General features: G+C 37.3%; 63 protein-coding genes and 1 tRNA gene (1 of these 64 cut by a window edge). 43 read left to right on the top strand and 21 right to left on the bottom strand.

Features of this window, described 5'->3' with window-relative positions:
* A protein-coding gene (locus tag RIB54_RS01300) for a CopD family protein (RefSeq protein WP_350098939.1) crosses the window boundary here: on the bottom strand, positions 1 to 96 show its start. Its footprint begins 441 nt before the window's first position; the window shows 96 of its 537 coding nt (coding positions 1-96); its start codon is at positions 94 to 96; the stop codon falls past the left edge of the window.
* Between the two features lie 26 nt (positions 97 to 122).
* A complete protein-coding gene (locus RIB54_RS01295; RefSeq protein ID WP_350098938.1) occupies positions 123 to 950 on the bottom strand; it encodes an MOSC domain-containing protein in 828 nt (275 codons plus the stop codon).
* A gap of 76 nt (positions 951 to 1026) precedes the next feature.
* Here RIB54_RS01295 and RIB54_RS01290 point away from each other — a divergent pair, with 76 nt between their 5' ends.
* The 3 genes from RIB54_RS01290 to RIB54_RS01280 are packed head-to-tail and all read left to right on the top strand — an operon-like array spanning position 1027 to position 2616.
* Positions 1027 to 1707, top strand: coding sequence for a Crp/Fnr family transcriptional regulator (locus RIB54_RS01290; protein WP_350065298.1), 681 nt, complete (start codon positions 1027 to 1029; stop codon positions 1705 to 1707).
* On the top strand, positions 1707 to 2249 hold the full coding sequence (locus RIB54_RS01285; RefSeq protein WP_350098937.1) for a GNAT family N-acetyltransferase: 543 nt from the start codon (positions 1707 to 1709) through the stop codon (positions 2247 to 2249). The genes RIB54_RS01290 and RIB54_RS01285 overlap by 1 nt, the downstream gene beginning before the upstream one ends.
* Positions 2239 to 2616: an iron chaperone gene (locus tag RIB54_RS01280; protein ID WP_350098936.1), complete on the top strand. Its 378-nt coding sequence runs from the start codon at positions 2239 to 2241 to the stop codon at positions 2614 to 2616. Before RIB54_RS01285 ends, RIB54_RS01280 begins: the two co-directional genes overlap by 11 nt.
* A gap of 6 nt (positions 2617 to 2622) precedes the next feature.
* Here the strand turns inward: RIB54_RS01280 and RIB54_RS01275 are convergent, their stop codons facing one another.
* Both RIB54_RS01275 and RIB54_RS01270 read right to left on the bottom strand, forming a co-directional pair.
* Complete coding sequence (locus RIB54_RS01275; RefSeq protein ID WP_350098935.1) at positions 2623 to 3018, bottom strand: response regulator; 396 nt, start codon at positions 3016 to 3018, stop codon at positions 2623 to 2625.
* Positions 3019 to 3022: 4 nt separating this feature from the next.
* A complete protein-coding gene (locus RIB54_RS01270) occupies positions 3023 to 4714 on the bottom strand; it encodes a CHASE domain-containing protein (protein WP_350098934.1) in 1692 nt (563 codons plus the stop codon).
* Between the two features lie 153 nt (positions 4715 to 4867).
* Between RIB54_RS01270 and RIB54_RS01265 the strand changes: the two genes are divergently transcribed.
* Genes RIB54_RS01265 through RIB54_RS01250 form a run of 4 tightly spaced genes read left to right on the top strand, consistent with a single transcriptional unit; the run spans position 4868 to position 6590 of the window.
* The gene (locus RIB54_RS01265) at positions 4868 to 5125 is read left to right on the top strand and encodes a rhodanese-like domain-containing protein (protein WP_350065288.1); all 258 of its coding nucleotides are present in this window, start codon (positions 4868 to 4870) and stop codon (positions 5123 to 5125) included.
* A 6-nt stretch (positions 5126 to 5131) separates the two neighbouring features.
* Positions 5132 to 5449: a rhodanese-like domain-containing protein gene (locus RIB54_RS01260; protein ID WP_350098933.1), complete on the top strand. Its 318-nt coding sequence runs from the start codon at positions 5132 to 5134 to the stop codon at positions 5447 to 5449.
* A gap of 53 nt (positions 5450 to 5502) precedes the next feature.
* The gene (locus RIB54_RS01255) at positions 5503 to 6009 is read left to right on the top strand and encodes a DUF6702 family protein (protein ID WP_350098932.1); all 507 of its coding nucleotides are present in this window, start codon (positions 5503 to 5505) and stop codon (positions 6007 to 6009) included.
* Positions 6009 to 6590, top strand: a complete 582-nt coding sequence (locus tag RIB54_RS01250; RefSeq protein WP_350098931.1) for a hypothetical protein — start codon at positions 6009 to 6011, stop codon at positions 6588 to 6590. The genes RIB54_RS01255 and RIB54_RS01250 overlap by 1 nt, the downstream gene beginning before the upstream one ends.
* A gap of 8 nt (positions 6591 to 6598) precedes the next feature.
* Here the strand turns inward: RIB54_RS01250 and RIB54_RS01245 are convergent, their stop codons facing one another.
* A complete protein-coding gene (locus RIB54_RS01245; RefSeq protein WP_350098930.1) occupies positions 6599 to 7900 on the bottom strand; it encodes a M20 metallopeptidase family protein in 1302 nt (433 codons plus the stop codon).
* Between the two features lie 76 nt (positions 7901 to 7976).
* Positions 7977 to 8876, bottom strand: coding sequence for a flotillin-like protein FloA (gene floA / locus RIB54_RS01240; RefSeq protein ID WP_350065278.1), 900 nt, complete (start codon positions 8874 to 8876; stop codon positions 7977 to 7979).
* A 126-nt stretch (positions 8877 to 9002) separates the two neighbouring features.
* On the opposite strand from floA, the gene RIB54_RS01235 reads away from it, so the two are divergent.
* Positions 9003 to 10937 (top strand): rhomboid family intramembrane serine protease, encoded by a 1935-nt coding sequence (locus RIB54_RS01235; protein WP_350098929.1) that lies wholly within the window; start codon positions 9003 to 9005, stop codon positions 10935 to 10937.
* Here RIB54_RS01235 and RIB54_RS01230 read toward each other — a convergent pair.
* Positions 10932 to 11975 carry a mechanosensitive ion channel family protein gene (locus tag RIB54_RS01230; RefSeq protein ID WP_350098928.1) on the bottom strand — a complete coding sequence of 348 codons (1044 nt, stop codon included), beginning with the start codon at positions 11973 to 11975 and terminating at the stop codon, positions 10932 to 10934. The two genes, RIB54_RS01235 and RIB54_RS01230, sit on opposite strands and share 6 nt — an antisense overlap.
* 117 nt (positions 11976 to 12092) lie before the next feature.
* Positions 12093 to 13067, bottom strand: a complete 975-nt coding sequence (locus RIB54_RS01225) for a polyprenyl synthetase family protein (protein WP_350065272.1) — start codon at positions 13065 to 13067, stop codon at positions 12093 to 12095.
* 279 nt (positions 13068 to 13346) lie between these two features.
* Between RIB54_RS01225 and RIB54_RS01220 the strand changes: the two genes are divergently transcribed.
* The 3 genes from RIB54_RS01220 to RIB54_RS01210 all read left to right on the top strand — a co-directional run bounded on the left by RIB54_RS01220 (position 13347) and on the right by RIB54_RS01210 (position 17030).
* Positions 13347 to 14192 (top strand): mechanosensitive ion channel family protein, encoded by an 846-nt coding sequence (locus RIB54_RS01220; protein WP_350098927.1) that lies wholly within the window; start codon positions 13347 to 13349, stop codon positions 14190 to 14192.
* 5 nt (positions 14193 to 14197) lie between these two features.
* A complete protein-coding gene (gene corA, locus RIB54_RS01215) occupies positions 14198 to 15304 on the top strand; it encodes a magnesium/cobalt transporter CorA (RefSeq protein ID WP_350098926.1) in 1107 nt (368 codons plus the stop codon).
* A gap of 121 nt (positions 15305 to 15425) precedes the next feature.
* On the top strand, positions 15426 to 17030 hold the full coding sequence (locus RIB54_RS01210; RefSeq protein WP_350098925.1) for a sensor histidine kinase: 1605 nt from the start codon (positions 15426 to 15428) through the stop codon (positions 17028 to 17030).
* A gap of 10 nt (positions 17031 to 17040) precedes the next feature.
* On the opposite strand, the gene RIB54_RS01205 is transcribed toward RIB54_RS01210, so the two are convergent.
* A complete protein-coding gene (locus RIB54_RS01205) occupies positions 17041 to 18162 on the bottom strand; it encodes a Gfo/Idh/MocA family protein (protein WP_350098924.1) in 1122 nt (373 codons plus the stop codon).
* A 93-nt stretch (positions 18163 to 18255) separates the two neighbouring features.
* Here RIB54_RS01205 and RIB54_RS01200 point away from each other — a divergent pair, with 93 nt between their 5' ends.
* The 4 genes from RIB54_RS01200 (at position 18256) to RIB54_RS01185 (ending at position 21680) form a co-directional block, all read left to right on the top strand.
* Positions 18256 to 18840, top strand: coding sequence for a gluconate 2-dehydrogenase subunit 3 family protein (locus tag RIB54_RS01200; protein ID WP_350098923.1), 585 nt, complete (start codon positions 18256 to 18258; stop codon positions 18838 to 18840).
* On the top strand, positions 18837 to 20525 hold the full coding sequence (locus tag RIB54_RS01195; RefSeq protein WP_350098922.1) for a GMC oxidoreductase: 1689 nt from the start codon (positions 18837 to 18839) through the stop codon (positions 20523 to 20525). Before RIB54_RS01200 ends, RIB54_RS01195 begins: the two co-directional genes overlap by 4 nt.
* Positions 20526 to 20527: 2 nt before the next feature.
* A complete protein-coding gene (locus RIB54_RS01190; protein ID WP_350098921.1) occupies positions 20528 to 21382 on the top strand; it encodes a sugar phosphate isomerase/epimerase family protein in 855 nt (284 codons plus the stop codon).
* Between the two features lie 142 nt (positions 21383 to 21524).
* Positions 21525 to 21680, top strand: coding sequence for a hypothetical protein (locus RIB54_RS01185; RefSeq protein ID WP_350065257.1), 156 nt, complete (start codon positions 21525 to 21527; stop codon positions 21678 to 21680).
* 143 nt (positions 21681 to 21823) lie between these two features.
* On the opposite strand, the gene RIB54_RS01180 is transcribed toward RIB54_RS01185, so the two are convergent.
* Complete coding sequence (locus RIB54_RS01180; RefSeq protein WP_350098920.1) at positions 21824 to 22621, bottom strand: 3-keto-disaccharide hydrolase; 798 nt, start codon at positions 22619 to 22621, stop codon at positions 21824 to 21826.
* Between the two features lie 29 nt (positions 22622 to 22650).
* Positions 22651 to 24144, bottom strand: a complete 1494-nt coding sequence (locus RIB54_RS01175; RefSeq protein ID WP_350065253.1) for a glycoside 3-dehydrogenase — start codon at positions 24142 to 24144, stop codon at positions 22651 to 22653.
* 237 nt (positions 24145 to 24381) lie between these two features.
* Between RIB54_RS01175 and RIB54_RS01170 the strand changes: the two genes are divergently transcribed.
* Both RIB54_RS01170 and RIB54_RS01165 read left to right on the top strand, forming a co-directional pair.
* On the top strand, positions 24382 to 25482 hold the full coding sequence (locus RIB54_RS01170; protein WP_350098919.1) for a lactonase family protein: 1101 nt from the start codon (positions 24382 to 24384) through the stop codon (positions 25480 to 25482).
* A 188-nt stretch (positions 25483 to 25670) separates the two neighbouring features.
* Positions 25671 to 26123, top strand: coding sequence for a cold-shock protein (locus RIB54_RS01165; protein WP_350065249.1), 453 nt, complete (start codon positions 25671 to 25673; stop codon positions 26121 to 26123).
* A gap of 30 nt (positions 26124 to 26153) precedes the next feature.
* Here RIB54_RS01165 and dnaG read toward each other — a convergent pair whose 3' ends face one another.
* The gene (gene dnaG, locus RIB54_RS01160) at positions 26154 to 28076 is read right to left on the bottom strand and encodes a DNA primase (RefSeq protein WP_350098918.1); all 1923 of its coding nucleotides are present in this window, start codon (positions 28074 to 28076) and stop codon (positions 26154 to 26156) included.
* 137 nt (positions 28077 to 28213) lie between these two features.
* On the opposite strand from dnaG, the gene RIB54_RS01155 reads away from it, so the two are divergent.
* The 7 genes from RIB54_RS01155 (at position 28214) to RIB54_RS01125 (ending at position 36794) form a co-directional block, all read left to right on the top strand.
* A complete protein-coding gene (locus tag RIB54_RS01155; RefSeq protein ID WP_350098917.1) occupies positions 28214 to 29308 on the top strand; it encodes an Mrp/NBP35 family ATP-binding protein in 1095 nt (364 codons plus the stop codon).
* The gene (locus RIB54_RS01150) at positions 29308 to 29607 is read left to right on the top strand and encodes a NifU family protein (RefSeq protein WP_350065065.1); all 300 of its coding nucleotides are present in this window, start codon (positions 29308 to 29310) and stop codon (positions 29605 to 29607) included. Before RIB54_RS01155 ends, RIB54_RS01150 begins: the two co-directional genes overlap by 1 nt.
* A gap of 23 nt (positions 29608 to 29630) precedes the next feature.
* Positions 29631 to 32630, top strand: a complete 3000-nt coding sequence (locus tag RIB54_RS01145) for a T9SS-dependent choice-of-anchor J family protein (RefSeq protein WP_350098916.1) — start codon at positions 29631 to 29633, stop codon at positions 32628 to 32630.
* Positions 32631 to 32684: 54 nt separating this feature from the next.
* A complete protein-coding gene (locus RIB54_RS01140) occupies positions 32685 to 33758 on the top strand; it encodes a D-alanine--D-alanine ligase family protein (protein WP_350098915.1) in 1074 nt (357 codons plus the stop codon).
* Positions 33759 to 33831: 73 nt separating this feature from the next.
* Complete coding sequence (locus RIB54_RS01135) at positions 33832 to 34632, top strand: PASTA domain-containing protein (RefSeq protein WP_350065059.1); 801 nt, start codon at positions 33832 to 33834, stop codon at positions 34630 to 34632.
* Positions 34633 to 34635: 3 nt separating this feature from the next.
* Entirely contained in the window at positions 34636 to 36501 is a 1866-nt protein-coding gene (locus RIB54_RS01130) for a T9SS type A sorting domain-containing protein (protein WP_350098914.1), read from the top strand.
* Complete coding sequence (locus RIB54_RS01125; protein ID WP_350098913.1) at positions 36498 to 36794, top strand: rhodanese-like domain-containing protein; 297 nt, start codon at positions 36498 to 36500, stop codon at positions 36792 to 36794. The genes RIB54_RS01130 and RIB54_RS01125 overlap by 4 nt, the downstream gene beginning before the upstream one ends.
* 54 nt (positions 36795 to 36848) lie before the next feature.
* Here RIB54_RS01125 and RIB54_RS01120 read toward each other — a convergent pair whose 3' ends face one another.
* Complete coding sequence (locus tag RIB54_RS01120; protein ID WP_350065053.1) at positions 36849 to 38081, bottom strand: site-2 protease family protein; 1233 nt, start codon at positions 38079 to 38081, stop codon at positions 36849 to 36851.
* Positions 38071 to 38694, bottom strand: a complete 624-nt coding sequence (locus RIB54_RS01115; RefSeq protein ID WP_350098912.1) for an HAD family hydrolase — start codon at positions 38692 to 38694, stop codon at positions 38071 to 38073. Before RIB54_RS01115 ends, RIB54_RS01120 begins: the two co-directional genes overlap by 11 nt.
* A gap of 121 nt (positions 38695 to 38815) precedes the next feature.
* Between RIB54_RS01115 and RIB54_RS01110 the strand changes: the two genes are divergently transcribed.
* The 4 genes from RIB54_RS01110 to RIB54_RS01095 all read left to right on the top strand — a co-directional run bounded on the left by RIB54_RS01110 (position 38816) and on the right by RIB54_RS01095 (position 39851).
* Positions 38816 to 38889 (top strand) — tRNA-Ile (locus tag RIB54_RS01110).
* Positions 38890 to 39289: 400 nt separating this feature from the next.
* Positions 39290 to 39430 (top strand): hypothetical protein, encoded by a 141-nt coding sequence (locus tag RIB54_RS01105; protein WP_350098911.1) that lies wholly within the window; start codon positions 39290 to 39292, stop codon positions 39428 to 39430.
* Positions 39431 to 39652, top strand: coding sequence for a DEAD/DEAH box helicase family protein (locus RIB54_RS01100; protein ID WP_350098910.1), 222 nt, complete (start codon positions 39431 to 39433; stop codon positions 39650 to 39652). It begins immediately after the preceding gene.
* On the top strand, positions 39633 to 39851 hold the full coding sequence (locus tag RIB54_RS01095; RefSeq protein WP_350098909.1) for a hypothetical protein: 219 nt from the start codon (positions 39633 to 39635) through the stop codon (positions 39849 to 39851). Before RIB54_RS01100 ends, RIB54_RS01095 begins: the two co-directional genes overlap by 20 nt.
* A gap of 255 nt (positions 39852 to 40106) precedes the next feature.
* Here the strand turns inward: RIB54_RS01095 and RIB54_RS01090 are convergent, their stop codons facing one another.
* The gene (locus RIB54_RS01090; protein WP_350098908.1) at positions 40107 to 40874 is read right to left on the bottom strand and encodes a hypothetical protein; all 768 of its coding nucleotides are present in this window, start codon (positions 40872 to 40874) and stop codon (positions 40107 to 40109) included.
* A 360-nt stretch (positions 40875 to 41234) separates the two neighbouring features.
* On the opposite strand from RIB54_RS01090, the gene RIB54_RS01085 reads away from it, so the two are divergent.
* The 13 genes from RIB54_RS01085 (at position 41235) to RIB54_RS01025 (ending at position 51772) form a co-directional block, all read left to right on the top strand.
* Positions 41235 to 41417, top strand: coding sequence for a hypothetical protein (locus RIB54_RS01085; RefSeq protein ID WP_350098907.1), 183 nt, complete (start codon positions 41235 to 41237; stop codon positions 41415 to 41417).
* Positions 41418 to 41480: 63 nt separating this feature from the next.
* The gene (locus RIB54_RS01080) at positions 41481 to 43334 is read left to right on the top strand and encodes a tetratricopeptide repeat protein (RefSeq protein ID WP_350098906.1); all 1854 of its coding nucleotides are present in this window, start codon (positions 41481 to 41483) and stop codon (positions 43332 to 43334) included.
* Between the two features lie 5 nt (positions 43335 to 43339).
* Positions 43340 to 44062 carry a LytR/AlgR family response regulator transcription factor gene (locus tag RIB54_RS01075; RefSeq protein WP_350098905.1) on the top strand — a complete coding sequence of 241 codons (723 nt, stop codon included), beginning with the start codon at positions 43340 to 43342 and terminating at the stop codon, positions 44060 to 44062.
* Between the two features lie 85 nt (positions 44063 to 44147).
* Positions 44148 to 45287: a toll/interleukin-1 receptor domain-containing protein gene (locus tag RIB54_RS01070; RefSeq protein WP_350098904.1), complete on the top strand. Its 1140-nt coding sequence runs from the start codon at positions 44148 to 44150 to the stop codon at positions 45285 to 45287.
* A 264-nt stretch (positions 45288 to 45551) separates the two neighbouring features.
* Positions 45552 to 46076 carry a hypothetical protein gene (locus RIB54_RS01065; RefSeq protein WP_350098903.1) on the top strand — a complete coding sequence of 175 codons (525 nt, stop codon included), beginning with the start codon at positions 45552 to 45554 and terminating at the stop codon, positions 46074 to 46076.
* Between the two features lie 3 nt (positions 46077 to 46079).
* The gene (locus RIB54_RS01060; RefSeq protein ID WP_350098902.1) at positions 46080 to 46412 is read left to right on the top strand and encodes a DUF4236 domain-containing protein; all 333 of its coding nucleotides are present in this window, start codon (positions 46080 to 46082) and stop codon (positions 46410 to 46412) included.
* A 99-nt stretch (positions 46413 to 46511) separates the two neighbouring features.
* Positions 46512 to 46877 (top strand): hypothetical protein, encoded by a 366-nt coding sequence (locus RIB54_RS01055; protein ID WP_350098901.1) that lies wholly within the window; start codon positions 46512 to 46514, stop codon positions 46875 to 46877.
* 195 nt (positions 46878 to 47072) lie between these two features.
* Positions 47073 to 47519: a GIY-YIG nuclease family protein gene (locus RIB54_RS01050; protein ID WP_350098900.1), complete on the top strand. Its 447-nt coding sequence runs from the start codon at positions 47073 to 47075 to the stop codon at positions 47517 to 47519.
* Positions 47500 to 48579 (top strand): hypothetical protein, encoded by a 1080-nt coding sequence (locus RIB54_RS01045; RefSeq protein WP_350098899.1) that lies wholly within the window; start codon positions 47500 to 47502, stop codon positions 48577 to 48579. The genes RIB54_RS01050 and RIB54_RS01045 overlap by 20 nt, the downstream gene beginning before the upstream one ends.
* A gap of 87 nt (positions 48580 to 48666) precedes the next feature.
* The gene (locus tag RIB54_RS01040; protein ID WP_350098898.1) at positions 48667 to 48996 is read left to right on the top strand and encodes an excalibur calcium-binding domain-containing protein; all 330 of its coding nucleotides are present in this window, start codon (positions 48667 to 48669) and stop codon (positions 48994 to 48996) included.
* A 36-nt stretch (positions 48997 to 49032) separates the two neighbouring features.
* Positions 49033 to 49344 (top strand): YjgN family protein, encoded by a 312-nt coding sequence (locus RIB54_RS01035; RefSeq protein ID WP_350098897.1) that lies wholly within the window; start codon positions 49033 to 49035, stop codon positions 49342 to 49344.
* Positions 49345 to 49446: 102 nt separating this feature from the next.
* Complete coding sequence (locus RIB54_RS01030; RefSeq protein WP_350098896.1) at positions 49447 to 51369, top strand: ATP-binding protein; 1923 nt, start codon at positions 49447 to 49449, stop codon at positions 51367 to 51369.
* 34 nt (positions 51370 to 51403) lie between these two features.
* Positions 51404 to 51772, top strand: coding sequence for a hypothetical protein (locus RIB54_RS01025; protein ID WP_350098895.1), 369 nt, complete (start codon positions 51404 to 51406; stop codon positions 51770 to 51772).
* 32 nt (positions 51773 to 51804) lie between these two features.
* Here the strand turns inward: RIB54_RS01025 and RIB54_RS01020 are convergent, their stop codons facing one another.
* Positions 51805 to 52065, bottom strand: a complete 261-nt coding sequence (locus RIB54_RS01020) for a helix-turn-helix domain-containing protein (protein ID WP_350098894.1) — start codon at positions 52063 to 52065, stop codon at positions 51805 to 51807.
* A 63-nt stretch (positions 52066 to 52128) separates the two neighbouring features.
* Positions 52129 to 52908 carry a metallophosphoesterase gene (locus tag RIB54_RS01015; RefSeq protein WP_350098893.1) on the bottom strand — a complete coding sequence of 260 codons (780 nt, stop codon included), beginning with the start codon at positions 52906 to 52908 and terminating at the stop codon, positions 52129 to 52131.
* Positions 52909 to 53021: 113 nt separating this feature from the next.
* On the opposite strand from RIB54_RS01015, the gene RIB54_RS01010 reads away from it, so the two are divergent.
* Together RIB54_RS01010 and RIB54_RS01005 are read left to right on the top strand one after the other, a co-directional pair.
* A complete protein-coding gene (locus RIB54_RS01010; protein ID WP_350098892.1) occupies positions 53022 to 53243 on the top strand; it encodes a hypothetical protein in 222 nt (73 codons plus the stop codon).
* Between the two features lie 9 nt (positions 53244 to 53252).
* Entirely contained in the window at positions 53253 to 53486 is a 234-nt protein-coding gene (locus RIB54_RS01005) for a hypothetical protein (RefSeq protein WP_350098891.1), read from the top strand.
* Between the two features lie 39 nt (positions 53487 to 53525).
* Here RIB54_RS01005 and RIB54_RS01000 read toward each other — a convergent pair whose 3' ends face one another.
* From RIB54_RS01000 to RIB54_RS00985, 4 genes are all read right to left on the bottom strand, one after another.
* A complete protein-coding gene (locus tag RIB54_RS01000) occupies positions 53526 to 55400 on the bottom strand; it encodes a relaxase/mobilization nuclease domain-containing protein (RefSeq protein ID WP_350098890.1) in 1875 nt (624 codons plus the stop codon).
* A 1-nt stretch (position 55401) separates the two neighbouring features.
* On the bottom strand, positions 55402 to 55806 hold the full coding sequence (gene mobC, locus RIB54_RS00995; RefSeq protein WP_350098889.1) for a plasmid mobilization relaxosome protein MobC: 405 nt from the start codon (positions 55804 to 55806) through the stop codon (positions 55402 to 55404).
* A 184-nt stretch (positions 55807 to 55990) separates the two neighbouring features.
* Positions 55991 to 56218, bottom strand: a complete 228-nt coding sequence (locus tag RIB54_RS00990) for a hypothetical protein (protein ID WP_350098888.1) — start codon at positions 56216 to 56218, stop codon at positions 55991 to 55993.
* Positions 56218 to 56487 carry a helix-turn-helix domain-containing protein gene (locus RIB54_RS00985; RefSeq protein ID WP_350098887.1) on the bottom strand — a complete coding sequence of 90 codons (270 nt, stop codon included), beginning with the start codon at positions 56485 to 56487 and terminating at the stop codon, positions 56218 to 56220. The genes RIB54_RS00990 and RIB54_RS00985 overlap by 1 nt, the downstream gene beginning before the upstream one ends.
* Positions 56488 to 57406: the final 919 nt, after the last annotated feature.

Here is a 57406-nt window from a genome sequence, read left to right as displayed (position 1 = left end):
GGTCTGGTAAATAAAAATCCTGACGATATAAAAAAGCCCGGCAAACCAGGTGACAATAAAAATTAAATGAAGTGCCTTTAGGTAAGCTGCTGTCATGCGTCAAAGATAATCATCAACAGAAATTAAATAGGCTCATAGGGTGATTGTTTTGTGCTTTTAACCACAATTTCATCACCTATTTTTATTTCATCACCATTGATGGCAATGGCATTCTCTCCAAAGACCATTTTATCATTAATCCTTTGTTTAAATAATGTTTTTAAAGGCTCCTTACCGGCAACTGTGGTTTCCGGATTCATAGTGGTGACAATACATCTGGTACAGGGTTTAATGCACTGCATAAGGCCATCGCCAATGGCTATATCCTTCCAAAGAAATTCATCATAAGGTTCACCTCCACTGAATACCAAATTAGGCCTGAAGCGCTGCATGGTTATTTTTTCTTCCAGCTTACTATTGAGGTCAGCGAGGGTACTTTCGCCTACAATTAAGTATGGATAGGCATCTGCAAAACTCACATGGTGTTCGGCTTTTACCCAATCAGGCTGCACTCTTCTTGGTGCCGCATCTGGTAAATAGACAAGCCTGCACTGATATCCTACCTGCTCACTAAACCACTGATGGTATTGTTCATCAGCTTCAATGGCGTTCACCGTGTCATCCCATATTTTCACGTTTACTTTATTTCCAGAAGAAATTTCGAAAGGGATTTTTAAAGAGGCCTTTTTTATCCGATGTGTAATTTCAAATCCATTAGCATCCTGGCTCAATTCAAAATATAGAAATTCGGGATGCTGCCTGATGGTTAAAAAATGGTTTTTTTCATTTACCAGCATCCATCTTCTGTCATGCCGCAATCCTCTTGGGGTAAGTTTTACGTTAGTTAAGTGTATGCCTCCCAACGACTTAATAGGATAAATAATGATATCTGTTAGTTGCTTATTCTTCATGGTTGTGGAACTATCTTTACTAACTTAAGATTATTATCTAAATTCATTTACTGGTATATACCGACAATTTAAAACTATGAGCGAAACGTCTAATCTGTGGTACTTTGAAGATGTAGATTTATTTAATGTGCTGTGCCCGCATAAAACCAAGGTGATGCACAACACCCATACCTTCACCAACTACAAAAAGAATGAGTTTATATACTTCCCTAATGACAAGGCCAAGTACATTTATATGATAGCCAATGGCAGGGTAAAGCTTGGACACTCTACCGAAGATGGGAAGGAAGTAGTAAAAGCCATATTAGGCACTGGGGAAATATTTGGGGAGTTGGCCCTTACGGGAGAAGAGACCAGAAGTGACTATGCACAGGCCATGGATGATAATACGAGTGTTTGCCCAGTCAGTATTGATGAAATGCGCGGTTTAATGGCTGAAGATAAAGAACTGAGCTTTAAGATTTATAAGCTTATAGGTTTGAGAATAAGAAAGCTGGAGCGTAAAATAGAGTCATTGGTTTTTAAAGATGCCCGAACCAGGATTATAGAATTCCTGAAAGATGCAGCAGCATGGAAAGGTAAAAAAGTAGGTTTTGAAACAATGATTCCTACCAAGCTCACCCATAAAGATATTGCAAATTTAACCGGCACTTCGAGACAAACTGTAACCACCATTCTTAATGAATTAAAAGAGGCCAATCTGATTAATTTTGATAGAAGAAAGATACTTATCAGGGATTTGGAGCAACTTAAATAGTGGGACTTGAAACAAAAAGGTTAAAACTCAGGCTCATCAATCAAAATGATATTGATGACTTTCATAACCTGCATTCTATTGCCGAGGTAGATCATTTCAATACCCTTGGCATTCCCGTGGATTTAAAAGCTAGCAAAAAGATACTTGATGATCTGCTGAAAGATCAGGAATCTGGCAGCTATTTCACATTTCATATTGAACTTGTAGAAGAAACGAAATTCACCGGTTTTATCGATCTGAAATTGGGTGCATCTAAATTTCAAGCTGGTGAGGTATGGTTTAAGCTGTTGCCAGAATTTTGGAACAAAGGCATTGCCAGCGAAGCACTTGCTGCCGTTCTTAAATTTGGTTTCGGTGAGCTAAAACTGCATCGTATTGAGGCCGGATGCGCAGTTGAAAATATTGCATCAGCCAGGGTTTTGGAAAAGGCGGGGATGCAGAAAGAAGGAACAAGGAGACAAGCACTTCCACTAAAAACAGGCTGGTCTGATAATCATCAATTCGCTATATTGTCATCAGATTATTACGCTAATGATGAATAGAAAACCAAAGGATTTTGATGATTACATCACCGATTTCCCCGAAGGAACCAGAGAAAAGCTCATACTTCTAAGAAAGGCCATTTTAGATGCTGCCCCTGTGGCCGAAGAGGTGATCAGCTATGGTATGCCTGCTTTTAAGCAAAATGGCATGTTGGTTTATTTTGCAGGTTATGAAAAATATATAGGTTTTTATCCCACTCCTTCAGCAATTCTGAACTTTAAAAGCCAGTTGAAAAATTTTAAAACAGCCAAAGGCACCGTACATTTCCCTTTAAATGAACCATTACCATTCGATTTGATTAAAGACATGGTGAAATTTAGGGTTGAGGAGAATTTGGCAAAAACCAAGGTAAAAAAGGTAAAATAGCTTTGGCTAACTGGCCCTTAGTATCTCCACTACATCATCCCTTTTTAGTGGCTTATTCACAAATTTTCTGATAACCGGGCAATTGTCAGCTCTTTTTACATCGTCTTCATTCTGAGAGGAGGTGAGCATATACAGTTTAATATGATCAGTAATTTTGGGATCTAGTTTTTTGTAAGCTTCAAGAAATTCCCAACCGTTCATCTCGGGCATATTAATATCCAGAAAGATAAAATTTGGCAGTTCTGCTCCAATTGCATAGTTATTTTGCAGTTGTTTCAGCGCCTCGGATGCAATTAGAAACTCCTGAATTTTGGCAGAGGAGTAGTTCCTTTCAATTATTATTTTATTGACAAAATTTGTAATGCTATCATCATCAATAAGCCAAATTTGATCTTCATTCATTTATTTATTCAGCCATTAAGGTAAAACAAAACTCGCTTCCCTGCCCCTCTTCAGATTCAACCCATATTGTTCCATGATGAAGTTCGACAATTTTTTTACAATTCGCCAGTCCTACCCCTGTTCCTGGAAATTTGGAAGAAGTATGCAACCGCTTAAAAATAATAAAAATTTGACTTTGATATTCTTTCGGTATCCCAATGCCATTGTCCTTAAATTTCATCAACCAAAAGCCTGATTGCATCTCCGCAGAAATCTGAATAATTGGTTTATCATTTCCACTTTGGAATTTAATGGCATTGGTAATTAAGTTTTGAAATAACTGCCCTAATGCCGTTGGGAAGCCCCTTAATACAGGAAGCTCCGTTTTTGTTTCAATTGATGTTTCCGTTGTTTTAAGCAACTCACTAAGATCTTCTTTTACTTTATCAAGTATGGCTGCAAGGTCAACTGTTTGAACCTCCTCGCTATGGCCTATTCTACTATAGTTTAGTAAGTTGCTGATGAGGTTGCTCATCCGCTTAGAAACAGCATTGATGTGACTCAGGTATTTATTACCCATCGGCCCCAGTTTATTACCAAACTCCATCTCTATAAGCGTCACCAGGCTCTGCATAGAGTGAAGTGGTTCCTGAAGGTCATGAGAAGCCACATAAGCATACTGTTCTAAATCCTGATTGGTTTGTTCCAATTCCCTGATATAACTTAAAACCGCCTTTCTATTATCAGTCAAAATGTCAAACAATAGTTTTACAACAAGGCCTGTTATGATCAGTGCCGCCAGCAGCACCCAGAAAGGCAAGATTATGGGCTGACCTGCATTACTTGTATAAACCATTTTCAACTCCCAAGTTTGATCGGCCACCCGAAGCTCTCCACTTCTTGAATTATAGGCAGTCAACTCTCTATCCTCACCTATTTGCCCGTATAGCAAAACCGCTCTATTTCCATTATCAGTTATAGAGATTTCCACTTCACTTAATAGATCAACACCTTTTAGTGCAGTGTTAATTAATTCATCCATCAAATACACCCCTTCAATAAGACAGTCTATTTCCTTTGTGCCAGGTTTATAAACAGGCACGAAGGTAAGTATGGCCTTTTCTGTAGAAGATTTCTGCAATATATTAATAACCTCAGATGCGGCACCCACACCAGATTTTATAGCCTGATCTATAGCGTTTTGTCTGACAGTACTGGAAGGCCCGGGATCAAATCCAAAGGCCGCTTTATTTTCTTCAAATGGCTCAATATAATATACAGGATAATAAATAGGCCTATCCTCTGCCCGCACTGTGCTATCACCCGATCTTGTGAATATCTCAAAGTTCTCAAACCCTTCTTCCCTGGTAGCCAGCTCAAAAGAATCCCTTTGAGCCAATTTTATTGCCGGCACCCATTCGAGTGCCTGAATACTGGGTATTTTTGAAGTATAATAATGGGCATAGCTTGCAAACTCCTTCCTAGACATGCCATTATGGGCGAGATAACTGGCCTTAATGGCATAGAGCACATCAAAATTTCTGTCAACCTCCTGCCGAATGCGATCTTGTAAAGTGTTAAAACTGTTAGACAATAGTCTATCCCGTTTTGTCTCAAAGGAGTTTTGTAGCGATAGAAACAAGCCTACGGATAATGTCAGGCCAATAAGCAGCGTTACACTGCAAATGACAATAATTCTTGGCGTGACATTCTTCATACCTTAATATAAGAGATAATTATAATAATGACTTACAATAATAATAGTCTCTATGAAAAACATTCAGAATGTCATCAATTTCAGAAGTAACAAATGTTACAAATCACATCAGCTATAAACTGTTGTTTTGCATCAATATTAAATCAAGAAGTTATGAATACAGAAAGTAAAACAATTATTGATGTAAGGTCACCGCAGGAGTTTCAGGGTGGTCATGCTGATGGTGCTATAAACATACCTTTGGACAGGTTGACTAATGAAGTTGGTGAAATCAAAAATATGCGTAAGCCTATAGTTTTGTGTTGTGCGTCAGGTAACAGAAGTGGAATGGCTCAAGTATTATTGCATCAGGTTGGCATTGAATCTTATAATGCCGGACCATGGTTTGAAGCTGAGAATTTTAAAATTTAAGAATAGATGATAGAAGCATTAAAAAACATGTTAGGTTTTGGAAATACACCCGACTATAAGGATTTATTAAAATCTGGTGGTATAATTATAGATGTTCGCTCCCCACAGGAATTTAAAACAGGTAATATTTCAGGATCAAAAAACTATCCACTAAATGAGCTGGACAAACATCTGACAAAACTTAAAGATAAGAATCAGCCCATTATTGCCTGCTGTGCTTCTGGTATGAGAAGTGGTAGTGCTAAGTCCATTTTGAAGTCAAAAGGCTATACACAAGTCTTTAATGGTGGTGGCTGGAGAAACCTCCAGGGAAAAATTAATTAACCCTTTTCGTTGAATTCAAAGCTCTGATTTCCCAATATTGGAGATCAGAGCTTATGTATTCATTACTCACATCTTTGCTGCTTTTATGCTTTGCACTATCTGGTGACTGTGTAAATTCAGACCATGCCATATATATTTCAGTAACCGAAATTGAACTGAAGCAAAACGGACGCTCTTCAGCAAGCTTCAAAATATTTGCAGATGACTTAAATGCGGCTATTCAGAATTTCTCTGATAAAAGAAGTATGGATCCTTTAGAGTCTTTCATTGATACTAACCAAGAGGCAGTAACCACATACATCAATAAATATTTTGAATTAAACCTGGGCAACAAAAAAATTGCTCTTGAATACGCAAACCATACTCTGGAAGGTGATGCCTATTTTATCAATTTTACTTTTGCTTCATACGAAGCGTCATCAGCACTTACTTTAAGGGCAAGATATCTGATGGAGTTGTTTCCTACCCAGCAGAATGTGATAAAAATAAATTTTGAAAACGAACAGCGCTTTCTCAAATTTGACAGCTCAACTGAAACCCAATCTGTAAATTTTAATTGATGATTAGACTACTTTTATTTTCTGCTTTAGCCATTGTAATACTTAGCTGCGAAAATCAACCAAAAGAATATGTTCCGGGAATGGCTTTCGAAAGGCAGATTAAAGAAGAGATCAGCAGTTTAAACAACTCACTGAGAAAGGAGTCTTACCTTCTTTATATTAATCGTCTTGATAAAGAGCCAAGAATTCAGGAGGAAAAAGTTTTGGAAAATTTCGGCTACGAGTCTGAGGAGTATAAAACCATAAAGGAGAAAATTAGCCGAACGGATATAGAGAACTTACTACGGGTAGAATACTATCTTGAAAAACATGGCTACCCTGATGCTGATTCTATTAGTGGCCTTGCTGTGGTTACACCTATTTTCATTTTGCAGCACTCACCTTCATATGAAAAGAGGGTCCCTTATTTCGACATGATTTATAAGGCCTATTTAGATAAAGATATAGAAGCTGATCTGCTCGTCATCTATTTAGATGGGCTACATCAACTAAAATTCAATGAGTTTTTGAAAATTGATGGGCCATACCAGCCCATTGAAAAGGTTGATGTCTTGTTAGAAAAATTGGAATTAAAGAAATAACTCTTTTCCTACTTCGCGTTAAAAAGATCTATTAATGTCTGTGAAGTAACCTTCACTCCTGTCTCTATTGACTCCTTTGGTTCGGGATAGTAGAATGGTGAATGTAAACCTGGTAATTCATTGGCATCTATTTTCTGTTGCGATACAGTACCTAGCCAAAACAATACCGTTGGGAACTTCTTGTCCCATGTACCATAGCGGGAAAAATCCTCACCTACCAGTTGAGGTTCAGCATACAGTACATTTTCTTCACCAATCACTTTGGAAGCTGAAGCTTTTATTTTATTAGTAAGGTCAGTATCATTAAGATTTGCTGGTGTAAAAACTTCAGGGATATTCACTTTTGGCCATTTTTCTTCTGGCAGCCCGGCAGCCATGGCTATACCATTACTTACCTCAATTATTCTTTTATGAATATACTGCCTCACATCTTCCCTAAAAGTTCTTACCGATAGTTTTAGCTTTACTTGGTCAGGAATAATGTTGGCCACAGTTCCACCCTGAATAGCTCCAACAGTAATTACCGCATCATCTATTGGCTTTACATTTCTGCTCACAATAGTTTGTAAATCCATTATAATCATACTACTGATCACAATGGGATCTACAGACATATGAGGTGTGGCACCATGCGCGCCAATTCCAAAAACATCAATTTCAATGGTCTCTGTATTGGCCATAGTGTAGCCATCAGCAATACCTATTTGTCCGGCTTTTATAGTAGGGTTACTGTGCAGTCCAATGCCATAATCAGGAGTCCCGAATTTTTCATAAAGCCCCGCCTCTAGCATCATCTTGGATCCCTGGCCTATTTCTTCAGCTGGTTGTCCAATTAGCATTAAAGTTCCTTTCCATGATTTTTTATTTTGAGCCATGGCTCTGGCGGTTCCCAGCAAAGTGGTCATATGTACATCATGACCACACGAATGCATTGTTCCTACTTTGCTGCCATTTAAATCTGTTGTTAGCTTGCTTGAATAAGGAAGTTCTGTCTTCTCATACATGGGCAGCGCATCCATATCAGTACGATAAAGAATTTGTGGGCCATTTCCGTTTTTCAGAATGGCCACAATACCATAACCGCCAAAGTTTTGAGTCACTTCATAGCCAGCTTTCTTTAACTCTGTAGCCAGGGCTTCAGCAGTTTTTTCTTCCTTAAGGGAAATTTCAGGGTTCATGTGACGCTCTTTGTAAAAAGAGACGAGGTAATCCATATCATCAGCCAGATAAGCTTCGATGACATTAGGCACATCTGCCGAGATAATAGTTAATGAGAAAAATAAGATGAACGCTGTCTTTAAAAATCGCATAGAGGAGTAATATTTAAATGTTGAATTTAAGGAATAATCAATAAAAACTACCTTCTCATTCTATCAACATTAAAAATTACTTGCGTCTGCCTTCCAAGATTCCTTTTCTGAATGCGTCTGACATAGCGGCCGGAATTTCCGCTTCGGCAATTATTACCTTTGCCTTGGCCTCTTGAACCCTCGCAGTCATCTCTTGCTCATAGGCCACTGCCATGGCCCTGCGCTCTTCAGCTTTAGCTTTCGCAATATTTAAGTCAGCCACGGCCTGATCAATTTGGAGCATAGCACCAATATTATTTCCAATATTAATATCAGCAATATCAATGGATAGAATCTCAAAGGCAGTACCTGCATCAAGGCCATTGGCCAACACAGATTTGGAAATACTTTCAGGGTTTTCCAATACGTCAAGATAGCTTTTAGCGGCACCAATACTAGAGATAATACCCTGTCCCACCCGAGCTTTGATGGTCTCTTCTCCAGCTCCACCCACCAGTCTCTGCAAATTGGTTCTTACAGTAACCCTAGCTTCAGCTAGCAGTTGAATACCATCAATAGATACACCAGTTATAGATGGCACTATCACTACATACGGAGTTACCGAAACCTGAACTGCCTGAAGCACATCCCGGCCTGCAAGGTCAATGGCTGTAGCCTGTTTAAAACTTAAACTCATATTAGCCTTATCAGCTACAATCAGTGCTTTTATAACAGCATTAAGGTTTCCATGAGCAAGGTAGTGGGTCTCTAATTGGTTAATGGTAATATCTTTCAAACCGGCTTTAGTGGCCGTTATCATAGCATTCACCACAAGACTTGGCGGCACCTTTCTAAATCTCATGAACACCAAATCGAACAAATTAACTGATACACCTGAGAACAATGCGGTGATCCATAGACTTAATGGAAATATGTAAAAGAATAACCAGAGCCCAACAATAAAAACTCCAATGATAACAAGTGTTGTTATTTCCATAAAATTGCGGTTAATAGTGGCCTTAGCCTACCACCAATGTAGTGGAAGTTTATGACTATTATCCCTCTGGGCAATTATATTTATCAGCAAAGTCAAAACATTTTGAGTAATTACTATTTTTGATTGATGCTGTTTAATAAAGAAGATAATTCAATACTCATAGAGGAGGCGAAATCAGCACCAATTGCCACAATATTTCTCATCCTGATCAACTGCTTTATTTTTATCTATCAACTGGTGATCTATGATAGCATGGGTGAGCCATTAATTGCACTTAAATGGGGTGCTAATTTTGCTGCATATACATTAAACAATGAACCATGGCGATTGGTCACCAGTATGTTTTTACATTTCGGGTGGATTCACCTGATCGCCAACATGTACAGTTTATATGTTCTGGGAACAGCCCTTGAGAGAAGGTTAGGAACAGTGGTATTTATTGGCCTTTATCTCCTTTCCGGAATATCAGGGAGCATATTAAGCATCTATTGGAACCTTTTTGTTATGAGCGCAGGGGCAAGCGGGGCAATCTTCGGACTATACGGTTTTGACTTCATCCTGCTTCTGGTCATTAACAAAAAAGAGCCGCGACTTATCAGGAACATTATCATTAATTTCATTGTCTATGTAGCCATAATTGGACTATTGGGGCCAAAATTTCATTTTGACAACGCTGCTCATTTAGGCGGCCTCATTTGTGGGGTTTTAATTGCTGCACTATATTCCTTCCTTAAATCAGAAAAAGTTTATTTCCATGCCTCTCTGGTGGGTATTCTGGGACTTTTAATTGTAGCCTTTTCTCAGCTCCCACCTTACCAAAAACAATATTTTAACATCTACCAATATTTCATAAAGGTTGATGACAATTTCAACCAGGCCATGCTGGCGGAGAATGATGAGGAACTAATTGAGTCGTTTGAAATAATAAGGCCTCAGTGGGATACCTTGGCTCAAAAACTTGACAGTTTAAATACAAATCTTCCTGCTGAGTTGGCCTCCGACAAGAACACACTGATCCTTTATTCAAGGTATAAGTCCAAAGAGATGGATTTTATGCTCGAAGGAATTTCCAGGGAATCCTACATATTTCACGACAGTGTTGGGTTGATGAGGGATTCGGCAGCCATGCTAAGTCCGTTGAATTTTCCGTTGCGGTTATCTTATGCCTCCTTTCGCGATGATAGTAATGACACTATTTCCAATCAACCACCAGAAAACATGATTAGGGTGTTCTATGACAGCTTGTGGGTGCCAACAGATCAATGGAAAGCCGAATTTTATAGAATAGGCTTCAAAGACAGCCTTGATCGTTGGACGGGTTTTGTTCGTGATTATTACATGGATGGGAAAATCCAAATGAAAGGTTCTTATAAAGCGGGGCTCAAAGATGGAGTATTTATCTATTACTCAAAGAACAACACTTATGAAGCAGCAGGTAGATACGTTAATGAAACACATACTGGTAAGTGGGAGTACTTTCATGAAAATGGGGAATTGCAAAGCGAAATGAGGTATCAGGCCCGTGCCTATTTAATCAATTCGTGGGATCAAAACGGTAAAATAACAGTCTCAGAAGGCAATGGCTATGTGGTAGAATACCACAGCAATGGTGTTATTAAATCTTATACCGTTTACCGGGATGGCATTAGGGATAGCACATCATTTGGCTATTATAAGAATGGGCAACTTAAGTTCCGGGAAAAGTATGAAAATGGATTATTGGTTTATGGAGAGGCCAATGAACCAGGTGGTGGTAAGGTTACATATGATATTTCCACATACATACCATACCCGGTTGGTGGAATGGAAAAATTTAAAGCTTATGTAGAAGAGGCCAAAAAATTATATAGCCTCGTAAAAAAGCAGAGTGGCGAAATTGAGCTCATTTTTAATGTGGTTTCTGATGGAAGAATAACTGACATTAAAATACTCAGCAGTAACAATCCCAGCCTCAATAAAATAGCCAAGTCAATTTTAGAGTTTGGCCCTGAGTGGGTGCCTGCCCGTGACCATGGCCTTAATACCATCACTACAGAAGGGTATGTTAAAATAAACCTATAGCTGCTCCTGTTTTAACTCCACACGGTTTTTGGGCAGCATTTCAGGATACTTCTTCTGAAGAAAGGCTATCAGCTGCTCCCTGACATGTACGCGTAAATCCCAGCCGGATGATGCATCTTTAGAACTTACGAGCACACGCAATTCCATATTACTCTGTTTTGCATCAGTCACCTGGATAACATTTACCTTACCATCCCAAAGGGGTGTGGCTTCCAATATTTTGGTCAGTTGTTTTCTTAATACATCGACTTCCATCCGATAGTCAGTGTATATAAATACTGTCCCTAAAAGTTCAGAGGTGGTGCGGGTCCAGTTTTGAAAGGGTTTTTCTATAAAGTAGGTTGATGGAACTACCAATCTCCGTTTATCCCATATATTGATTACTACATAGGTTAAAGTAATCTCCTCTATCCTGCCCCATTCATTTTCTACAATAACTACATCGTCTATCCTAATAGGTTGGGTTATGGCAATCTGAAAGCCTGCAAGGATATTGCTTATCAACCGCTGAGCAGCCAAACCAACAATTATACCCGCTATACCTGCTGAGGTCAGCAGACTGACCCCTATTTGTCTAATGCTCTCAAAAGTCATCAATGCCATACCCAATGACACCACCACAATGAGCACCACAATTATCCGCTCAAAAACCCTGACTTGTGTGTATATCTTGCGGGCTTTCAAATTATCCTCACTGCCTAAGTCATAGTGCCCCAACAACACCAGCCTGCCTATACCCACCATCCTGATTAGCAGCCATGCAGATGCCCAAATCACAAAAATCACCTGAAATTGATTTAACCATGCATAAGAATAGGTCAGAAGAACCATGGCAGGCCTTAGCAATATGGAAAGAAGCAGGAAGAATAAGGGATTTCTTAGTTTGATCAACTGAAACTTAGTCAGGTTTTCATCAATCTTTATTGGCCTTAAAAGGAGGTAAATTATATAACTGCCGATAAATGCTACAAGCAGCACCGAAGCTAATACAATTATATCTTTGAGCGGGCTATCTAAAGTGGAAATCCATTCGTTCATCCTTTAAATTAAAGGATTTTGAAAGCCCATAAAAATCAATGATGCAGATAGCCACTGTGCCTGTAGCATTCAATCGATTTAAACGGCCTTTATTGGCAATAAAAAATTTTAGAATAATTACTTCGTCCGTTCTATGGTGAACCTTACCAACTGGGAAAGTGAGTTTCTATAGACTGAGTTTTCAAAGGTGTCTAAAATATCCATGGCTTCATCGAAGTACTTTTTCATCACTTCCTTAGCATATTCCAGACCACCGGACTTTTTCACAAAATCAATAACTTCTTTTACCTTCTTGTTATTCTCAGAATGATTACGGATAATATTGATAATCCTTTTCTTCTCCAGCCACGGGGCAAGGCTAAGTGCTTTTATCAAAGGAAGGGTCATTTTTTTCTCTTTAATGTCTATGCCCAATGGTTTGCCAATTTCCTCATCACCATAATCAAAAAGGTCATCTTTGATCTGAAAAGCCATGCCTACTTTTTCACCAAAAAGGCGCATACGCTCAACAGTAGCCGCATCACTATTGACTGAGCTGGCGCCTACAGCACAGCAAGAAGCTATTAAAGAAGCTGTCTTCTGACGGATGATTTCATAGTAGACGTCCTCATTAATATCAAGGTGACGTGCTTTGTCAAATTGCAGTAATTCCCCTTCGCTCATCTCCTTTACTGCAGTAGAAACAATTTTCAGCAACCCATAATCTTCATGCTCAACAGAAAGTAAAAGCCCCCTGGAAAGCAGGTAGTCACCGACTAATACTGCAATCTTGTTCTTCCATAAGGCATTGATAGAGAAAAACCCTCTTCTATAATTAGCGTCATCAACTACATCATCATGCACCAATGTGGCGGTGTGCAAAAGCTCTATTAAAGATGCCCCACGGTACGTTGACTCTTGAATTGGCCCGCAGGTGCCGGCACTAAGGAAAACAAACATTGGCCGCATTTGCTTGCCCTTGCGCTTTACAATATAGCCCATAATCTTGTCCAATAACAGAACTTTGGTTTTCATCGATGCTCGGAATTTTTTTTCAAATTCCTCCATCTCAGAAGCTATGGGCGATTTTATTTCTTTTAAGTTAAGGGCCATCCTGACAAGTGAGTTACAATAATACTGACAGAATATTTCCTAATCAAAATAATTTAATCTTAGCCTGATTTTATTTCAAATAAGGTGGCATATGAATAATTCAAAGGATTTGGTGTTATTCCCACTTTGTTAAGTTAAAGCCCTGATGTATTGCTGAATATACTAATGCAATCTCATGAAACATGACAAAGTAGAACTAACCGAGGTCAATATTTTTTTTTGGCTTTTGTTTGAATATTGAATAAAACCGTATCTTTCTTTCCGAATTCAAAACTAACTATGGACACTAATTCTATTGCCTTTAATCACATAGTAACATCACTAATTATCCTGGCAGTCGCTTTTATTATTTCAAAAATTTTAAGGTATGCACTTAACAGGTTTGTGCGCGCAGCCTCGGCAAAACTCAATGTAGATCCTACCAAATACAATTTTTTTAAGAATGCGGTCAGCTTCATTGTGTTCATCGTTGCTATAATGATTGTTTTTTATCGCATCCCTGAACTAAAGGCCTATGGTGTTACGCTTTTTGCCAGTGCCGGTGTTTTTGCCGCTATTATTGGTTTTGCTTCTCAGTCAGCATTTTCAAACATCATCACTGGTATTTTCCTAGTCATTTTCAAACCCTTCAGGGTTGGTGACCATATAGCTATAAGCAATAATATGACAGGCGAAGTTGAGGATATTACACTTAGACACACTGTAATTAAAAATTATGAAAATAGAAGGATAGTGATTCCTAATTCAGTAATAAGCAATGAAACTATCATTAACTCATCGATAAATGAAGGTGAAACCTGTATGTATATTGCCATTGGCATTTCTTATGATTCGAACATTGATCTGGCCATTAAAATCATTCAGGAAGAAGCTGAGAAGCACCCCTTCTTTTTAGATAGAAGAAGCGAAACAGATATTGAAGAAAATAAACCTGCGGTGTTGGTAAGGGTTATTGATTTTGGTGATAGCTCTGTAAATCTGAGGGGCTATGTTTGGGCAAGCTCCCCTACGAATGGTTTTGCCATGAAATGTGATTTAAACAAATCGATAAAAGAGAGGTTTGATAAAGAAGGAATAGAAATACCTTTCCCTTACAGAACTATCGTCTATAAAGACAAAAAATAGCCATTATGCATTTTAACTTACCTGACCTTACAAATTTACCAAAGCTTGTTTTTCCAAGAAGTGGTACTGCAACAAAGACAGCTGGATTACCCCCGGGTCAGTTAATTCACTTAGGTGAAAAAATAACCGATAAGTCAACCATTGATCTCATCCATTATCATGATACTGAGTTTGATGAAGCTATATTTCTGAAAGCTGAAGATGCATTATCCCATATCTCTGAATTTAAGGTAAACTGGTTAAATATTGATGGTTTGCACAATGTAAACCTTGTTGAAAAGGTCGGGGAACACTTTGAAATCAATCCACTTGTATTGGAAGATGTGCTAAACCCTGATCAGCGTCCTAAAATTGAAGATTATGATCATTATATATTCTTTACACTAAAAACCCTCAATGCGCTCAAAGGAGAAAATATCATTTATGAGCAAATGAGTTTTATCTTAGGTAAAAACTTCCTCATCTCGTTTCAAGAAAAGGAAGGAGACTTATTTGACGGCCTCCGCAACAGGCTCAAGAACGACCCTAAAAGTAAGGCTAGAAAACGAGGAGCTGACTATTTATTTTACAGACTGATAGATACGATAGTGGATAGTTATTACCTCATTCTCGAAAACCTGGGAGAAAGAATTGAGGCACTTGAGGATGAAGTATTCCTCGACCCTTCTCAGAAAACCTTAAAGAAAATCCAAGGCCTAAAAAAGGAACTGATCTTTCTAAGGAAATCAGTTTATCCAATTAGAGAGGCCATTAGCAAAGTATACAAAGGCGAATATCCATTTATTAAAAAAGAGACTGAAAGATATTTTTCAGATGTATATGATCATTGCATACATGTAATTGAAACTCTAGAAACCTATCGTGATCTTACTGCCAGTTTAATGGACATGTACATGACAAGCGTGAGTAATAAGATGAATGAAGTGATGAAAGTACTTACCGTTATTGCCACGATCTTCATTCCTCTTACTTTTATTGCGGGTATATACGGAATGAACTTCGATAATATACCTGAACTCCACTGGGAGTATGGCTATTTCTATGTGTGGGGACTTATGTTAGCTATCTTCGGGGGAATGCTGTATTATTTTAAAAAGAAGAACTGGTTTTAGAATAATAACATAAGCTTGTTCATCAAGGTTTTAGTTCAATTCATTTATAATATTTAGTTAATTTGTTAAACATTTTAAGGATAAAAAAGATTATTATTGAATACTTAACTAATTACGCTGCTTGAGAAATAACAAAAGACTTTATTGGATAGTTTCTATTATTGGTATCCTAATGCTTGCTAATACTATTATCATGTATGAGAATGGGAAGCGAATTGAGGAGAATCAGAAAACCATTCTTTCTGCTGAAGGGGTAAAGCTAAATGCGGAACAAATAAAGCAATCGCTTCATTTACTTGATCTTGGTATCAGAGCATATATTATTACCGATTCTGCTTACATGTATGAAGAGCCTAAGATCAATGCGTTAGAAATGATGAATAATTCTATATCCTTTCTATATAGAAATCTTAAAAATCAAGGCTATCCAACAACCGAATTAAAGGTTTTGGACAAAAAAGTTGAGGACTATTTCTTCTTAGTAGATCAGATTGGACTTCTTATATCAAATTCTAAAATAGATTCAGCCAAACAACTAGTGGCAGAGGATCGAGGTTATAGTGTCTGGTTAGCTGCTGACCAGTTTTCTAGTAAGATCAGAGTATTTGAAAATGAAATTGAAGAACAGGCAAAGGTTGATTTTAATAATGCTATAAAGTACTCCTATTGGCTGCAGATCCTGCTGTTTGTTATTACCATTCCTACCTTGGTTTATGCTGCACATCAAAGTGTTAAATCAATAATGTATCAGAGACAGTTGGCAGATTCAGAAAAGGAAAAAGCCACAATCTTAGAAGGGCAAAATGAAAAGCTAGAGCGACTTGTAAGGGAAAGAACTGATGAGATTTTAGCTCAGAATGAAGAAATTACGGCTCAGAACGAGGAGATCAGTTCGCAGAATGAAGAATTGGTAAATTCTAAAAATATCATTGAAGAACAACAAACTAAACTTCTAATAAAAAATGAAGAATTGTCCGCTGAACTAGTTGAGCAAAATATTGAACTCAAAAACTCCAACAAGGCACTAATAAGTCAAAATAATAAACTGGAACAGTTTGCCTATATTATTTCTCATAACCTCAGAGCTCCAATTGCCAGACTTTTAGGCCTTGGTTATTTGATTGATAAAACCGAAAATCAGCAAGAAAAGGAAGGTGTTATTAAACTAATGATTAACGCTTCAAAAGATTTAAATGAAGTTATTGATGACATGAGTCACGTGCTTTTGATCCAAAATCCAGGAAGTAAAGTTCTTGAAACTGTTAAGTTTGACACAATCTTAGATAAGGTTAAAAAAACATTAAGACATGAGGTCATCAAGAATCAGGTAGTCCTATCTGCTGACTTCTCCGGAGCAAGTGAGATTTATTCATTATCACTTTACATCGAGAACATCTTTCATAACCTGATAAGCAATGCCATAAAATATAGGCATGAAGATCGTATTGCCAAGCTTGAAATTAAAACCGAAAAGAAAAAAGACGATATCATTCTAACCTTTGCTGACAATGGTCTTGGAATAGATATGGATCGGGATGGTGAAAAATTATTTAGTCTTTATAAAAGATTCTATTTCCATGTTGAAGGCAAAGGCATGGGTCTATACTTAGTCAAAAACCAAGTCGAGACCTTAGGGGGTTCTATCATAGTAGACAGTGAACTGGGTGTGGGAACAACGTTTACTATTAAACTCAAAAGTAAAATAGATAAAAGCCTACTGCTATAGTTGCTGATTTTTAAAGTGTTACAAAAGTATTTTTATTACTGGACTCAATAGCTTTTTCTATGAATAACATACCTCTAACACCATCCTTTATATTTGGAATTTCAGCTACAGTATCATCTTCAATACTTTTAAAAAACAGATTATAAAGGTTTAAAAATCCTTTTAGGAAGCTTTCATCATGCCCGTCAGGCAATAGTTTAATTGCTTCATGAAGATCAACAACTGACTCTTCAATATAGATTTCTTCGGAATTTTCTAGACCCTTAAAAACGATAATATTAGAATGCCCATTGGTCCAATGAAGACTTCCTTTACTACCATATATTTTAACGATAAATGAGTTCAGTTCACCGGCACATGCTTGCCCTACAGATAATATTCCCTTAATGCCATTTTCATACCTTAATAAGACATTAGCATCATCATCAATTTTTCTGCCCTTTACTAAAATTGAAACATCAGCTGCTATTTCAGTCACCTTAGATCCGGCCAGATATTCTGCCATATTAAAGGCATGCGTGCCTATATCAGCTATGGTGCCGCCCTGCCCTGAAAATTTAGGATCTGTTCTCCATTTGGCTTGTTTTTGACCTTGATCTTCAATCAGTTCCGTTAACCATCCCTGAGTATAATCAACCTTTATTTTTCTGATATCACCTATTCTCCCTGATTCAATCAATTCCTTAATCTTCAATATACCTGCATAACCTCGGTAGGTGTAAGTCATTCCAAACTTCATCTTAGATTGGTCAACTACCTTTTTTAATTCGAGTGCTTCCTGATAATTAATGGAAAGTGGTTTATCACACATTACATGAAACCCTGACTTCAACGCCAAATTAGCAGCAGCCACATGCAAGTGATTTGGTGTAGTGATAGCTATAAAATCCATTCTCTCACCCTCGGGCAATTGTAATTCTTTATCAATCATTTCTTCAACACTAGCATAAACCCTATTCATATCCAGACCTAACTCGTTTCCTTTCTGCCGACTCTTATGGAGATCAGAACTAAAGGCTCCACACACTAACTTGGTTTTGCCTGTAGCTTCAGCAGTTAACCGATGTATATCACCAATCATTGAGCCAGGGCCACCTCCGACCATTCCCATTTTTAGCATACCTTTTGTCATATTTGTCTAATCTTTGAATCTAAGCTTTTTTGACCAAAAGGTATATGTTCGTATCTTTTAGGCTTGTATTAAATCACCCCTCATTATAGATAGATGAATAGAAGAGAAGCAATAAAGCGAACTTCAATGATGCTCGGTATTGCCGTGAGTTCCCCTGTGATCATGAGTATTTTAGATGGTTGTGTACCACAGAAGGAATTGGGATATATCCCGGGGTTTTTTAATGAAGATCAGGCTATTTTAGTCGCAGACATATGTGATAAAATATTGCCTAAAACCGCTACACCCGGGGCATTAGACGTTGGTGTTGATGTTTTTATTGATCATATGGTTGGCAGCTGTCTGTCCAAAGAAGAGCAAGCCATGTTTACCGATGGACTTATTGAAGTTGAAGCTGAAAGCAACAAATTAGAAGGCAAGAACTTTGGCTCACTCAGCGATGAGAGCAAGGCTAAAGTACTTCAGATATTACAGGAAAAAACGTTGGACTATGAATATGACCCACATGCTGGTGGTCAGCCGTTCTTTACAAAAATTAAAGAGCTGACGCTACTGGGGTATTTTACTTCAGAAGAGATAATGACACAACATTTAGATTATGTGCCAATACCTGCAAGGTTGGAAGGGTGCAATGACTTGAAAGAAGGGCAAAAATTAATAGTAGGTAATCACGTATGAAAACAAAAGAAAATCAATTTGATGCCATCGTGGTAGGATCAGGAATCTCAGGTGGTTGGGCAGCAAAAGAATTGTGCGAACAAGGTTTAAAGACATTAGTGCTGGAAAGAGGCCGGGATGTTAAGCATGTTCAGGACTATCCTACAATGAACAAAGCGCCATGGGAATTTGATCACCGTGGCAAAGAGACGGAGGAAATAAAAGAGCAGTACTATGTACAAAAAAAGACCTATGCTTTTGATGAAAGCACAAAGCACTTTTTTGTTAACGATAAAGAAAATCCATACACCAACCCTGCTGATAAAGAATTCAGGTGGCACCGTGGCTACCATGTAGGTGGCAGATCCCTGACCTGGGGCCGCCAAAGTTATCGTCTGTCTCCTATGGATTTTGAGGCAAATGCCAAGGATGGAATAGCAGTGGACTGGCCTATAAGATATGAAGACCTTGCACCATGGTATGACTACGTAGAGCAATTTGCAGGTATCAGTGGACAGAACGAGGGTTTAGCCCAATTGCCAGATGGCAAGTTTCAGCCTCCAATGGAAATGTTTTGTGTGGAGAAGAAAGTAAAATCTGCCATAGAAGAAAACTGGACTGACAGGATGATGACCATTGGTCGCACCGCCAACCTTACCAAGCCGATTCATAACAGAGCTAATTGTCAATACAGAAGTCTTTGCAGCAGAGGTTGTCCTTATGGAGCTTATTTTAGTAGCAATGCCTCTACATTGCCCGCTGCAGAAGCTACAGGTAACTTAACCATGAGGCCAAACTCCATTGTTGAGTCTGTGATTTATGATGAAAATACTAAGAAGGCGTCAGGGGTAAGAATTATAGATGCCGAAACCAGCGAGACGCATGTATATTATGCTAAAGTAATTTTCCTTTGTGCTTCTACACTGGGCTCAACCTGGATTATGCTCAATTCTAAAAGTAATGCCTTCCCTAATGGGCTGGGTAATACAAGCGAGACTTTAGGCAAGTACCTGATGGATCACCATTTTCAGGTTAATACAGTGGCAGACTTTGAGGGCTATGAAGATAAATATCACTATGGTTTTCGTCCTAATGGTATTTATGTGCCAAGATTCAGAAATATAAAAGACAAGCATCCTGATTTCTTAAGAGGTTATGGTATGCAGGGTGGTGCTAACAGACAAGGCTGGGGCTATGGCAATAGAAAACTGGGCTTTGGCGCAGAATTTAAAGATGAGCTAATGAAACCGGGGCCTTGGGAAATGAACCTCAATGCATTTGGTGAGTGTCTGCCTTATGAGGACAATGCAGTAGAATTAAATTATAATGTAACGGACAAATGGGGTTTACCAACGTTGCATATTTCTGCTGAATTTAAGGAAAATGAGTTTGCCATGCGTAAAGATATGGCCGTTACCCAGGTAGAGATGCTTGAAGCTGCCGGAGGTAAAAATATAAGAACTACTGACACTGATGCCGTTCCTGGTTATGGAATACATGAAATGGGTACTGCCAGGATGGGCCGCGATCCTAAAACTTCTATGCTCAATGGTTTTAACCAGCTGCATGAAGTTCAGAATGTATTTGTAACGGATGGGTCGGCTATGACTTCATCAGCCTGTCAAAACCCAAGTTTAACATACATGGCACTGACAGCAAGAGCGGCACATTATGCGGTAGACCAACTAAAAAAGCGTAACTTATAATCATGGAACGTAGAGACTTTTTAAAAATATCAGGATCATCAGCACTGGGTTTGGCACTGATGCCTTCATTAATTTCATCATGTGCTGGTGCTGCTCAGAAATCTTATGGCCTTGGCATTTATACTGTTCGAGATGCCCTGGAAAAGGATTTTAAAGGCACCTTGAAGAAGCTTTCAGAAATGGGTTTTACAGATTTAGAATTCTGGAACTATAATGAAGGCAATATTTTCGGAATTCCGGCTATAGAGGTAAAAAAGATGATGGATGATCTTGGTTTAAAATCCACCAGTCTGCATGCCGGCATTACGCCTTTAACCAATGATTTTGACAGACTTCTGGAAACGGCCTCTATACTGAATGAAAAATATCTGGTTTGCAATTACCTTGTTGAAAGCGAGCGCACCTCTCTTGACGATTATAAGGCACACAGTGACTTGCTAAACATGTGCGGAGAAAAGGCTAAATCTGCAGGTATTACCATGGGGTATCACAATCATGATTTTGAGTTTTTTGATTTTGATGGCCAGAAACCCTATGATGTGCTATTAGACAGATGCGATAAGAATTTGGTACGGTTTGAAATGGATATGTATTGGATGACCGCTTCTAATCAGGATCCAATTGCCTATTTCGAAAAACATCCGGGGAGGTTTCCTCTATGGCATGTTAAGGATATGAATATCGAAAAGCAATTCACTCCTGTGGGTGAAGGAATTATTGACTGGAAAAGAATCTTTGCTAAAGCTGATTTAGCGGGACTTGAGCAATATTTTGTTGAGCAGGACCAATCACCAAGCGGTGATATTTTTGGAGATATTACTAAAAGTCTAGGTTATATTAAAGAAAAAGGGTTTTAATATAGCTTCAAATGGGGTGTTAATACATTCAGTGAAACTTTATTCGCCTAATATATGTAATTTCAATATTATTCACTTTCATAGGTATTAGATGAAAAACCACGAAGAATTTCAAAGAAAAATAAGTAAAAGCTTGAATCAAATGGAGGCAAAGATTTCTTATCTGCATGAAGGAGTTAAAGGATTGAGTGAGGCCTTTAAAAGCTTTGAAGAGGATATTACCGAGTTCATGGCATTTACCGCAGAAAATTATGCAGATCATGAAAAACGAATATCTAATTTGGAAAAACGGAGATAGAAAAATTAACACCTATTCTATACATCCGGCCAATCAACGGGTATATAAGATGTTTTCAATTTCATAGGGAAATATTTTTCTTTTAACCCCTATAATAAAAAAGACCCCAATTGAGGCCTTTTTTATTATCAACACATTTTTAATTACATTTCTTTGATCTTGATGTTTCTAAACCAAACATCATCACCATGGTCTTGCAGTCCAAAGAAACCTTCTTTAGCTACATCGGCCCAATTTGGATTCAGCTCAGGAAATTTGCTGGCTGCAACATCTTCTTTCCACTGTGGTGTCCATAGGTGATATTCCACAACAGTTTCTCCGTTTTGCTTGTGCACTACTGTGCCATTATAAACGATAATCTCAACCTGGTTCCACTCACCATCAGGCTTAACATTCTGAGGGTCAGCAGCATAAAGATCGTACAAAGAACCTGCTCTTCTGTTACCATCTTTACCCAAGTTCCAGTCAATATGCTTTGGAGATAACACCTGCATTTCAGGAGCAGTTTTCCAGATATAGTCAAGTTCAGGGGTTTCTTGTCCTAAGTAGAAAATACCAGAATTTCCACCTTCAGATAGTTTCCACTCCAACTTCAAATGAAAGTTGCCGAACTTTTTATCATATAGAATGTCACCACCATTTTCGGATCCAGCCTCACCTCTACCAGAAGCAGCCATATAGATACTACCATTGTCTAATTTCCAGTCAGAAGGAACAGAATCTTTTCCATAGCCTCTCCAACCATCAAATGACTCTCCATCAAATAGCATCATCCAACCATCTGCTTTTTCAGCTTCAGTAAGTCCATTCATAACTGGCTCTTCTACAACTTCTTCTTCAGTGGTTGCCTCATCAGTAGATTCTGCAGTTTCGCCCGATTTTGATCCACATGCCTGGAAGATAAACAAGACAAATGCAAATACTAATAATTTAATTTTCATAGTTCTCAAATATTTAAAGTTTGTTTAGATTAATATTTCCAGCCTTCTCTGTAAACTCTCTTAATATAGCTTTCAGCAGCTTGTTTCGCATTTATAGTTTCGTATTTGGTATCGAAACGAGGATTACCATCAATTACTTCAAATTTATCAGAAGATACTACTCTGATTTCTTCATTGTCCCCGATGTTGGTAATCTTCATGTTCTCAGCATCCCAATCCAATCTTCTTCTAAGGTCCTGAAGCCTTACTGCAAGATTACCTGCAACAACAACCTCGTTTAAAGGCCCTGCGTAAGAGAAGTTTGAGCTAGCTTCTACCCTGTCCTTAGCTTTTTCTTTAGACGCTCTTACCCAATCCATTTCATGACCACCTTCCATAGCCTTAGGTATTCTTCTAAGCTCTCCGGTAGTAGTAGGAGGATTATCTTCTCTTCCGATAATGAATGGATCCATGGCATAAGTACCACAAATTAATGTGCCTTTAGTACCATAGAATATAGCTCCACCCCAGCCCATTTGATCTCCAGGGTACATACCTGGCTTCAAACCTTCAGGTCTGTTTGGCTTCAATCCGCCATCAAACCAGTTGAACTCAACTGCAGGCATATTTACTTTGCCTTTCTGAGGTCTTGCTTTAAAGTAATAGGTTACTTTCTCAGCGATAGGAGCACTTTCAGTATTTACCTGAGAAGAAGTAGCTTCAAATGCATAAGGATATCCTAATTCCAAGGCCTTATATACAGGGTCCATAATATGGCAAGCCATATCACCCAAAGCTCCTGTACCGAAATCCCAGAATGCTCTCCAATTCCATGGTGTGTAAGCAGGATGGTAGGGTCTATGAGCGGCTGGCCCTAAGAACAAATCCCAATCCAATGTATCTGGCACAGCAACTTTCTCTGTGGGTCTTTCAAGACCTTGCGGCCAGATAGGTCTGTCAGTCCAGGCATCAACTTTTGTTACTTCACCTATCTCACCATTCCAAATCCATTCACATACTTTACGCATATCGTCACTGGAGTTACCCTGATTACCCATTTGAGTAGCAACACCAGTTTCCTTGGCAAGGTTAGTAAGCATACGAGACTCATAAACAGAGTGTGTCAATGGCTTTTGGCAATAAACGTGCTTACCTGCGCGCATAGAATCGGCAGTGGCGACATAGTGAGTGTGATCAGGAGTACCGATCATTACTGCATCAATATCCTTATCCATTTCGGTAAGCATTTTGCGATAATCCTTATATTTTTTTGCTTTAGGATAATCGTTAAAAGTTTTGTTTGCGTAGTTCCAATCCACATCCGCCAAAGCCACAATATTTTGGGTATTCATGTTTCTTAGGTTAGAGCGACCGATACCGCCAACCCCGATACCTGCAATATTCAACTTGTCACTTGGCGGAACATAACCAAGGCCAGAAACCACATTGCTAGGCACGATAGTTACACCGGCAGCAAGTATCCCTGAGTTCTTAATAAATGTTCTTCTGCTAAGTTTTTCGTTTTTAGGTTTTTCGTTTTTCATTGATATAATTTTTCTGGATAATTCACTTTAAGAACTTAATTTATTAAAACTATTTGGTAAAAAGTAAGAATTCATACGTTTGCTTTGTAAAATTTATACCGCAACCGTTTGCAATTTGGATAAGCGAGTTGGCACTTATCACATTATTAAGAAAATTGCCATTTCTGCGTTAAAGCCACAAATTGCTTGTCGATTAAATTTTATATCTTGGTTTTTTATAAAAACACAAAGTGCATTATGATCAAAAATCCTCTCTTTTTATTGGCTATTTTATCAATGGTCATCAGTTGTAAAAAAGTAGTGAAAGAAGAAGTAAAACCTAAGTCGGCTTACACTTTTTATGTGGGTACTTACACTTCAGGCAAAAGTGAAGGTATCTACAAGTTTGAAATGGATTCTATTGGAAACCTCACGAATACCGGGCTGGTTGCCAAAACAGAAAACCCATCATTCCTGACTGTTACTGTTGATGATAAATATCTACTGGCCGTTAATGAAAATGAGGAAGGAACTATGGAGTCCTTTAAAATTAAAGAGGATACTTTAATAAGCATAAACAGAACATCAACAGATGGCATTCATCCATGCTTTATTATTACCAATGTCAATAACATGATACTAGCTGCCAACTACTCCAGCGGCAATGTGGCACTTTCAAAACTTAATGATAAAGGTGAGATTCTACCTTTGCTGGATTTACAGCAGCATGAGGGCAGCGACACAACAGATAGACAAGAAGGGCCGCATGCCCATTCGGCATGGTTCAAAAACGATGAGGTCATTTCAGTTGATCTGGGCACCAACGAATTGTGGTTTTCTAAAATAGTCAACGACAAGTTTGAATTTGGAGAGCAGAAAACTTTAAAAATGGCTGGAGGTGCTGGCCCAAGGCATTTAGCCTTTCATCCTGAGCAAGACTGGATATATGTTATGAATGAGTTAAATGGTACGGTATCGCAGGTTGTGAAGTCTGACAGCACATACAGCATAGCGTCCACTGTAAGTTCTCTTCCTGAAAATGCCCAGGAGAAAAATCAAAGTGCAGACATCCATATTTCTTCTGATGGAAAATTTCTCTATGCATCAAACAGAGGTCCTAATACCATTGCCATATTTTCAATTGATCAGGAAAACGGTGAGTTAACGTCTGTAGGCTTTGAATCTACCAAAGGCGACTGGCCTCGCAATTTTGCACTAACTCCAGATGATAAATACTTGTTAGTAGCCAATGAAAGGTCTGATAATATTGTTGTTTTTGAGCGAAATATTGAAACCGGACTGTTAAAATTTGTGACAGAAAGCGAAGCCTTTAGCCCTACGTGCATCTTATTTAATTAAAAGTTAAGGAACGATTTAAAATAAATGTTGTTGAAAATATTTAAGGTGGCTATTAAATAGCTACCTTTACAGCGTATCCTTCCTATTTAGGCCGGCTTTTCTTAATCATTTAATCCAATTAAAAATCGGATTTCTATTCACTTAGGTGTTTATTGATCCACACTTTTAACAAAACACAAAATCAATATATGGGCAGATCACAAGAAACATTCAACAAAAAAGAAGTTAGAAACAAAAAAGAAAAGAAACGTAAAGACAAAATTGCCAAAAGAGAAGCGAAGAAAGATCAAGAGAAATCTGGCGCACTTGATGATATGATTGCTTATGTAGATGAGAACGGCAATATCTCCGCTACCCCTCCAGATCCTACCAAGAAAAAAGAAATCAAGTCGGAGAGTATAGAAATCAACACTCCTAAAAGAGAAGACCTTCCAGAAGCTGACAAAGTAAGAAAAGGTGTGGTAACCTTCTTCAACGACTCTAAAGGATACGGATTTATCAAAGATTCAGAAACCCAGGAAAGTGTTTTTGTTCATGCCAATAACCTAATCGATCAGATTAAGGATAACAATATGGTAACCTTTGAAGTAGAAATGGGCCCTAAAGGACCTACTGCTGTAGAAGTTAAAGTTGATAGATAAGAAATTTGGCTAACTGTTGTTTCTGGAATGCTATCTGGAAACAACAATTCCCAACACTTTTGCCAACTCCACTTCCGATTTTTTGAGTTCGCCATGAATTCTAAACATCTTGTCCTGCTCTTCTTCCGACTCAGCACTCTTCATTTTGGCCAAATTCTCGGTGATTAGTTTTTGGATTACCCTGAACTTGAGCCTGGCTACATTAGTATAAACCACAGCTTCTAATTGCTCATTTTCATGAGGGATATGAATTTTAAACTTATCATGCCAATTAGGGCTTATCTCACGTCTTTCAGTAACCAAGTCAATCACTTCAGTCTTAACCTTACCCTCACTATTGTCAATTAAAAACTTACTGTCAATAACCTGACCGCTTTCAAGATGTTTTTTGAAGATTTCAAAAATCTCTTTATAGATAGGTGTTGTAAATTCAACATCTTCAAGCTCTTCAAGCAGATAGTTATAGAGTTTAAACTCTTCTTCAATCTCATTGAATCCGTAATTAATAAGAAGCCTGATGCTTTCCCGCTCCTGAATCCTGACAAGTGCATTATAGTCCGTTCCTTTTATCTCAGTTTCTGTGATAAGCTCCTCAAGCAACTTCTCCCCCGTTGCTTCTTCTATCCTCTTCTTATCATCCTTCCTCCGCTCAGTAATCAGAATTTTGTTAAGTTCAGCCACCAGCACACTTTCATCCATGCTTAGCAGGTTGGATGACTCCTTGATATATACTGCACGCTTGATGCCATCTGGTATTTTGGCGATAGTGCTTACAATCTCCTTAATAGACTGAGCTCGTTTCAGCGGATCTTTTGCAGACTCCGCTGCATAAAGTCCAGTTTTGAAATTGATAAAATCAGTGGCATTCTCCTCCAAATATATTTTGAAAGCACTGCTTCCCAGTTTCTTTGAATAACTGTCAGGATCATCACCTTCAGGAAAAACCACCACCCGGACATTCATACCTGCCTCAAGGATCATATCAATTCCTCTTAATGAAGCCTTAATACCGGCAGCGTCACCATCAAAAAGTACGGTTATGTTTTGTGAGAACCTGCTGATGAGTTTTATCTGCTCTTCTGTCAAAGAAGTACCTGAAGATGAAACTACATTCTCAATATCAGACTGATGTAGCGAAGTAACATCTGTATACCCTTCTACCAAATAACAGTTGTCATGCTGGCGTATGGCGTTCTTGCCCTGATAAAGCCCGTAAAGGATTTTACTCTTATGATAAACATCACTCTCAGGGGAGTTTAAGTATTTAGGCTTATCATCCTTTTTCAGCGTTCTGGCACCAAAGGCCACCACCTTGCCGGTAACATTATGGATTGGGAATATTACCCTTCCTCTGAAACGGTCATACTTTTTCCCATCATCTTTCCTTACTATCAGCCCTGCTTTTTCCAGAATATCTTCATTGTACGCATTCTTGGTAGCCACTTGATAAAAACCATCCCAGGCATCAATACTATATCCGAGCTCAAATTTTTCAATGGTCTTGGTGGTGAACCCACGCTCTTTAAAGTAACTCAGGCCTATCGACTTACCTTCGTCTGTATTTAGTTGCTCTTTGAAATACTCTTTGGCATAATTCAGCACAATAAACAGACTGTCGCGCTCATTCTGCTCTGCCAGTTGCTCATCGGATTGCTCATCTTCTATGATCTCTATTCCATATCTTGTGGCTAAATGCCTAATGGCTTCAATATAATTGAGCCCATCATGCTCCATGATGAAATTAATGCTGTCACCAGATTTTCCGCAACCAAAGCATTTGTAAATACCTCTATCAGGGGTTATTGAAAAAGAAGGCGTCTTTTCGTCATGAAAAGGACAGCAGGCCCAAAGGTATTTACCACTCCCCTTTCTCTTCAAAGTCACAAAATCACCCACAATATCTTCGATATCGGCTCTATCTTGTACGGCTTGTATGGTCTGTTTAGAAATCAATAGTGGTTTTTGAATCAAAGTTAAATTTTTGGCGGAAGAATGCAGATGGATTCAACTTATTTTGTATTTCAATTGTTCTTAAACCCAAACATAAAGGCTAAATTGCGGCCAAATTAGAAACGACAAAGTAAGGAAAAATGGCATTTAAGGAAGCAGACGTTCTAAAAGCACTCTCAACAGTTGATGATCCCGATTTAAAAAAGGATTTGGTAACCCTCAACATGATCAAGGACATTGAGGTATTTAGTGATACAATAAAATTTACGGTTGTACTGACTACTCCGGCATGTCCGTTAAAGGAGCTTATAAAAAAGAATTGTACTGATGCCATTCATGAACACTTAGATAAATCATTGGCAGTAGAAGTGCATATGACTTCTAATGTTACTTCCACAAGAAATGATGGACCTATACTGCCGGGTGTAAAAAATATAATTGCCATTTCTTCAGGAAAAGGTGGTGTTGGCAAGTCTACAGTTACGGCTAACCTAGCTGTTGCTTTGAGCAATGCCGGAGCTAAAGTAGGTGTTATCGATGCCGACATTTCAGGCCCATCTATGCCCACGATGTTTAACTGCGAAGGTGAACAACCAGGTGTAAAGCAGGTAAATGGCAAAAATGTGATCATCCCATTAGAACAATATGGCGTAAAACTGATCTCCATAGGGTTTCTTGCTCCATCAGATAATGCTGTAGTGTGGAGAGGACCAATGGCAAGCTCTGCTTTGCGACAATTTATTAGCGATACAGACTGGGGTGAGCTTGATTATTTGTTAATTGACTTACCTCCCGGCACAAGTGATATTCACTTGACCATGGTGCAGACAGTGCCGGTTACCGGAGCCATTGTGGTAACTACGCCACAGAAAGTTGCTGTTGCAGATGCACGTAAAGGGCTCTCAATGTTTAGACAGCCGCAGATCAATGTGCCTATATTGGGTATTATTGAAAATATGGCGTACTTTACCCCTGAAGAGCTTCCTGACAACAAATATTATATATTTGGTAAAGATGGTGGTCTGAACTTATCAGAGAAGTATAATGTTCCGTTTTTGGGTCAAATACCGATAGTTCAGAGCATAAGGGAAAGTGGAGACAGCGGAATGCCCGTTGTACTTAAAGATGGACTGACAGCCGATGCGTTTAATGAATTGGCAGAAGCAGTAGCAAGACAGGTGGCCATTAGAAATGCCAGCCTGGAACAAACGAAAAAAGTAGAAATGAACACATAATGGAAACTAATACAACTGCACCAGATTTATTAGCAAGAATTGACAAGGCACTTGATGGTATCAGGCCGTACCTTGAAACAGATGGTGGTAACGTAAAAATTGTAGAAGTTACCGATGATATGACCGTTAGGCTAGAGCTTTTAGGAGCTTGTGGTTCATGTCCCATGTCTACTATGACTTTAAAGGCGGGTGTTGAAGAAGCAATTAAAAAAGCCGTACCTGAGATCAAACATGTTGAGGCCATGAACATAACCATGCCCGATGATCCGAATGCCAAGCTTCCTGACAATATGCTTTAGTTTTAGCCGTTAATCATTTTAATTTGATAACGCTGAAAGAAGTACTTAACATAAGATTTTTAATAACCAGCCTGTTAACAGCAGGCTTTTTGTTTTGCACCCAATCGGTAAAAGCTCAGCGTGGTTGTGCCACTGTTGAATATCAAAAAATGCTGCAGCAGAAGTATCCTAACTTGGGTACTGAAGATCAGTTTGAAAACTGGTTATCAAAAAGAATCTCTGAAAATAAAAAGAAGTATAATGAACGTGGTGAAGCCACCGTCTTTACCCTTCCGGTTGTAGTTCATGTTATACATTTAGGTGAAGAAGTTGGTGATGGTCTGAACATCCCTGACAATCAGATTTTTTCTCAAATTGAAGTGCTGAATGAGGACTTTAGAAGACTTAATGATGACCAGGTTAATACGCCAGCAGATTTTGAACCCGTAGCGGCAGATATAGAAATCAACTTTGCATTAGCACAGCGCGATCCTGAAGGTCTTCCTACTAATGGTATTGTGAGAATAAACGGGAATAAAAGTGTTTGGGAACTTGCTGACAACTATGCCCTTAAGTCTTTGAGCAGCTGGAATACTGACGATTATCTTAATATCTGGGTCACTAATCTGGGGAGTGATTTTCTTGGCTACGCTCAATTTCCAATATCAACCTTAGAAGGTCTTGATGGTGCCAGTAATAATTCATTAACTGATGGCGTGGTTATAGATTATCGTGCTTTTGGTTCAAAAACAAAAGTACCCAATGCAAATGTTATAAGTTCATATGACAGGGGAAGAACTGCCACGCATGAGATTGGTCATTTCTTCGGACTAAGGCACATCTGGGGAGATGGTGGCTGCAGTCAGGATGATTTTTGTGAAGACACCCCAAGGGCCAGCACTGATCATGGTAATTACAACTCATGCAACTACCCGGGGCCGAACACCTGCACCGATGAGCCCATTGACTTACCTGATATGTTCCAGAATTATATGGACTACACTGATGATGTGTGTATGAATTTGTTTACCCAAGATCAGAAGACCAGAATAAGGACCGTTCTTGAAAATAGCCCGAGAAGATTAAGCCTTACTGAGAGCAATGGAGCCATGCCTCCATTAGTAGTGAATAATGACCTTGGTATTAGAAACATTACGAACCCATCCATGACAGCTTGTGGAGATTCATATTCTCCTCAAATTGAAATTAGAAACTATGGAAGCAATGTCATCAATCAGATCTCAGTTAATTTCTATGAAGACGATGTGCTTGTAGAAACTATTAGCGCTAATGTGACACTAGGCCCTCTAGATATCACAACAATTGATTTTGGCAGCCAAGTGATATTAGGAACTGGCTCAAAAAAACTAGCTTTCGAGGTGGCATTGGTAAATGGCAGTGCCGACAATAATGCTGACAACAATATCAAAGAAACTGATATCGAATTTCCAGAAACTGCTGTTGGCCCGATTCGACTAGATTTTAATGAGTTTCCGGAGCAGTGGACTATTAATAATATTGATGAGGTGTTTACCTGGGAAATAAAGCCTGCCGAAAATGGAGAGCCCGGGAATACGGCACTAAGTATGGAGTTCTATAATTATGAAAATGAAGGTGAACTTGACCTTTTATCATCTCCTGTTATCGATTTATCAGACAAAACCACAGCGCAGCTGACTTTTGAGGTTGCTTATGCAAAATATCCTAACATTGATAATGAAGGGCTTTTGATCACTGTTGGGCCGAATTGTGCCAATGCACTTACTCAGGCGGATACTATTTATTATAAAGTGGGAAATGAATTAAGTACTGTTAACAGCACTTCCAGCTTTTTCACCCCTTCATCAATCACACATTGGAGAACAGAGACCATTGACCTTGCCACCTACATTGGTGAAGAAGCATTACAAATTAACTTCATAGCCAAAAATGGATATGGCAACAACCTCTATATTGACAATGTGGTTATCGATGATGTGAAAAACAAAATTATAGCACCCTCCCCATTGTCTTGCAATCCTAATCAGGAGCTTTTACTCGAAGTAGTAAATTCTGGTTTGGTGCCCATTAATTCATTTGAGGTCAATTACACTTTAGATAATGGCCCGGCACAATCTGTAACGTTTAACCTTGTTTCAACACTAGCTCCAGGTTTTAGTACGCAAGTCAGCACTAGTCTAAATAACCTAAGTATTGGAGAGCATTTTATTGAATTGGCGATTGATTTACCCAACACTTCAGAAGTAATAAACCTTAGTCACAACTTCTTTATTGACACAGCCACTGATTTTCTTCCTATAAAAGAAGCTTTTGAAAGTTTTGACAACTCCGACTGGATTATTGTAAATCATGACAACTTAGTAACCTGGGAGGTACAGAGCAGTGATGGCAATAGCTTCCTCACCATTGACAATACAATTTATGAAAATATGGATGCCGATGATTGGATTATCAGCCCTTCTATAGATTTCACGGTGGCCAATCAGGCTACATTAACTTTTGACTATGCCTATTCAAGTGTAGGTGGCAATGAAGATGGTCTGACCCTTTATATTTCTACCGACTGTGGAGAAAATTACTTTAGAGCAGGTTTTAATAAGTTTGGGGAAGACCTAACTACAGGAGATTTCTTTAATGCACCAGCGTTGGAAAATTGGCAAACTGAAACAATAGATCTTAGTCAATACGTCACAAATGATGAAGTAAGGCTCGCATTTGTATCAACCAACAAAAATGGAAACCCTATTTATCTGGACAACATACAGGTTTATGTTACAGATGTTTATCAAAATATTGATGAAGTAATCTTTCCAAACCCTACTGTTGATGGCCGATTTAGCATTGTATTTGACCTCCCTCAGAAAGAATTTGTCAGGCTTTATTTATACGATGCTGCAGGTCATTTACTATCAACGACAGGAGCTCAAAATACCCTTAACCAACGTTATGAATTTGATATTAGTCATCAGCCCCAGGGCATTTACATTGTCAGGGCAGTTGGCGAGTCCTTTACATTATCGAGAAGGGTAATGAAGAGTAACTAATTTATTTTCTCCGGTCATTTAATCATTTATATTTGGCTGTATTTCATCTAGCATATGAGCAATAAACTTTCTGTAGCTATCATATATGGTGGCAAATCTGTTGAACATCAGATATCTATCAATTCTGCCAAAAATATCTTTGAATATATAGATAGGAACAAATATGATCCCATAGCCATTGGCATTTCCCCTGCTGGAGACTGGGTTTTAAAAGACCGCATCGATAACCAGTTTGACGGTCAACCTCAATTGGCATTGATGCTTTCCACTTCCAATAAAGGTTTTAAAAATCTAAATAATAATGAGTTCATTAAGCCAGATATAGTATTCCCAGTCCTGCACGGCACAGATGGTGAGGATGGTAGCATTCAGGGATTGTTAAAATCAATGGAAATACCTTTTATAGGGACTGGAGTGCTTGGCTCGGCCATTTCCATGAGCAAGCTCTACACAAAACGATTGTTAGAAGCCGCAGGAATACCAGTAAGCAAGTATCTGACCTACGATTACCCTCAAAAATCTGAAATTAAATTTGAGCATGTTGAATCTACCCTTGGCCTCCCATTTATGGCCAAAGCCGCTAACCTGGGTTCATCTGTAGGTGTGGTAAAAGTAAAGTCAAAGGCTGATTTTGAAAAAGCACTGGATGAAGCCTTCAAATTTGATAATACCATTCTGTTTGAGCAATATATTACCGGTAGGGAGCTAGAATGCTCAGTGATGGGAAATGAGGCTCCTGAAGCTTCTAATCCTGCTGAAATTGTTATAAGCAAGAACTATGAGTTTTATACCTATGAGGCAAAATATCTAGATCCCAATGCTGTGGAACTACATGTGCCGGCAAAGGTTGATGATAAAACTGTAGCTATGATCAGGGCACTTTCAGTGAAAGCATATAAGGCCTTGAGTTGTGATGATTTTGCCAGGGTTGATTTGTTTCTAACGGATAGTGGTGAAATCCTTATCAATGAAATCAATACTATCCCTGGTTTTACTAACAGTAGCATGTTCCCGATGATGTGGCAGAAACGAGGCATCAGCTTTACTGATCTTATCAGTAAGTTGATAAACATTGCGCTAAAGAGAGAAAGTGCAGCGCATAGAATTACGAATCAATATCAACCTTAAAACCCATTTGTTTTATAGGCTTATAAGATTTAGTTAAGTTTGGACGTTAATTTTTACTCAATAAATATATCCGGTGAAACTACCCATAAGTACTGATACCCCTAAAGGCTTTTTAATCAGTGTGTTAGTTATTATAGCACTGTTCACCTTGTCTACCCTATTTTTCTTTTATATCTATTTACCCTCTTTCACTAATCATGGTGAGTCTATAACCGTACCTGATCTGGAAGGGATACACATGGATGATATTGATGATTTTCTTGTAAAAAGGAATTTGAGATATGAAGTGAACGATTCTAGTTATTCGGAAAAATACGAGCCACTAACCATTCTAAAACAGTACCCAAAGGCAGGATCAAAAGTTAAGGAAGGTCGTAAGATATTTATCTCCATCAATAGAGTATCGCCTCCTACCGTACCTGTGCCTGAGTTGGTTGATCGCTCGCTTAGAAATGCAGAGGCTGTGCTAAAAAGTAATGAATTGAATCGAGGGCAAATCACCTATAAACCAAGTCAGTTTTTAAACCTTGTACTTGAAGTAAGTCAGAACGGTGAAGTATTGAAGCCCGGTGACAGGATAAACAAGGGCTCTGTAATTGACCTTGTAGTTGGTGATGGTTATGGCAAAAGCAACTTTGATGCCCCTGACCTGGTAAATACAGATTTGGAAAATGCCCGTTTCATTATTTTGGGTTCAAGCCTTGAAATTGGGTTAATTACTGTTGAAGGAGATACTAGTAATAGCAAAATCATCGTTACAAGACAGCACCCAGCTCCGGGACAGCAAGTTCGTATTGGAGATGCCATTGACCTTTGGATTTCCCCGGAAGGTTATGAAGGCACTGAGGGTGGCGAAGAAGATGAGGAAATTTAGACTATGCGGAATGCATTAATCTTATTCATTCTATTATCAACCCTGACTTATAGCTATGGGCAGCTAACAATAACGCCCATAAAAAGAGATGTTTCAAAAAAAACACAGAAATCCTCCAGAACTGAGGGTACGACACTATCACTTCCTTTCTGGGATGACTTTTCATTCGCCAAAGATTTTGTTCCGTCAGACAGTTTATGGGTAAATAGCGAATCTGTTTATATTGGTGATGGCCTTGGACTAAACCCTCCTAGCATAGGGGTAGCAAGTTTTGATGGCATAAAATCAGATGGTGGTTCATACTCAGGTAGCACAACAGCAAGCACAGACTCACTTACCTCCTGCCCTATTGACTTATCTGGACTGACAGCGGCAAGTAATGTTTATTTAAGTTTCTTTTACCAATTTGGTGGTAACGGTGAAACCCCTGAGGAGACAGACTCACTGCGGGTAGAATTTAAAAATGCCGATGGACAATGGATCCCTGTTTGGCCACAAGGAGCCGCCATCGATCGTTCTGGTGATTTTGTTCAGGCTTTGATCAAAGTGGACAGTGCAAATCATTTGCATGACCAGTTCCAGTTTAGGATTCAGGCCTTTGGCAGACCGCAAGGCTTTTATGATATCTGGAATGTGGACTATGTATATTTAAACAAAGGCAGAAGTCCTTCAGACAATCACTATCCTGACAGAACAATTAGTTCTCCACTTACCTCAATCTTCGATGGTTTTTATGCCATACCTGCAAGGCATTATAGAACCTCTCAGAACAAGGTACCTTCATATAAAGTAAGCTCTGTAGATAATCCTAATGATGACCCTCAGCCTTATGACAACTTTTATTATGGCAGTCTGGAACTGTGGAAGGATAATGCTAAAACTGTGGTAAATACAGATACCATCTTCAGAGATACTGAAAGCTTAAAAAATCCTCAAGTTATAAATGAAACCATTGATAACCTCTTTGACAATCTAACGATCCCTGAAGGTCAAGACTCTATTTTCATAAGCCTTAAGACTTTCATTGATGCCACAGATAATGCCCTGGCTCCTACGGGTGATTATGATGTAAAATACTCGCCAATAGATTTCAGGGTCAATGACACTATCCGCAATGAGTATATTTTAAAAGACTATTATGCCTATGATGATGGCACTGCTGAGTTTGGAGCAGGGCTCAATTTTGCCGGTAATAGCCTAGCCATCAAATTTCCTGTTACACCATCTGTAACTGATACCCTCATTGCCGTTGAAATGTATTTCCCACTCAGCCAAACCGACCCTACAGGCCGATCAATTGATATTATAGTTTGGGAAAATGATACTGTACCTATCAATGTTCTCATGCGTGAGACATTCACATTAGGCAGGGACCCAAAACCTAATACTTTTATTCGCTACTATTTAAAATCGCCTGTAACGCTTTCAGAAGACTTCTATTTAGGGTATCGCCAAAACGGCAATGGTCAATTAAGTCTTGGTTTTGATATTAGCAATGTGAGTACAGACAAAGCCTTCTTCAATCTGGGCAACTTATGGCAAACCATCCCTGAAAGCAACCTGTCCGGCAGCTTTATGCTAAGGCCTGTTTTTGGGGAAACCATTCCTTTTGACCCCACCACAGGTATTGAAAATAATAGAGAACAAACGATTGTAATTTATCCAAATCCATCATCAGGAATCTTTAATATAAGAGGAAGGTTTGATAATTTTGAGGTGTTTGATATGTATGGTAAATCCGTTGCTCAGGAGCATCATGTAAGTGATGAACCAGCAACTATAGATTTATCCACCCTATCTGACGGGTTATATTTTGTCAGGGTGAAAAGCGGCATAGCATCCAAGACCTTAAAAATTATCAAGAAATGAATCTAATCAGTACCCAGAGTTTTAAATCCAAACTTAACATTGACGGAGTTGTTGTCATTGATGTGCGCGAGAAGTGGGAATATGAAGAAGAAAATATTGGTGCAATGAACATTCCTCTGGGCGACCTGCCAAAAAAAATAACTGAACTGGATTTCTGCAAAAACAAAGAGGTAATTGTGCATTGCAAGTCAGGCACACGCAGTAATCAGGCCATGAAATACCTTCTCAAAAACGGTTTTAAGAATGTAAAAAGCCTTGAAGGTGGCATAGAAGCTTACCTAAAGAGCCGCTAATCGTAAGTTTTAGAATTATCAGCAACAAAATTGTTAATTGTCAATTGTTAATTACTAATTGATAACTATAGGCGCAGGGCTAAAGGATATAATAAATATTAATAGTGAGAGCCATCCCAATATTTTCCTATTCAAATCCAGGGGTTCTTCAATAGGCACAGGAGGATGGTAAACTCCTATAAAGCGACCTATTAATAAGGCAAACAGTAGCCAACCAGAATAACCCTCAACTATTCCGAAAAATAAGGGCGTTATATATTGAATTGAAAACACGATCATTGAAATCAGAAGAGTTTTTGTTGAGTCTAATTTCAATCCTTTAAAAATGAAATTTAGATATAGCAAATACGTTATTCTGGCAAGCCATATGCTATCAAAAATTTTTGGCCCTGAATCATCAGGGGAAACAATTCCTAAACCCGCATAAAATACAAAGCCAACAAATATTGCCGATGCCACTCGCCTATGCCAATAAGTGCCTATCAGTCCATACAAGACATGTCCGCCATCTAACTGACCAATTGGCATTAGGTTTAGTGCCGTAACCAATAACGCCAAAAAACCAGCCATCAGTAAAGGATAATGCATTATCTCACTGGCGTTTGGAATCAATTTCTTATCGCTAACAAAAGTTTCCATAAACTGCATGAGCAAAGGCTTACCGATTGACAAATTACCCAATTGTTGAAATGGTGGGAAACTCCATTCATCTATTTCCCCGTTTTCTACAGCCTTTAGGGAATCCTGCACTCTAGCTTCATTATAAAGACGCTCTGCCTCTATTTGCTGAAATTCCGGGGTATATACATGCTCAGCATAATCATCACCATATTGTGCATAAGAAGGATGAATTTCGAACAAATAATCTAGCTCGGGCAATGTAGCATAGCCATAGATGAGCACACCCAGCGCAATGACAAAACCTGCTAGCGGGCCAGCAATTCCTATATCAAAATGAATCTTCTTAGAGATAATGTGCTGCTTAATCTTGATAATTGCCCCCATAGTACCAATAGACATTGGAAATGGTGGTATTGGGATGTAAAAAGGAAGGGTTGTTTTTATCTTATGGTATTTGGCCATAAAATAATGGCCAAACTCATGGACGGTAAGTATCAAAAGAAACGGGATGGAATACTGCATTCCTATAACAAAATCAGACACCCCGTATTCCGTAAATGGCCAAACTCTTTGATTTACCCACCAGGTACCCGCAAGAGTTGCAGTAAGAAAAGTGAGAATAAAAAGGCCGAGATGCTTGAGGTATGTTTTAATATTATCGTTCATCAAAATACTCAAATAACAAGTTGGGTGAAGTTACGTGAAGTGTATTTATTCCCAAGTTAGAGGCGCCATTAATATTGTCATAATTATCATCAAGAAAAAGCGTCTGTGCCGGATCGAGGTTATTCTCTTCCAACACCTGCTCAAAAATATCTGCATCAGGTTTCCGTTTGCCCATAATGTGTGAGTAATAATCGTAATGAAACAATTGATCAAAAGACTCAACACTTGCCTTTATACGCACATCATTTACACATGCCATGTGAATGTTGTTGGTATTGCTCAGTAAAAAGATGTTATGCCTTTCCTTTAAACTTCGCAGCAATTTTATACGCTCCATTGGTAAATCAAGGATCATGGCATTCCATGCCTTGTCAATAGAAGTATCATCTAATGGTTTAGAGGTAAGCGTTCTAATAGCAGTCCTGAAGTCGGTATCTGTTATTTGCCCTTTTTCATAAAGGTGAAAAGCAGGTTCTGTTGTTGAGAATTCAGTAATCTCCTCTAAAGATCTACCGGATAGTTCTGCAAAAGCCTTGATTGTTAATGAGGTATTTAGGTTGATAATTACGCCTCCCAGATCGAAAATTAAATTCTTAATATTTCCCTGACTCAATTTTATATTTTTTATTGTGTAATTGTGGGCAAATATCTAATATTGCAAACCGAAAAACAAAGGGCAATTGATAGTTAACCAGTGTCAATTGTTTGTTAATTGGCAATTGCTAATTGATTCCGGGCCTATAGCTCAGCTGGTTAGAGCACCTGACTCATAATCAGGTGGTCCCTGGTTCGAGTCCAGGTGGGCCCACGTTGATAATCAAGCACTTACGTTAATTCGTAAGTGCTTTTTTATTTTACTTGCAAACATCTTGCAAACAATCAACTTCAAATATTTGTATTCTATATCCATTTCCAGTCATATAGAAATCAGCCTATACCTGAATTTATAATGATATTTCGTTTACATACACTTGATATACATTCTTGTGCTATTTTCATTATTGTCCTTTGTGTCAAGGCACTCCAAGAGGGGTCTTATTATTATAATTCACAATTGAATTATGGACAATTTATAGAAGAATTAGATTCTAAAATTCATTGACTTTTCTGTAAATAAAAAAACATACCCTCTTGCGCAGGTGAGAGTTTGAGGATGCCAGGTCATCACCTCATCTAACCTAATTTCATATTAAGGCATATATTTGAATATGAGCACAAAACAATTGGAAGCTAAAATGAAAGAGGAAGCAAAGCTTATTGATAAAGCTGTTGCCAATGAAAAAATAAAGAAATCTAAATCAACTAAACTTCCTATTCCTTCTAAAAAAAGATTTGAACTGGAGTTCTAATTGCCATCGTTAGTAATAATTGCCGGGCCAAATGGCGCAGGAAAATCAACGGTAAGCGCTTCAATACTCGAGCCCTACGGAATTCAATCATTTGACTATGACAGTAGAATGTATAGTGAATGGAAAAAGTTTGACTTTGATCCTGCTATAGAAGAAGGCATTCGTAATAAGACAAGTGAAGATTTTCATAAATACTTAACCAATGGTTTTAAAAAAAAGTGAGCATGTTTTGTTTGAAACTAACTTTCACAGCAAAGAGACTTTAAACCATATAATTGAAGCCAAGAAATTCAATTTTAAAACAGAACTGGTATTTATTGGACTTGAGAGTGAGGAACTTGCTATCAAAAGAGTAGCACAGAGAGTTTCAGAAAATGGGCACTATGTTAACAATAGAACATTCGCTCCAGGTACAATTTAGGACTGAAGCTTCTGGATGCTTCTTTTACTCAAATTGATGAAGTAAGGATTTACGAAAGTCCACCTGATTACGCCCCTGTCATTCCATGCCTGGCATTTTCAGAAAAACTGATTAAAATATTTAAGTTACCCTCATTCATAGAAAATTTACCCAATATTAAAAAAGCTATTAAATCGTGATTATATCATTATTTTGCCTCAAACTATAGCAGATAAGTATCTATTTGAAGTGCTAGGTAAGAATAACTAGAGTTTGTTAGGCTAAATCATCTAGATCAAATCCACTAGGTACTCTTATGCTAAGATTGTTATTCTCGTAAGCCTCAAAGTACTTTCCAATGTTTTGTTTTTCTAAAGATAATGATGTCAAAAGGGAATTAACATCTAGTTTCTTATTAACAAGTTGATCAAAATCAATATCCTGTTTAATTAACAGACATCGTCCACCAATTGGGCTATTTGCCGAAGAAATACCTGAAAAGACTCCTTGGAGGACTATAGGATTTTGAGCATTACCTAACTTATAAACATGGTGAAAAACTTTGTCATCTGATTTCATTAAACAAAATATACACCCTTCCAGAAGCTGTAATTTTCCTTCAAAATTTCTATCCTTCCCTTTTAATTTGAGAATCACCTCATTTGTTCTCCTTTCTATTTTGACAGGTGATCTAAGAACTTCCTTTTTTATATCATTCTTTCTTACAAAAGAATAGTAAGAACCAACTAACCTCAAAAGATTAACATCTAGACTCAGTGAATTCTGAAAATGAATAAAGTTTTTGAAACCTAAAAACTCTGATATTGTATTGAGTTTTGCATCACTCAGTTTAATCTTCTCAATTCTATCAACTTTTGCTCGAGTCATTCTTCCATGAAGTTTGTCTCTAACGTATCTAACATCAACATCTTGAATTACCTCGGCCATTGTCATAAAACCAGCTTTATCCAAAGAGACATTAAGCTTTTTACATAAAAGATTCATCAATTGCTCAAGATGTTCAACGGGAGCTTCTAAGTTCATTTTTTGCCGAGGTTAAAAAAGATGTAATGAAGGTATTAAAAAAGGAGTAAGAGACAAAGTAAGGTTCAAGAATGGCTCAAAATACTAGCAAATTTACATTGTTGATTGATCAATCTCACCGGAGTGTATCACGCGAATACACCCCACTTATTTCCTAACAACAGAGGGTGAATTACTCGAAAGCGAGATTTGAGTCATCTATGCTCTGGAAAAAGGAAGCATCTCGCATTGTCGGCTTAGGCTAAAATGGATTTACTATTCTGACTTTCAGAAGCTTGTATTCAAGGAATATCGAGCTAGGGAATCTTATTGTCCTTTCATTTCAGCACAGGCCATTGTACAACTCTAAATTTTAATAAAATGAAAAAGTTAAAATACATTACGGCCCTATTATTTATTTTCTCGGCAGGAACATTCGCTTGCAATAGTGAATATATCAAACCGCTTGGCGGTGGAGGTGATGAGGATGAAGATCCTATTGTTATTCCTCCTCCCCCTCCTTCACAGCAAAGTACTACGCCTCTGGACTCTCTGAATAACTGATAGCTAAAGAAAAACCACTCGTTCGAGTGGTTTTTCTTTATTATACACTTAAATTAATGCACTATGTCTAGAGTTATTTTGGTTTTAATCTATTGGAGCCTATCGCTCCATTTGGCTTTGCCAACGATTGCTTTTGATATTCACACTTTAGATACAAACACTGATAGCCTCTATAATTCTTCCTTAAAGTATTATTCTTTAGGGCGCTATGACAGTGCTAACCTTGGATTCATCAGACTAAATAGACATTACGAAAAGGAAAAAAATCAAAAGGGTATGGCTTCAGGATCAAACTATCTTGGTGTTGGCCATTACCAAATGGGAAATCTTGATAGTAGTCTTTATTACTATTTTCAAGCGCTTGACAAGTATCACTTGATTAAGGATACTACAGGAGCCTCTTCTGTTTTGTTAAATATTGGCATTGTATTTAAGGAGCAAGGCAACTATGAAAGAGCTACTGAATATTTGCTCGAAGCAATAGAGAATTTTGAACAAGGTAAAGACTCACTTTACATTGCGACATGCTATAACACTTTAGCCAATATTAATTCTCGGCAACGCGACTATCAAGGAGCATTAAAATATCATTTCAAAGCTTTAAATATTAGGTATTCTCTAAAAGGTCAGCAAAGAGCTGTAGCCTCTTCACTAAACAATATCGGTCTAGTTTTTCAAGAATTGGAGCAATTTGACAGTGCTATTTATTATTATGAAACGTCATTGAAATTAAAAAGGGAACTCAAATTATCCAGTCTAAAAAGCACGCTTAACAACCTCGGAATTGTTTTACTTGATTTAAAAAGGCCTACAGAAGCAAGGGATTATCTACTTGAAGCTAGAAAAGTCAACGCTTCGCCCAATGATGAAAGTATGGCTGTCACACTTAATGGTCTCGGCAGCTTGCATCTACAATTAGGAGATGAACTAAAAGCCTCACTATACCTGGATAGTGCCATTCGGATAATTGAAAAGCAGAAGTTTACCAACTTAAAAAAGGACAATCTAAAACACAGAATAGAATTACTGCGGAGTTCCAACCCAACATTAGCATTGGCACTTTCCAAAGAACTTCTCCTGGTTAATGATAGTCTGTACAATAAAGAAAGAGCTGAAGCTTTGGCTGAGATGCAGACTAAATATGAGACCGAAAAAAAGGAACAATCCATAACACTGCTCAGACAAGAAAAGGATTTGCAGACTGTAGAGCTGCAGTTAAACAGACTTTGGCTGATCATTCTGATTATTTCGATTTTACTGGCTATCACTATTGCACTTCTTGTTCATTACAGATTTAGACGTGAAAGAAAGGATAAGCACAAGATTGAAACATTAATGCAGGAACTTCATCATCGCGTAAAAAATAACTTGCAGTTATTATCAAGCATCTTCAGCCTCCAATCTAAAGTACTAAAAGACAAATATGCTCTGGATGCTGTGAGAAGTGGCGAAAACCGTGTGAATGCTATGGCGCTGGTGCATCAGCAATTATACAGACAGTCAGGAGAGAGAACCGTTAACATTAAAGATTACATCAGCAAATTGATTGATGAACTGGCTGCAACTTATGGGTACAGCAGTGATTCTGACGATATACACATCGATATAGAAGATTGTGAGATGGATGTTGATAAAGTAATTCCAATTGGCCTTATTGTAAATGAGTTAGTGAGTAATTCGTTTAAATATGCTTTTTCACAGGCAGATAACCCAAGACTGGTAATAACTATATCCAAAACAAAAGGTGACTTTTTATTGAGGGTATCTGACAATGGACCTGGTTTTGAAATCATTGCTGAATCTAAAAAATCAATGGGCTTAAATATTATAGAAACATTAGGCCGTCAATTAAACGCTAAAGTAAATTGGGCGACCATGGGGTCAGTGGAATTTAAACTGACATTACCTTTAAACTGATGGCTATGGAAAAGATTAAAGTATTGATTGTCGAAGATGCTCTTCTTGTTGCTCAGGATTTGAAAAGCACACTTGAAGATCATGGTTTTGAGGTAACGGATACATTGACAACGGGTGAAGAAGCCATCAAAAAGGTATCATTTGATGTGCCTGATTTGATATTGATGGACATACAACTGGCTGGTGAAATAGATGGTATATCAACCGTTGAGAAGATACATTCACTCAATAAAATTCCTATTATTTATTTGTCAGATCATGAAGATGAGATAACGGTACAAAGAGCCAAGAAAACATTTCCGGCAGGGTATCTATCCAAGCCATTTCGAGCTAACGAAGTTTTAAGAACATTGGAACTTGCTTTTCAAAATGCAAATAGGAGCAATGGAAATATAAAGAGTAAGTTGACTGATCGCATATTCATCAGAACCGAAAATCAGACTTCAGAAATGATTGCTTATGCCGATATTCTTTATTTGGAAGCTGACAGAGCATATAGTTATGTAATGACTCAGCAGAAGAAATATACTTTGTCAAATAATATGAAAAACATATTTGAGCAATTTGAAAGCCCAGACTTTATTAGGGTTCATAGAAGTTTTGTGGTCAATGTGAATAAGATAACAGGCATTGAAGGCAATATGATAAAGTTGGGTGACGACCATCAAGTCCAAATGAGTAGTAATTATAAAGAAGATTTGATGAGTAGAATTAATTTGATCAAGTAATTCGGAAACTTATTCCCCGATTAGGGAAACGAATTTTGACAAAGCCTTTTAGAACTACTATCTAGCGAGATTAACAGAATAGTCTATGGCCTATCCAAAATACAAGTACGACATTTTTATTTCCTATGCTGTAGAGGATAAAATCAGCATTGTAACTGAACTTGTAGAAAAGCTTGAGCGCTCAGGCTTAAAAGTTTGGTTTGCTGGTCAGGAATTAAGAGTGGGTAAAAGTATTCAGGAGGTGATCAAGGAAGGTCTTAATAATTCTAGATATGGTGTAGTAATATTAACCCACAACTACTTTACTAAGGATTGGCCAAAAAAAGAGCTTCATGCACTATGGGGTAAAAGCGACTCTTTCATTATTCCTATCTGGCATAACATGACTACAGAAGAGGTAAAAAGATATGACCCACTTCTTGCTGATAAATGGGGAGTGGAGTCATCAAAAGGAATTGATGTAATCATAAAGGAAATATTAAAGGCAATACAAGAAAATAAGCAAGAACTATCAGCAATAGTCGATTCAAAGAGAACAAACCTCATACAAAAAACTAGTTTTAAAACTGTTTTAACTTTTACATCTACAGGCATTCTTGCCCTTGTTGCATTATGGTTTTTCTTAATTAGGGATTTACCTCCAAATAGTCTTGTTGTTTCTAGCATTGAAAGCCGCATTGAAGTAATGCAGTCAAAAATAATTAATGACCATGAATTGGAAATGAGTAAAAAAAATGGAGTTGCTGCCACCATTCAACAGGTTACAGATTATCATGAACGCTACGAAAACATTAAAGCTCAATACCGTAATGAGTATTACTTTAAAACGGGCTATTCAGAATTTAACTTTAAGAAAAATGTAGAACCTGCACTTGGCGTTGAAATAGATCACCTGGCTGCATACAATAATTTCGGGTTTACTTACCCTAATATTTTTGCCATCGATTACCTGCCTTCACCTCATACCATGGACGTGAAAACTATCTTTATTAACACTCAACAAGTAAAGTTTGAGATTATGACTGAGAAGAAGACGGAGGACGAAAGGTATTTGGTAGAAGTAAAATACGAAAACCAAATCCGATATATTTCAGTAGACCTCACTTATTCAAAACGATCTGACTGGGCAAAGCGAAGAGAATACACCTTTCAAGGGCTCCTCCCCAAGGAAACCTACCGCTTTGCAAAGGAGGGGGGACAATGGGTTTTTGTTGGAATAAACTGATTCGGAAACCAAAACCCTTTCTCGGGAAATCTAAGTTTAAGATTTAAAATTCTTGACCTAATATTAGTTTAAAATCATTTTAAACTAATAAGGATCATGCCAAAAACAGGAGAAAAGTGCCAACAAAGTGGAGTTTATAAATGCAGTAGTCACAGCTCAAATGAAATCCCACTGTCGAAGGGAGAGACTTTCCCACCTTGCTCAAGAGATGGAGGTCATTCAGCAACGTGGACTTTAGTTCGAAAAGCTTAGTCAAATTAACCAATGAGAATTTTTATCTACTTAGCATTAATTGTACTGATCGCATGCGAGAAGACCACAATGGTTGGGAATAATACCTTTGTTCATGATAGTAAGGTATATCGCGTAATTGATACGGAAATCATGGAATTGGGGAATTTAAAAACCGATATTTTCACTCGATCAGAAGTACTAAACTCTAGCCTAAGGGAATTTGACAAGAAAAATATGGATTTCGTTAAAGATGGTGCATATACTAACTTGTCAGCCGTTTATCGCGGAGATATTTTATATTTCAAACTTGACCTTTACGGTCTAAATAGCCTCAGATCAAATTATAGAGGGGGAGGTTTAACAATTAACTTTCTAGATGATTACGGCTTCATTCTCCATGATACCTACATTGAAATGACTAATATGGTCAGAATTATTGGAGCTAATAATGAAACCAATAATTTTGAATTTAACGGCAAAAGTCAGATGAGTTCTGAGGTATATACTTCAATTGTAAGCTATTCTGTAAGTTCTTCACTTCAAGAAAGATACTGAAAAGTGAGCATTCGCTATCAAAAACGTGTTAATCTAGGCAAAGGAGCAGGAATCAATTTAAGCAAGTCGGGTGCTTCTTATAGCCAAAGAACTAAATGGGGATCAATCGGCTCCCGCGGATTTTCGATTAGAACTGGAATACCCGGACTTAGCCTAAGACAAAACTGGGGTAAAGGTGGTGGTGCGGGATTGGCTGTCATGTTAGCCATTGGAGCTTTTGTTATTTCATGGCTGATCTTATATAACGCAGTCAGGTTTATTGTGCATTTAATCAGTTTGATAATTATAAAAATTAGAAATCATGGCGAAAAAGACAGTACCCGTAAAACCGCATAAGAGATCAACACCATCTCCAACACCACGACCCAACCCTGATGCACCTAAACCAGGGCCAAAAACAGTTCCTGTGAAACCACATAAAAGACAGCCACCAAAATGAGACTACTATTATTAAGTATTATCCTCTGGACTTGTTCTTCAGTAGGTGAAGCACAAACGGTATATGTAACCAAAACAGGCACTAAGTACCATAAAGAAAGCTGTCATTATTTAAAATACAGCAAGTACGCTATATCATTAGCTGATGCAAAGAAGAAAAATTACGAAGCATGCAAGGTTTGTAAGCCATCAACTACTGTTACAGGAGAAGCTGTAAAAATTGATTCACCAAAGGCAGTTCCTACACCTGCACCCATTAAGGCAGCTGTTTCCAGACAATGTTCTGCCATAGCCAAATCAACAGGCAACCGCTGCAAGCGAATGACCAAAAGTAGTAGCGGTAAATGCTGGCAGCATGAGTGATATTGAAATTTCGGAAATGGAAATTAACTGTTCGGAAATAAAATTATTTCTATCAGGGAAAAACCCACTTCTTGCATAGCAGATGTTTTAGAGCCATTCCAGGCGGCTCAAGAACAGAGAAAAAGACAGTAAACTGCAGAGTAAACAAGACAATGAAAAAGCGTATAACCTAAGCGCCAAAAGCTAGGAAGTATAATGAAAAAAAATAATATAAAGATTATGGCTGAAAAAATATTTGATCAAAATTTTTCGGGGTATTGGAGGGAAATCAATATTTCAGGGCTTAGTAAAAAACCTGGAGTTTATGGAGTTTATAGGTGCCTTTACAATGAGAAAGAGCGCACAGTAACATTAAAAAGCTTAATCTATATTGGCAAAGCAGATAATTTAAATCAGAGAATCTCAAATCACGAAAAATGGAAAGAATGGAGACAAACTCTTCTTAAGGAAGAGCAAATCTGCTTTTGTTACACGGAAGTTTATAATGGAGATAATGAACGAGTGGAAGCAGCTCTTATTAATAATAACAAACCACCATTAAATGTAGAATATATGGAATCATTCCCGTTTGATAAAACCACTGTTAATTGTTCCGGAGATCATAAATTTATTAAATCATCAAATGTTGTCAATAGACATTAAAACACTTTTCTGTTTAATTTTCTCCATCAATATTTTTTCATTTTTTACTACTCAGGGACAAGAGAAAATTATTATTTCAGAAGGCACTCTTAAAGTAGCTGCTCTATCAGAAGAAGAACTTTATTTCGGACTTTCAGAAGGTGATGAACTTGTATTCAACTTTAGCGAAGTCAAAGGAAAAGACCTAAAGGAAATCGAAATTTTAGAGTACCCAAATGGGTCTAAATTTTTTGATTACGAACAAGAATCAATTACCAACAAAACTATTTCCATTATAAATACCGGAATTTATAAGCTGCGACTAAAAAATACAGCATTATCCGCTCGCGTATGCCGTTATTCTCTTGAGAGAATTCCAGCTGATGATAATCAAAAATTTAATACAACTGTTTATTGGAAAATTAGGAGGGATACTACCAAATATTTCGTGGAAGAAGACTATCTAGTATCAAAAGATACTACTATCGTCAGTGTTATTCCCAATAAGGTTGAAAGAGTTCATTCTCAAACATCGACCAATGGACTTCCGAACCGAACTACGGTACAGGTAACGCTTCCTGAAAACGTAACGTCATGGTCATACTATTTAGGTGTTGGAGAAGATGCTGAAGCCATCTTTCAGGAAGCTGAAGATAATGCCAATAAAAGGAGAACTCAACTTAAAGCAGCCTCTAAATTCAGCAATGGTCTGTCGTCATTCGACCCTACTGGTTCTACGGTTTTGGCTAGTTTGGCCTTGAACGGCCTTGCCGAATTTGGGGTGCCAGATAAAGCAGACAACATTCAATATTGGTTTGCTACAGACTATGACAATGCACAATTGTTTATGAACGGTAATCAGTTTTTACAATTTGAAAAGGGAAACGGACCATTATCATATAATCGCATGGATTTTCCAAAAAAAGGAACATTTTACATATGTCTATTCAATGACAATGTAATGGATGGAGTTGATGTCCATATTAGAATATCAGCGTTTACAATAACTGAGAACTGGGGAAAGAGAACAATTGAAAAGTTTCAAGTAAAGACTTGGAAGGAGCCGTACCTGAAAAATTAAACAGCTTTAGGAAACCAAATCCTTTCCTTAGGAAATCTAATTAGCCCATCTTAAGTCAAACTGATTACTTGCCTGAAAATAAAATATATGATCAGGCTATTCCTCACACTCGTCATTACAATTATCACGCTGAACCTAAGTAGCTGCGACCCAGCTGAAAGCGCAGGATGCCCAGATACTAACTGTGCAGACTATGCTACGCAGGAAGCGGCTCAAGCAGCTTTCAATGCCGACCCAGACTGTAGAGGAGATTTGGATGCCGACAATGATAGAATAGCTTGTGAGCATTTACCATCATCAGGTGGAAGCTCAGGTTGCCCTACTACATCCAGTTGTGGCTGTTCTAATAAGACCCAAAGCCAATGTGGCGATTCCTGTTGCAAGTGGACTGTTGGTAGCGGGTGTGGGTGTAGTTGAAAAAGTATAACAAATAAAGTCAAACAAACATAAATCATGAAGCAGAGAATAAACTTTACAGGAGGATTTGGTGAATATTTTATCATGTCTTTAGGTCTCCTTTTATTATCAGTAATCACTTTTGGCCTTGCATTACCATACTGGGTTTATTGGTCCTACAAATACTTCTTTACCAAACTTGCTATTGGCGGAAAATATGTGGTTTTTACTGGAAATTTTGGGGAATACTTTATTATGTCTCTAGGACTTTTATTTCTTTCAGTTATTACGTTCGGCATTGCTTTACCTTATTGGGTGTATTGGTCGTTAAAGTATTTTTTCACTAGGATGGAAATTGAAATGGTTTGATATCAATTAATAAGTTACTTCTAACCGATGAATCAGAAGCAATAAAAAAATCAGCATCTTTATTATCGTTAACAAGACATTAGTATATGACTAAAGCAACTTATGAAACTAAATATAGTTAAACTAAAAAACTTTAGAAGTTACTCTCAAGAAACAGAAATTGATGTTTCGGATCTGAATGTAATAATTGGGAAGAATGACGTAGGGAAGTCCACTATTTTGGAAGCGTTAGAAATCTTTTTTAACGGAAAACCTGATAAGGATGATTTGTGTATATCAAACGATAATTCCCAAATAGAAATAACTTGTGTTTTTGACGATTTACCTGACACCTTAATTCTTGACGATACAATAGAAACAAGTTTAAAAGATGAATTTCTTTTAAATGCTAGTAATAAACTTGAGATTAAAAAGAAATTTCCAGTTTCAACAGTTGGCACAATATCCGAAGAATCTGTGATTATTTGCGAATACCCCGATAATGAAAATGTGATGGACTTACTTTCAAAGAAGCGAACAACTTTGAAACTACAATTTGAGGAATTGGAAATTAACCCTGAAGGAGTTAATAAAACTAAAAGTAAAGAATTAAGAAATGCTATAAGAAACCATTTCTATCCAGATGGAAATATAACAACCGAAACTAAAGAAATAAAAATTGATGGTAAATTAGATAACGAGGATAACAGAAAAAAAATCTGGTTAGGGCTAAAGAAATATTTACCTATTTACTCTCTTTTTTTTGTTGACAAACCATTGACTGACCAAGATTCGGACATACAAGACCCAATGAAGGAGATTATAAAAGAGGTTTTAAAAAGAGACCATATTACACCATTATTGGAACAATTAAAAGAAGCAATACAAAATGCATCCACCGCTCTTGCTGATGACACAATAAATAAACTAAATGAATTAGATTCTAGTTTAGCGGAGACTTTACGCTCTAATTTTCCTAAAGAACCCACTTGGAATTCTATCTTCAAATTAACTCTAGAAGATGACAGAGGCGTTCCACTAAATAAAAGAGGTAGTGGAATGAGGCGCTTAGTCTTATTAAGTTTCTTTAGAGCACAAGTTGAAAATAGAAGAACTACTAATGCTCCAAACATCATTTATGCACTAGAAGAACCAGAAACATCACAACATCCCGACTTTCAACTTATGATTGTAAACGCCTTAAGAGAATTATCAGACACTGAAAATGCTCAAGTATTTTTCACAACGCATAATTCCAACCTAGCCAAAGAAATTCCCAAAAGGTCTTTAAGATATGTATATTCTGATAACTACAATATTAATGTAGAAAGTGGTTTGAATTCTGATGGAACGGACAATACAGAAATAATTGATAAAATTATAGATACTTTAGGGGCATTACCTGACCCAAAAAACAAAGTCAAAGTATTGGTTTTTGTTGAAGGAGAAAACGATATAAATGGTTTAATAGGTTTTAGTAAACTTTTGAACGCTAATGATAATTCAATTATCAATTTGGAAAATAATGAAGCAGTTGCTTTCATTCCAACGGGTGGCTCTCAACTGAAACATTACATAGAGAAAAAATACCTAGATGGCCTTTTACAATCGCAAGTTCATATTTATGATTCCGATATTCCTACATATGTCCAAAGTGTATCGGATTTAAATGCAGAAGGGAATGATAAAAAAATCGGTTATAATACAACCAAATTAGAATTAGAAAATTATTTACATCACGAAGCCATTAATGAATGCTATCAGGACTTAAATATTACTATTAATTTAACTGAGATCACCGATATAGATGATGTACCTAAAAAAGTTGCAATGGCAGTTCATAGTGCAACAAGCACATCAGATTGGAGCTCTATTAATCCAGACCCTATCAAAAACGAAGAAAAACAAAAGAGAAAAATATCAAAAGTAAAACGTCTATTAAACACAAATGCTGTAAATAGAATGACAATTGATAGATTGACAGAGCGTGGCGCTTATGATGAAATTAGAATTTGGTTAGATAAAATAAGGGAATTTATTGAATAGGAAAATCCAGTCGAGACCTCTAAAAGATATTAATATGAAAAATCCAATCATTTGCCTTTTGATCATAATCCTATTTTCCTGTGAAGCTCCTCCATTGCAAAATGAGGCTAAGGTAAATAACATACGAGGCCTATATGTATTTATACTATCGGAGCCGCAGGTGGGTTATGAAGTCATAGGCCAGGTAAAGAATGATATAGGAAAGCAACTGAATGAATCAACATCTGGAAAAACCCAGGCCGGAAAGATAATTGGAGGTGTTTTGGGAACAGCAGCTAAAAATATTAGTTTTCAACAACTCATGAATAATATGATTGATCTTGCTAAGGAACAATATCCAAATGCAGAAGGAATCATTTTTGACAATAATTTGAGTAATGCTAGAGTGATTATATTTAGATAATAACAAACTTTATATTGGCAGACCCACAGATATCAATCAAACCCTTCTGAGAAAAACTGTTCAGGGGTCACTCCCAGTGCTTTAATGACTTTGATAAGATTGATATATGTAATGTTCTCCCCCCTTTCATAACGGCCATACTGAGCCCTGGGAAGATCATGTTCGTAAGCAAATGGTTCATAGCTAGAATAACCCTTTGCTATCCTAAGTTGCTTCATTCTTGATGCAAGTTTATTCAACCACTCTTGCTTTTCCCTATCATCCATGAGACAAAAGAAAACAAGTGGTATCATTTACGTTACTACTTATATATTCATACTTTTATACTAAAATACCTTCTCACATTTTACGAAAAATTACTCCATCATCAGTAATCTAGCATTGTCAAATTTGTTATGTTCCTGTTGTTGTATGTAACCCAAAGGGTTTGTTAAAAGCATCGTATTTCCAATATACCTTGTCGGCATATTAGAATGACTATGACCATAAATCCAAGCATATGCTTTGCTTTTATGAATAAGTCCATCAGAAAATGAAGCAAATGCAGGATTTAAATCACTGCCTAAATATTGCGGGGCAATTAGCGAAAGACTTGGCAAATGATGAGTCACAATAACCAACTTGTGTTGACGTGGGTTATCTTCTATTTCTGAATTAATAAAGGCTGTAGAATCTATATGTAACAGGTTGTATTGATTAACAGTCATGTGGTATCCATCATACATACAACGATGAAAATCAGAAAATCTATACCTGGGGAAGTTGTCCGATAAGAATGACCAAAACGTTGAGAAAATAAACTTATGGTTATAGATGATCTCAACACTGTTATTAAGTAGAAGAATATTCTCTCTTATGGGTATTCTAATTTCCTGGCGAGATAGTTTAATATTAAACCCGTTATAGTATTCATGGTTGCCAGGTATTATATAAACCTGTTTGAATTCTACAGATAAGAAATCAAGAAAGGAGTCTATATCCCGATACATTTTATCCGACTTATCTCGCTCAAGGACTCCAAAGTCACCAGCGATAATCAGTATATCAGAGACCGGAACTATAGGGTTATGTTTTAGAAATTCGTGATTAGCGTTAAATTCTAAATGGAGATCTGATAGATATTGGATGGTGTTCATTTAATTATCAATTAATTCAAAAATGTAAGGAGATAAATTTTTTACTAAAATATAGAGGATAATTAGATATGTTACATATATGTTCATACTTTTAAGTTTTAATATTGAATCGTATGAACTACCAAAATGACTGGAACGAATTAGTAGAGTTGATATTGAACTCAAGTTCCACCCAAGCTGAAAAAGGTGATATCTTATTTGCGCTTAGATCCATAGCTCATCAGTTAGAGGTGCTTTCTAAAAATAACATTAGCTCAACACAATTTAACTCCCTAGACCCTGAGAGATTCTTCAGCAAAGAAAACCTACAAAGATTAACCGCTCATAAAAATTAAAAATAGTCAATGGAAAATATAAAAGAATTCAGTCAATTGGTAGAATTAGTAGCCACTTCCAATCTGGAGATGTCTAAAAAAGCTGATTTCATGAGAGCGATTGAATCCCTGGAAAACAAAGTAAGGCGTCTAAAAATCGATGCCAGGTATATGGCCAAAAAAGTACAGGCATATGATCAACCTCAAGGCAATGTTATAGCTGAGGAGTATCTCCAAAGGCCAAGGCTCAAAAACTTAAGCTAGCACTCTATTGAACGGATTAAGAAAGTGGAATCATACTAACTAAAATCCAATGCCTTTTTCTTTCTTTTTTTCTTCATTTTCATATTTCTGTTTAAGCCTTTTTAATTCCTGCTCATTCTGATAGGTGTTATTGCTAGCCATTATTGATTTGAGTGTCGATTTCACAATTACTCCAGTTACATTCATTTTAAAAGGAGCAAGTGGAAGCCTGGATCCAAGATCAACATTGGAACTAAATTGATCAGAAAAGTGCGACATAATTCTAATTGTCTTGACCTTCTTCTTCAGAGCAAAGAAACTGACCAGCAAGTCATAGCGGTTTCCTTGTCCTAATTGAGAACCTTTGAATATTTCTGGATTTGCTACTCCACAATTTTTAAAACTAATTCCATAAATACCTCTAGTATTGGAATGTTCTATAAGTTCGATGCGGTTTTTATGCATTAACGTATCTTTAAATTCCTCATAAGTACTAGATTGATTTCTAGCCTTATTGATGGAGTTAACAACATATTGCTTCTGCTTTTTTAAATCAAAGTTTTCTATTTTTTTAGGTGGAAGGTAATCCCCACTTCCAATTGACCCAACATATTTACGGTCATTAACAGATGATTCATTTAAAGCAACCCTTTCCCTTAATAACAATTTATTAGGGTTGTTAAAATGGTTCTGAATTGTATTGTAATCAAACCCTTCAATAAGACTTCCCGAACAGCTAAAAGATTTATATTGATTTAATGAATAAGTGTATTCCTTCATCCCCCTTTCATCCACTTCCTTAATGCCTATATTTAACTGACGAAGTTTGAGTTTAAAATCTGTAGTTGATAAGGAAATATTTAAGACCTGTCTTAGGTTAGTAACTAGCGCTTTACTTATTTTTAAATTTCTTCTTTTCTTTACAGGTACTATATCTCTATTCCGTATTGCACTAACTGAGAACCTAGGAGGTAGTTGTTTTTGCTTAACCCATAAAGTACCCTCTCTATTGCAATATGTATAATTGGCTGCTCCTGATCCAATACGTCTAAACTCAATTCCTCTATTTATTAACTCTTCCTCATAGGTTTTTAAGTTAATACTTGCATCTCTACACTTATCTAGTTCTTCAATAAGAAGTTGCTTTTTAGTCTTGACCTTATGCCCTTTGGTTTCAAGCAAACTCAAAACCTTGTTAAAACCTACTTCTGAAAAGCTCTTTTTAACTTTTAGGTATTCCGTTGTTGTTACTCCCGCTCCTTTAATTTGTTTCTCTATGTTTTTGCTTTCAATATCCTCTTCAGAGGCTCTTTCTTTACTAATTCCTTGTGCTAAATTTACTAACATCAAAAACGCCTGGTAGTCTTCAAGATTTAAATGTTGAAAATCATTATAATTTTCAAACATCTCTACTTTAACAGCATCTAAAACTATATGCATCTCTCGCTGAATTTCATTAAACTTATCGTGCTCAGTAAATAAGTAGTCCGTGGCTAATAGATCATATTTCTTTTCAAGTTGGCGAGATACTTCCATACTACGTTTAAAGTCCTTTGAATCATTGATTTTAATACCATCAAAATCCACAGTTGGACATGTGATATGAAGGTGCTGATGGTTGGTATCCAGATGCCTGTAAATGACCATGGGAGTATTCCCATAGCCCATTTGCTCTGCGTACTTTCTGGCAATATCAACCATTTGAGAGTCTGTCAATTCTCTTTCACTAGGATTAAATGATATCGGGGTATGAAAAGCTTCAATTTTGATTTTCCCATTCAATGATAAAGAATCATACATCGCTTCAATCCTTCCCTTTCCATTAACAGCCATTGTATTGTCATATATGACACGTGCCACGCCTTGGGCTACCTTTTTTTCATTATATTCCACAACTGCTTTGACACTATTGCTTTTACCAATTTCAGCTATCATATTATTTATTAGAAAACATTATAAGATTAAAATTGATCCTGTCCGTTGTATCCTTAAGATTATTTAAGCTACTAACAAACTGATCTCCATTACCCAGCTTAATTAAATAATTCATTTGCTGTGCCAACTGATTAATGTTCACTCCCAGCTTCCTCAACTCAACCCGCAACATTGCTATTTCTTGATTTGACTTTTGGTACTTGTTGGTTTTTATCGGCTTAGAAATTCCGGTTAGCGCAGCTTCCTTTATATAAGAATTGACACGAGCTTCGTATCTCAAATTGCTTGCTTTTTCTTTCACTTGCTCAAACTCTGTTTTGCTAAATAATATGGTTCTTCTGACTCTAGAATCCTCATATTTTTTGATAGCCTCTTTCCTCTTATTTTTCTTATTTCTTTCTTCCATTATATAATTAATTATTTATTCAACTGATCAACCAAAGGGCGGATTCAGATTCCATTTATTCCTATAAATGTCAAGGATCAAAACCCTTCGTTTTGATGTCTATCTTATAAGATAACATACCTTGCCCTGTTTACTTACAACGGTTTCAGCTCAGCCATATATGGTTGATAAATATGTGTAATATTCATATTGACATCCCCCTATCTTTTCCCTTTGGTTTAATGGAATCCCATTGCTTTTTAACAGTAGGGAATTTAGATCGACAGTATTCTGCTCCTTTCATTATTCCACTATGATAGTGGCTCATGGCACTGCTCATTTGGAGGTATTTGAATAGGTAATTTGGGTTCTCTAGTTGAAGAATATAACCATGGTTAAATCCCTTCAATTCCTTTTTTTCAATTGGTGTCATTAGAATGCTTTTTGAGTTTTTGATTTTAAATAATCGAGAACACTAGCTCGGGAATAGAGGATGTTCTTACTAGTAAGAACAGTAAATTCTATCTTACCCGTATCCCTAATATTCTGGAGGGTTGTAGCCGATTTAATCTTTAAAAATTCCATGACCTCGTCTTTCGACATATATGGATCCGGCTGCTTGGCATAAGATGGGCAGGTGAATTCAATCATCCTCTGATGGATGTCAATTACCATCTCTTCATTAAAACAAATTTTAGACATAGACTTAATTTTATAATTAAGCTGCCAAGCTATGTTCAAAATCCAGAAAAACCTTGACCCTTAAATACCCTACTTTTTTTGAAGAATTAAGATATTGATTATCAATGTTTTGAAAAATCGCCCTAATAATGAGAGCTCGTAAAAAAAGATGGTTTCCACTGTTTTTCTTATTTTATATAAAGAGTCAGCAATAAACATTCAACACAAGAAAAAGACTTAATTGTAACAAATCATTATCAATTTGTATTGTCGATGAGATCTAAGTATTACACCAGTTAGTCCGCTAGTTTGGACTAATTTTAGTTTTTTAGTCGGGACTTCTTTTAGTTCGGACTAACATTATTTAGTTTGAACTAGTTTTAGTTTTTAAGTTGGGATCTTTTTTAGTTCAGACTAACATTATTTAGTTTGAACTCAGTGTAGCAAAAAAGTCGAGACTAATTTTAGCTAGTTAGTATAAACTAATTTTAGTTAGTTAGTCGAGACTAATTTTAGTTAGTTAGTAGAGACTATTTTTAGTTAGTTAGTTGGTGCAAACCACCTAGGTATAGTTAATTGAATAGCAGCTCTATCAAGCTTATAGGGAAGTTCTTTCAAATCTTCTTAACGAAATTTTGAGTCCGCAAAACATGATTTTTATTCAATGGCAGGGACTTTCTCTTTGGAGTTTTAGACATTTCGAGGGTTGACTTATACGGTAAATTCTATAATTGAATAACCTAATAGAGTAGCATTTCAACTTAAATTGTTGGCACAAATTGTATGGTGAAATGGATATTTGAATATCCGTAATTACTCATAATTGTTTATTTTATATTATAAACCGGACACCCATGAATATATTTTCATTTTCAGCACACTTTCAAAGTGAAGAAGCCTGTAGAAACCACTTCAAAGGAGAAAGGGATAAAATAGGTAT

The organism is Fulvivirga sp. (assembly GCF_040218215.1).
Taxonomy (GTDB): Bacteria; Bacteroidota; Bacteroidia; order Cytophagales; family Cyclobacteriaceae; genus Fulvivirga.
This window is presented reverse-complemented; position numbering and strand designations above follow the sequence as displayed.

Bases quoted from the DNA above. Each gene is read 5' to 3' on its own strand.
- RIB54_RS01165 (WP_350065249.1), top strand. From the start codon at position 25,671: ATGGGCAGATCACAAGAAACATTCAACAAAAAAGAAGTTAGAAACAAA.
- RIB54_RS01260 (WP_350098933.1), top strand. From the start codon at position 5,132: ATGATAGAAGCATTAAAAAACATGTTAGGTTTTGGAAATACACCCGAC.
- RIB54_RS01220 (WP_350098927.1), top strand. From the start codon at position 13,347: ATGGACACTAATTCTATTGCCTTTAATCACATAGTAACATCACTAATT.
- RIB54_RS01005 (WP_350098891.1), top strand. From the start codon at position 53,253: ATGGAAAATATAAAAGAATTCAGTCAATTGGTAGAATTAGTAGCCACT.
- RIB54_RS01225 (WP_350065272.1), bottom strand. From the start codon at position 13,067: ATGGCCCTTAACTTAAAAGAAATAAAATCGCCCATAGCTTCTGAGATG.
- RIB54_RS01035 (WP_350098897.1), top strand. From the start codon at position 49,033: ATGAAGCAGAGAATAAACTTTACAGGAGGATTTGGTGAATATTTTATC.
- RIB54_RS01190 (WP_350098921.1), top strand. From the start codon at position 20,528: ATGGAACGTAGAGACTTTTTAAAAATATCAGGATCATCAGCACTGGGT.
- RIB54_RS01045 (WP_350098899.1), top strand. From the start codon at position 47,500: ATGTTGTCAATAGACATTAAAACACTTTTCTGTTTAATTTTCTCCATC.
- RIB54_RS00985 (WP_350098887.1), bottom strand. From the start codon at position 56,487: ATGTCTAAAATTTGTTTTAATGAAGAGATGGTAATTGACATCCATCAG.
- corA (WP_350098926.1), top strand. From the start codon at position 14,198: ATGCATTTTAACTTACCTGACCTTACAAATTTACCAAAGCTTGTTTTT.
- RIB54_RS01205 (WP_350098924.1), bottom strand. From the start codon at position 18,162: ATGACAAAAGGTATGCTAAAAATGGGAATGGTCGGAGGTGGCCCTGGC.
- RIB54_RS00990 (WP_350098888.1), bottom strand. From the start codon at position 56,218: ATGACACCAATTGAAAAAAAGGAATTGAAGGGATTTAACCATGGTTAT.
- RIB54_RS01080 (WP_350098906.1), top strand. From the start codon at position 41,481: ATGTCTAGAGTTATTTTGGTTTTAATCTATTGGAGCCTATCGCTCCAT.
- RIB54_RS01265 (WP_350065288.1), top strand. From the start codon at position 4,868: ATGAATACAGAAAGTAAAACAATTATTGATGTAAGGTCACCGCAGGAG.
- RIB54_RS01085 (WP_350098907.1), top strand. From the start codon at position 41,235: ATGAAAAAGTTAAAATACATTACGGCCCTATTATTTATTTTCTCGGCA.
- RIB54_RS01070 (WP_350098904.1), top strand. From the start codon at position 44,148: ATGGCCTATCCAAAATACAAGTACGACATTTTTATTTCCTATGCTGTA.
- RIB54_RS01040 (WP_350098898.1), top strand. From the start codon at position 48,667: ATGATCAGGCTATTCCTCACACTCGTCATTACAATTATCACGCTGAAC.
- RIB54_RS01290 (WP_350065298.1), top strand. From the start codon at position 1,027: ATGAGCGAAACGTCTAATCTGTGGTACTTTGAAGATGTAGATTTATTT.
- RIB54_RS01150 (WP_350065065.1), top strand. From the start codon at position 29,308: ATGGAAACTAATACAACTGCACCAGATTTATTAGCAAGAATTGACAAG.
- RIB54_RS01075 (WP_350098905.1), top strand. From the start codon at position 43,340: ATGGAAAAGATTAAAGTATTGATTGTCGAAGATGCTCTTCTTGTTGCT.
- RIB54_RS01125 (WP_350098913.1), top strand. From the start codon at position 36,498: ATGAATCTAATCAGTACCCAGAGTTTTAAATCCAAACTTAACATTGAC.
- RIB54_RS01010 (WP_350098892.1), top strand. From the start codon at position 53,022: ATGAACTACCAAAATGACTGGAACGAATTAGTAGAGTTGATATTGAAC.
- RIB54_RS01030 (WP_350098896.1), top strand. From the start codon at position 49,447: ATGAAACTAAATATAGTTAAACTAAAAAACTTTAGAAGTTACTCTCAA.
- RIB54_RS01050 (WP_350098900.1), top strand. From the start codon at position 47,073: ATGAAAAAAAATAATATAAAGATTATGGCTGAAAAAATATTTGATCAA.
- RIB54_RS01185 (WP_350065257.1), top strand. From the start codon at position 21,525: ATGGAGGCAAAGATTTCTTATCTGCATGAAGGAGTTAAAGGATTGAGT.
- mobC (WP_350098889.1), bottom strand. From the start codon at position 55,806: ATGGAAGAAAGAAATAAGAAAAATAAGAGGAAAGAGGCTATCAAAAAA.
- RIB54_RS01055 (WP_350098901.1), top strand. From the start codon at position 46,512: ATGAGACTACTATTATTAAGTATTATCCTCTGGACTTGTTCTTCAGTA.
- RIB54_RS01155 (WP_350098917.1), top strand. From the start codon at position 28,214: ATGGCATTTAAGGAAGCAGACGTTCTAAAAGCACTCTCAACAGTTGAT.
- RIB54_RS01120 (WP_350065053.1), bottom strand. From the start codon at position 38,081: ATGAACGATAATATTAAAACATACCTCAAGCATCTCGGCCTTTTTATT.
- RIB54_RS01245 (WP_350098930.1), bottom strand. From the start codon at position 7,900: ATGCGATTTTTAAAGACAGCGTTCATCTTATTTTTCTCATTAACTATT.
- RIB54_RS01295 (WP_350098938.1), bottom strand. From the start codon at position 950: ATGAAGAATAAGCAACTAACAGATATCATTATTTATCCTATTAAGTCG.
- floA (WP_350065278.1), bottom strand. From the start codon at position 8,876: ATGGAAATAACAACACTTGTTATCATTGGAGTTTTTATTGTTGGGCTC.
- RIB54_RS01200 (WP_350098923.1), top strand. From the start codon at position 18,256: ATGAATAGAAGAGAAGCAATAAAGCGAACTTCAATGATGCTCGGTATT.
- RIB54_RS01230 (WP_350098928.1), bottom strand. From the start codon at position 11,975: ATGAACGAATGGATTTCCACTTTAGATAGCCCGCTCAAAGATATAATT.
- RIB54_RS01020 (WP_350098894.1), bottom strand. From the start codon at position 52,065: ATGATACCACTTGTTTTCTTTTGTCTCATGGATGATAGGGAAAAGCAA.
- RIB54_RS01195 (WP_350098922.1), top strand. From the start codon at position 18,837: ATGAAAACAAAAGAAAATCAATTTGATGCCATCGTGGTAGGATCAGGA.
- RIB54_RS01235 (WP_350098929.1), top strand. From the start codon at position 9,003: ATGCTGTTTAATAAAGAAGATAATTCAATACTCATAGAGGAGGCGAAA.
- RIB54_RS01180 (WP_350098920.1), bottom strand. From the start codon at position 22,621: ATGAAAATTAAATTATTAGTATTTGCATTTGTCTTGTTTATCTTCCAG.
- RIB54_RS01250 (WP_350098931.1), top strand. From the start codon at position 6,009: ATGATTAGACTACTTTTATTTTCTGCTTTAGCCATTGTAATACTTAGC.
- RIB54_RS01140 (WP_350098915.1), top strand. From the start codon at position 32,685: ATGAGCAATAAACTTTCTGTAGCTATCATATATGGTGGCAAATCTGTT.
- RIB54_RS01095 (WP_350098909.1), top strand. From the start codon at position 39,633: ATGGTTTTAAAAAAAAGTGAGCATGTTTTGTTTGAAACTAACTTTCAC.
- RIB54_RS01170 (WP_350098919.1), top strand. From the start codon at position 24,382: ATGATCAAAAATCCTCTCTTTTTATTGGCTATTTTATCAATGGTCATC.
- RIB54_RS01255 (WP_350098932.1), top strand. From the start codon at position 5,503: ATGTATTCATTACTCACATCTTTGCTGCTTTTATGCTTTGCACTATCT.
- RIB54_RS01025 (WP_350098895.1), top strand. From the start codon at position 51,404: ATGAAAAATCCAATCATTTGCCTTTTGATCATAATCCTATTTTCCTGT.
- RIB54_RS01130 (WP_350098914.1), top strand. From the start codon at position 34,636: ATGCGGAATGCATTAATCTTATTCATTCTATTATCAACCCTGACTTAT.
- RIB54_RS01275 (WP_350098935.1), bottom strand. From the start codon at position 3,018: ATGAATGAAGATCAAATTTGGCTTATTGATGATGATAGCATTACAAAT.
- RIB54_RS01090 (WP_350098908.1), bottom strand. From the start codon at position 40,874: ATGAACTTAGAAGCTCCCGTTGAACATCTTGAGCAATTGATGAATCTT.
- RIB54_RS01065 (WP_350098903.1), top strand. From the start codon at position 45,552: ATGAGAATTTTTATCTACTTAGCATTAATTGTACTGATCGCATGCGAG.
- RIB54_RS01015 (WP_350098893.1), bottom strand. From the start codon at position 52,908: ATGAACACCATCCAATATCTATCAGATCTCCATTTAGAATTTAACGCT.
- RIB54_RS01270 (WP_350098934.1), bottom strand. From the start codon at position 4,714: ATGAAGAATGTCACGCCAAGAATTATTGTCATTTGCAGTGTAACGCTG.
- RIB54_RS01175 (WP_350065253.1), bottom strand. From the start codon at position 24,144: ATGAAAAACGAAAAACCTAAAAACGAAAAACTTAGCAGAAGAACATTT.
- RIB54_RS01105 (WP_350098911.1), top strand. From the start codon at position 39,290: ATGAGCACAAAACAATTGGAAGCTAAAATGAAAGAGGAAGCAAAGCTT.
- RIB54_RS01280 (WP_350098936.1), top strand. From the start codon at position 2,239: ATGATGAATAGAAAACCAAAGGATTTTGATGATTACATCACCGATTTC.
- RIB54_RS01000 (WP_350098890.1), bottom strand. From the start codon at position 55,400: ATGATAGCTGAAATTGGTAAAAGCAATAGTGTCAAAGCAGTTGTGGAA.